Origin of the sequence: Actinotalea subterranea, assembly GCF_008364845.1 — a bacterium.
GTDB classification, from domain to species: Bacteria; Actinomycetota; Actinomycetes; order Actinomycetales; family Cellulomonadaceae; genus Actinotalea; species Actinotalea subterranea.
On sequence record NZ_VTTP01000011.1, the window covers coordinates 54884 to 112554 of the forward strand.

The following is a 57671-nucleotide window of genomic DNA, read 5'->3' on the forward strand; positions in this document are numbered from 1 at the left end:
TGTGCCCACCTGCGCCGGGACCCTCGACGACGAACCCGTCCGGGACGGTCCGCTCGTCGCGGACGAGGTGCGCTGCCAGGGCCTCCGCGGAGACGATCGCGAGGAAGGCCGGCCGGCGCAGCGGTGGCAGGTCGTCGCCGAGGAGCCGGGCGGGGTCGAGCTCGACGTGGTGCTCGTCCCCGCCGGCGCCGTGCACCGTGACGGGCAGACGCGCGGTGCGGTGCTCGGCAAGGCCGTCGAGCAGCGCAGGGATGTCCCGGGGGATGCCTGCGCCCATGAGCACGGCGTCGACACCGGCGAGCAGCGCGCCGTAGGCCGACGCCGGGGTCGCCATCTGCACCTTCTCGAGGTAGTTGATGCCGACGACGCCGTCGTGCCCCTCCTTCGCGAGCCACACCTCCACGAAGTTGCCCAGCACCATGAGCTCCTGGACGAGGGCGTTCTGGCGCAGCCCGAGCCGGGGCACGGGCGCGTACGGGCTCCCTGCCGCGCGGCCGCCGGGCGTGAAGTACCGGGCCACGGCACGTTCGGCGACGGCGGGCACGGGGAACGCCGCGAGGGCCCGGCGCACCGAGCCGTCCGGGTCGCCGTCCTGCAGGCGTCGGGTCAGGACGAGGTCGAGTGCGGTCCCGGAGACGACACCGAGCTGGCCCTCGCGGGCAACGGCTGCGGCGAGCGTCCAGGACGACACAGCGACACCCATCCCGCCCTGGATCACCGGCGGCAGGGTCAGCGCGCGCGAGGGGCGCCTGTGCGGTGCGGTCACGTGCGTGGTCATGGTGGCCTCCCGACCCCTACGGGGCCGTAGGTTACGTAACCGTAGGTTGCGGGCTCGGCCACCAGGGGGACCTACGTCCGTTGCCGTCCGGCCTCGTGCAGGTCGTGAGGTGGGCGCCGCCGACGGCGGCGCCCCGGCCGTCGGGTCAGAGCCCCATCGCGTGGGCGCCGCCGTCGACGTGCACGACCTCGCCCGTCGTCGCCGGGAACCAGTCGGACAGCAGGGCGGCGACCGCGCGCGCCGTCGGCTCGGCGTCTGCCACGTCCCAGCCCAGCGGTGCGCGCGCGCCCCAACCGCCCTCGATGGCCTCGAACCCCGGGATGGCCTTCGCGGCGGTCGTCCGGACCGGGCCGGCGGCGACGAGGTTGACGCGGATGCCCTCGGGGCCCAGGTCACGGGCGAGGTAGCGCGAGGTCGCCTCCAGGGCGGCCTTGGCCACACCCATCCAGTCGTAGACCGGCCACGCGTACCGCGCGTCGAACGTCAGACCCACCACCGAGGACCCGCGACCCATCAACGGCTGCGCCGCGACCGCCAACGCCTTGAGCGAGTACGCCGAGACCTCCAGCGCCGTGGCCACGTCCGTCCACTCACCGGACAGGAAGTTGCCCCCCAGCACCGACTGCGGCGCGAACCCGATCGAGTGCACCACCCCGTCCAAGGCGTCCACGTGCCCACCGACCCGACCCGCCAACGCCGCCAGGTCCTCCTGCGACGTCACGTCCAGCTCCACCACCGGCGCCTCGCGCGGCAGCCGGCGCGCGATGACCTGCGTGAGCCGGAGCTGGCGGCCGAACGACGTCAGGACGACCTCGGCGCCCTGCTCCTGTGCGATCCGGGCGACGTGGAACGCGATCGAGCCCTCGGTCAGGACCCCGGTGACGAGGATCTTCTTGCCGGCGAGCAGGGGCATGGCGGGTTCCGATCGTCGGGGGTGCTGGTCGGGCGTGCATGTCGCGGCCCGCAGCCGTGCTGGCGGGCGTGACGTTCGACGCTATCCGACAAGGAGGAACCAGTGGTCGGGGGCCTCGCCACACGATCAGCGGTCGGCTTTGTCGCCTCCCGACAACTCAGCGGGTCACGTCGCGGTCGGCCGCGGGCGCCTCGCGGCGGCTCAGCGCGATGAACGGGACCGCAAGGAGCTGGATCGCCGCGCCGATCACGTACGACGGGCCGTAGCCCCACACGTCGGCGGCCCGGCCCAGTGCGGGCTGGACCACGACGCCGCCGCTGCTGCCCATGAGGGAGTCGAACGAGAGGACCGTCGCGCGCTGGCCGGACGGCACCAGGTCGTTGAGGTACGCCTGACGGATGGGGGTCACCGCCGCCTGGAGGAGCCCCCACGCGACGAGGAGGAGGAGTGCGGCCGCGAACGTCGTGACGACGCCGAGGAGCGCCAGGACGGCGCTGCCTGCGACGCCCGCGACCAGGAGCGCGGTGGTCCGCCTCGCCACGAGACGACGCACCCGGGGGGCCAGGAGGCCGCCGAGCATCTGCGAGCCGGCGATGACCGCGGCCGCGAGCCCCGCGACGCCGTACAGCCGGTCGCTGCCGTACAGCGCGAGCAGGTGGGGCTGCATCGCGTAGAACGCGTAGATCCCGACACCCGACGTGAACGGCGCGGCGAGCATGAGCCAGCGCACGGGCGGGTTCCCGAGGCCGTGGCGCAGCGAGGCCGTCAGGACGGACCGGACGGTGCGTCCCGGCGTCGTGCGCGCCTGCGGGACGAACCCGTGGTCGCGCATGAACACCGCGGCGACGACCGCCATCACGACGAGCGTGCCGACCCGGACGAGGTAGGGGAGCCCGAGCGTGCCGACCTGCGCGAGGAAGCCGCCGGCGACCGATCCCATGAGCATGGCCGCGCCGCCGACCACCTGGGCGCGGCCGAACACGGGCTCGAGGGACGCGGTCCACCCGGCGGCACGCATCGCGTCGACGAGCCACGCCTCGACCGCGCCCGAGAAGAACGTGAACCCGAGGCCGAGCAGGACCGAGACGAGCGCCCACGCCCAGAAGGGCGACGACCAGGCCCACAGGAGGTAGTAGAGGTAGGTCGTGACCGCGAGGACGGCTGTGCCCAGCAGGTACGAGGCGCGGCGTCCCCACGTGTCGGCGACGACACCCGTGGGGACCTCGAAGAGCACCATGCCGGCCGTGAAGAACGCGTTCGCCGCGAACGCCTCGAGGTTGGTCAGCCCGGCGTCGAGCAGGAACAGGGTGTTGACGCCCCAGATGAACGACGCGGCCAGCGTGTTGCCCAGCACCAGCACGAGGTAGGTGCGCTGGACGCGCCTCGCCAGTGGGCTCATCGTCGGAGCGTATCGAGGCGCTCCGACACCGGGTCAGGGGGCTGCTGCGACGGCGAGCGCGTGGATCGCCGCCCGGTCGACCTTGCCCGTGCCGTTGCGGGGCAGCTCGGCCACCGTGACGACGACCGTCGGCAGCTTGTAACGGGCGATGGACCGCGCGGCGAAGGCGCGGACGTCCTCGATGTCGACGGCGGCGCCGTCTGCCCGTTCGAGCACGGCGGCGACCGTCTCCCCCCACTCCGGGTGGGGGACGCCGACGACGGCGACCTCGGTCACGCCCGGCATGCCGCAGAGCGCGCGCTCGACCTCGGCGGGGTACACGTTCTCGCCGCCGGTGTTGATCATGTGCTTGCGGCGGCCGACGATCGTGAGGAGCCCCTCGTCGTCGAGCTCGGCCAGGTCGCCCGTGCGCAGCCAGCGCACGCCGTCCCGCACGTCGAACGACTCGCGCGTGCAGTCCTCGTCGGCCCAGTACCCGGGCGTCACGTTGGGCCCGCTCACGAGGATCTCGGCGGGCCGGCCGGGCTCGTGCACCTCCGCGCCCGTGCCGGGCTCCACGAGGCGGATCCGGGTGTGCGGCAGCGGCAGGCCGACGGACCCCGCCTTGTCCAGCGTCCGGTGCGCCGGTAGCCACGTCGCGGCGGGTGCGGTCTCCGTCATGCCCCACGACTGCTGCAGCAGCATCCCGCGCTCGGCGTAGAGGTGGATCAGTGCGGGCGGGACCGGTGCGCCCGCGACGATCGCCGCGCGGACTCCGGACAGGTCGGCCGTCGCGAAGCCCGCGCACCGGCCGACCGCGGCGAACATCGCCGGGACGCCGAACACGCACGTGACGCCGCCGAGCAGGTCCTCGAGGGTCTGCGCGGCGTCGAACGTGCGACGCACGACGACAGTCCCGCCGCGCACGAGCGTGCGCAGGGTGAACGCGTTGAGGCCACCGATGTGGAACAGGGGCGCGACGGCGAGCGTCACGTCGTCGGGGCGCGTGTCGAAGACCTCGTCGACGTCCGTCGCGCTCCACCAGAGGTTCCCGTGCGTGAGCATCACGCCCTTGGGACGACCCGTCGTCCCGGACGTGTACATGAGCAGGGCCAGGTCGTCGAACTCCCGGGGGACGCGCGGCGGCACCGGGCGATCGGGCGTCCGGGCTGCCGCGTGGGCTGCGGACGAGGGGCAGCCCAACCAGCGCCCGACGGGGACGTGGTCGCGCAGGGATGCGCACAGCTCGGTGAGGTCGGGCTCGACGACGGCGACGCGGGCGTCGCAGTGCTGGAGCACCTGGCGCGCCTCGGGTACGGCCAGCCGGAAGTTCAGGGGCACGAAGACGGCGCCGAGGTGCGCCGAGGCGAGGAGGGTGATCAGGAGGTCCGGGCTGTTGCGGCCCAGGTACGCGACGCGGTCGCCGACGCCCACCCCGGCGGCTGCGAGCTCGACGGCGAGGTGCTCGACGCAGGCCTGGACCTCCGCGGCGGTCATGGGCCCCGCGTCGCCCGTGAGCGAGACCGTGTGCGGCGCACGACGCGCGACATGGGCGAACGCCGTGGCCGGGCTGATGTCGACCGGGCTCATGGTCTCCTCGTCGTGGACCTTCGTGCGTGGGCGTCACACCCGTGCGCCCACCCGTGCGTGACGCACAGGTGGGCGGTGGCGGACCGTGCGGACGTGCTGGAGCTGGTTCACCGGGATGCGCGGCGGGCCTGGGATCCCACCGCGCACCCCGGTGCTCGGGGGCGGGTCGGTCAGGCGCGACCCGCCGTTGCGGGGGCGGGCGCCGCGGCAGCCACGGCGGCTGCGCGGGCGGCCTGCACCCGGGTGAAGACGAGCGTCAGGACGAGGCCGACACCTGCGAGCACGATCGCGATGACGAACGGCTGCGTGTAGTCGCCCTCCTTGCCCATGCTCGCGGCGATCCGCGGTGCGAAGAACGCGGCCACGGAGTACGCGGTGAAGACGATGCCGTAGTTGATGCCCTGGAACCTGGGACCGAAGTTCTTCATCGTCAGGGCCGGGAAGATACCCATGACACCGCCGAAGCACAGGCCCAGGCCGATGATGCCCACCGCGAACCCGACGGTCGAGGACATCGTGACGAGCACGAGCATCGACAGGCCGACGACGCCGTAGATCATCATCAGGGCGTTGGTGTAGCCGAGGCGGTCGGAGACCGCACCCCAGACGATGCGACCGAGCGCGTTGCAGGCCGAGTAGATCGACACGAACACGGCGGCGGTCGCTGCGGACAGGCCGAACATCGCGCTCTGGGCGATGCCGGAGGCCTGCGAGGCGATCATGAGGCCGGAGAACGCGCCCACGCCCATCATCACGAAGATGAAGTAGAACGCGGGGGTCTTGACCATCCCGCTCCAGGGGACGTTGACCATCGCACCTGCGCCCTGCGGCGGCGTCCACCCGGCGGGCACGAACCCGACCGGGGCGACGCGCAGGAACAGCGACGCGACGACGACGACGACGGCGTAGACGGCACCCATCGCGAGGAACGCGGTCGAGACGCTCGCGCTCTTGATGATCGCCTGGGCGACCGGGGCTGCGATCACGGACGCGGCACCCATGCCGCCGGTGATCAGGCCTGCGGCCATGCCGCGCTTGTCGGGGAAGAGCTTGAGCGTGTTGTTCAGGCAGCCCGAGTACGCGAGCCCCTGGCCGAGCCCGGCGAGCAGGCCGTAGGACAGGTAGAGCATCGTCGTGGTCGTGGCGATGCCGGTCAGCATGAAGCCGGCCGCGAACATCAGGCCACCGACGAGGATCGAGATCCGGGCGCCGCCGCGGTCGACGATCCAGCCGCCGAGGATCATCGGGATGGGGCCGATCGCCGCGTTGATGGTGAACGCCATCATCACCTCGGGCATCGTCCAGCCGCGCAGGCCGCTGAGCGGGCCGGCGAAGACCGAGAACGAGTAGATCGCCCCGGTGCACATGAGGATCGCGACGGATCCCCAGAGCACGGCCCACCTGTTCAGCGTGGGTGCGGGAGTCGTGGACATGGTCAGGCCTTTCCTACGGGCGCGGGCGTCGTTGCCGGCCGCGCGGAGGTGATCAGGGAGGCGAGCTCGCCCCAGGTCTCACGGAAGATGCCCGCGGGCATCTGCGCGAGGTCGGGGGAGATGGCGGGCGTGAAGTCCATCTGGTCGAGGACGTCACGCTGGAGGTCGATGCCCGGGGCGATCTCGACCAGCGTCATGCGGCCGTCACGGAGCTCGAACACCGCGCGCTCGGTCACGTACAGGACGGTCTGGTCGCGCTCCGCGGAGAACGGCCCGCTGAAGGTGATCTGCTGCACGCGCTCGAGGAACTTGCGCGCCTTGCCCTCGGACGTGATCCGCACGGTCTCGTCGGCGATCTCGACCTCGAGGCCGCCCGCGGTGAACGTCCCCGCGAAGATGAGCTTCTTCGCGGACTGGCAGATGTTGATGAACCCGCCGCACCCGGCGACGCGGCTGCCGAACTTCGAGACGTTGACGTTCCCGTCCGCGTCGGTCTGCGCGAGGCCGAGCACGGCGACGTCGAGCCCGCCGCCGTCGTAGAAGTCGAACTGGGCGTGCATGTCCATCAGGGCCTCGGGGTTGTAGGCGTGCCCGAAGTCCTTCAGGCCCGCCGGGACCCCGCCGATGGCGCCCGCCTCGGTGGTCAGCATGATCTGGTCGCTGAGGCCCTCCTCGGCGACGACGGTGCCGACGTCGGCGGGGATGCCCACGCCGAGGTTGAGGACCGTGTGCGGGGAGAGCTCCATCGCGCAGCGCCGCGCGATGACCTTGCGTTCGCTGAGGCCGATCGGCGTGACTCCCGAGAGCGGGACGCGGAGCTGCCCGGAGAACGACGGGTTGTAGTGGGTGTTCTCGGTCTGGAAGTGGTTCTCGGGCTCGGAGACGACGAGGTAGTCGACGAGGATGCCGGGCACCTTGACGTCGTTGGGGTCCAGCGAGCCCGCGGCCGCGACGGACTCGACCTGCGCGATGACGATGCCGCCGCTGTTGTGCGCGGCCTGCGCGATGGGCAGGACCTCCATCTTGAGACCCTCGTGGGTGAGGGTCAGGTTGCCGTTCTCGTCCGCGACGGTGCCGCGGATGAGGGCCACCTGGATGGGGAACGAGGGGTAGAAGAGCCACTCCTGGCCGGCGAGCTCGATGACGTGGACGATGTCGTCGATGCTCGAGGGCGACATGCGCGCGCCCTCGACCCGCGGGTCGACGAACGTGCCGAGGCCGACCTTCGTGATGACGCCGGGGCGCTTCGCCGCGATCTCCCGGTACATCTGCGTGATGACGCCCTGGGGGAGGTTGTAGGCCTCGCACTTGTCCGCCTCGATGAGCTTGGCGAGGGCGGGTGAGGCGATCGCGATCCCGCCGATCCACCGCTTGATGAGTCCCTCGTGGCCCCAGTGGCTCATGCCCTTGTCGCGGCGGTTGCCGACGGCGCTGGCGTGCATGACGGTGAGGTCGTGCGGACCGGCGCCGTCGAGGAAGCGGCGCTCGACAGCGGCGAGGGTCTCCTCGTTGACGCACGCGAGGCCGAAGCCGCTGAGCGCGACGGTGTCCCCGTCGTTGATGAGTTCGGCGGCCTGGGCGGCCGTGATGACGTGTGCCACGCTCACTGCTCCTTCGTCGGAGTTCCGAGCCCGGGCTCGGCAGGTTCGGTACGGCTACCGGAGCCCCGGACCGCATCCGGCCTGCGTCCTTGCCAGGCCTCGTCACGCGGTCCTCGGTCCGTCTTGTGCATCGCTTCACAAGTTTGCGGACGAATCCCGTCTGTATTCAGGACCATCGTCCTGCGCCTGGCACGAGTGCGTCCCCCGACCATGGATCAGGCGCCGCGACGACGCGCCGCAGGGCCTCCCGACGACGGGAGCGGCCCCTCCCCATCGAAAGGTGCACGACCATGGACTTCGGTCTGACGGACGAGCAGCAGCTGCTGCTCGAGAGCCTCGACGAGCTGCTCGAGCGGGAGTGCCCGGAGTCCTACATCGCGGAGCTGGACCTCAACCACCAGCCGCCCACGACCTTCCGCCGCGCGATGAACGACGCCGGCTTCGGCTCGCTCGGCTTCCCCGAGGAGTACGGCGGCACGCCCAGCGACGCCCTCACCCTCGTGATGCTCGCCGAGCGTGTGGCGCGCCAGGGCCTCAACAACGGCTACGGCCTCGAGCTCCTCCAGGCCATGGACATCCTCGAGTTCGGGTCCGAGGAGCAGAAGACCGAGATCCTCGGCCTCCTCGCGAACGGCGACGTGCCCTTCGCGCTCGGCTTCACGGAGCCCGGCGCGGGCTCGGACAACTCGGCGATGGCGACGACGGCCGTCCACCACGACGGCATGGTCACCTTCAACGGGACCAAGACCCTCATCACCAACGCGCTCCAGTCGCGCTACCTGCTCCTCATGGCCAAGGACCCCCAGGTCGAGGACCCGCGCAAGTCGATCTCGATGTACCTCGTGCCGATGGACGCGCCGGGCGTCACGACCAACCGCCTCGACAAGATCGTGTGGCACATCTCCGACTCGTGCGAGATCTTCCTCGACGACGTGACGCTGCCCGAGAGCTCGCTCGTCGGCGTCAAGGGCAACGGGTTCAAGCAGCTCATGCGCAACTTCGAGCTCGAGCGCCTCGTGATCGCCGCGAACTGCCTCGGCCTCGCCCAGTGCGCGTTCGACGACGCCGCGACGTACGCCGCGCAGCGCGTCCAGTTCGGCAAGCCGATCGGCTCGTTCCAGCTCATCCAGCTCAAGCTGACCGACATGGCGATCAAGCTCGAGAACATCCGCAACTTCGTCTACAAGACGGCGTGGATGGTCGACCAGGAGCTCCCGCTCAAGAGCCAGGGCGCGCTGTGCAAGCGCTACTCGGCGATGGCGGCCTTCGAGGTCGCGGACGAGGCCATGCAGATCTTCGGCGGCGTCGGCGTGACCGTCGGCACCCGCGTCTCGCGCCTGTGGCGTGACCTGCGCGGCCACCGCTTCGGTGGCGGCACCGACGAGATCATGGTGCACATCGCCGGGCGGCAGATCGTCAAGGACCACAGCTGAGGCCGCGCACCGCGCCGACCCAGCACACCCCCAGCGAAGGAGCAGCTCGATGAAGATCGTCGTCGCCTACAAGTGGGCGCCCAACCCGCAGGACGCCGAGGTGGCCCCGGACGGGTCCGTGGACTGGAGCCGTGCCAAGGGCGCGGTCAGCGAGTACGACCCGGTCGCGTTCGAGGCGGCCCGCCAGCTCGCCGACGCGACCGGCGGGGAGGTCGTCGGCCTGACCGTCGGCGCCGCGTCGGTCGACAGCCCGCTCGCCCGCAAGGCGGCCCTGTCCCGCGGCCTCGACCGGCTCGTCGTCGTCGCCGACGACAGGCTCGCCGACGCGGACGGCACCCGCCTCGCGGCGGTGCTCGCCGCCGCCGTGCGCTCGATCGGTGACGTCGACCTCGTCCTCGCGGGCGACTCCTCGGTGGACGTCGCCGAGGGACAGGTGCCCATGACGCTGGCCGGCCAGCTCGGCTGGCTCGGCATGGCAGCCGTCTCGGGCGTGACGCCGTCCGCCGACGGCGTGGTCGTCGAGCGCGACCTGCCCGGCGGCATCACGACCCTCGCCCTGACGGGTCCGGCCGTGCTGGCCGTCACCACCGATGCCGTGGTCCCGCGGGTGCCCGGCATGAAGGACATCCTCGGGGCGGCCAAGAAGCCCGTCGAGGTCGTCCCGCTCGACGCCCTCGAGGTGCCCGACGTGGTTGCGGCCACGACGCTCTCCGGGTCGCGACCGGAGACCGGCAACCGACGCGGCGTGATCATCGACGGCGCCGACGCGTCGTCGGCTGCGGCGGAGCTCGTCGCCGCGCTGCGCACCGCGCGGGCCCTGTAGTCCACGACGTCCGGAAGAAGAGAGAAGCATCATGAACGTTTCGACCCAGACGTGGATCGTCGTGGCGGACGACCCGGCCGTGAGCGGCCTGGTCACGACCGCCCGAGGGCTCGGCGGTGCGGTGTCGGCAGTCGTCGTCGGCCGCAAGTCGGTCGCCGACTCGGTCGCACGAGCGGGCGTGGACGAGGTCCTGTGGCTCGGTGAGCCGGGGGACGGCGCACCGGTCGAGGCCTACGCGGGTGAGGTCGCACGTGTCCTCGCCGAGGCCGGGGCCGCACCCCTCGCGGTCGTGGGTGCCACGACGCCGGCGGGCCGGGCGCTCCTCGGTGCGGTCGCCGCCCGGTTCCAGGTGCCGGTGCTCGCGGGCCTGCGCGGCGCGACGCTCGAGGGCGACGCGGTCGTCGTCGAGCGCTCTGTGCTCGGCGGGATCGCGGAGCGCCGCGTGCAGGTCGTCGGAGGCCCGAGCGTCCTCGCCGTCGCCGCCGGCGGCGTCACCGACGAGGGGACCGCTGCGGCCGTGCGCGAGGTGCCGGCGCAGCCGCTCGGGGCGGCCCGCGTCACGGACGTGCGCGTCAAGGAGCAGACCGGCGTCGACCTCGGCGCGGCGCGCGCGGTCGTGGCCGTCGGCCGTGGGCTCAAGGCCCAGGCCGACCTCGACCTCATCACGGACCTCGCCGCCGCGGCCGGCGCCGAGCTCGCGTGCTCGCGCCCGCTGGCCGAGGGCGTCGACTGGGTAGCCAAGGAGCGCTACATCGGCATCTCGGGCCAGCACATCGCCCCGGAGCTGTACGTGGCGGTCGGAATCTCGGGCCAGCTCCAGCACATGGTGGGCGTCCGGGACGCGAAGGTCGTCGTCGCGATCAACTCCGACAAGGCCGCGCCCGTCTTCGCGCAGTGCGACTACGGCATCGTCGGTGACCTCTACGAGGTCGTCCCGGCGCTGGCAGCCGCGCTGCGGGCCGGATCGTGACCGCGTCGACGCAGGACGCGGGCGAGCCGGAGGTCGACTTCGACGTCGTCGTGGTCGGCTCCGGCCCGGCCGGCTCCGTCGCGGCCTACCGCCTCGCGCAGGCGGGGCTCTCGGTCGTCCTCATCGAACGTGGTGAAGCACCGGGCTCGAAGAACCTCTCCGGCGGCGTGCTCTACGGCCGCGTCCTCGACGAGGTGTTCCCGGGCTTCGCGGACGAGGCGCCCGTGGAGCGCCGCATCACGCGCCACGTGACGACGTTCCTCACCCCCGACTCGTCCGTCGGCATCGACTACGCCGGCCGTGCGCTGGCCGAGCCGGTCAACGCGGTGACGGTCCTGCGGGCGCGGTTCGACCCCTGGCTCGCGGGCAAGGCGGAGGAGGCAGGCGTCTTCCTCATGCCGGGTGTCCGGGTGGACAGCCTGCTGACCGAGACGGGGCCCGACGGCGCCACCCGGGTCGTGGGCGTGCAGGCGGGCGACGACCAGCTCCGCGCACGCGTCGTGGTGGCCGCGGACGGCGTGAACTCGTTCCTCGCCCGGTCCATCGGCCTGCGGCGCAAGGAGCCCACCAACCACATGGCCGTCGGCGTCAAGGCCGTCGTGAAGCTGCCGCGCGGTGTCATCGAGGACCGCTTCGGCGTGACCGGTGACGAGGGGGCCGCCCACGCGATCGTCGGCGACTGCACGCTGGGCATCGGTGGCGGCGGGTTCCTCTACACCAACACCGAGTCCCTCTCCCTGGGCGTCGTGCTGCGGCTCGACGACCTGGTGCGCTCGGGACGGACCGCGATCGAGGTCTTCGAGCACTACTCGCAGCACCCCGGGCTCGCGCACTACCTGCGCGACGGGGAGATCGTCGAGTACGGCTCGCACCTCGTCGCCGAGGGTGGTCTGGCCATGGTCGGCGAGGTCGCCACGGGCGGGCTCGTCGTCGTCGGCGAGGCGGCCGGGCTCACCATCAACTCGGGCCTCACCGTGCGGGGCATGGACCTGGCCATCGGCTCGGCGATCGCGGCGTCCGACGCCGTGGCCGAGGCGGTCGCCGCGGGCGACGTGTCGGCTGCGGGGCTCGCGGGCTACCGCCGGCGCCTCGACGCGAGCTTCGTCATGCAGGACATGCGCACCTACGCGAAGGCACCGGCGTTCCTCGAGCGCACCGGCATGTACGGCGCGTACGGGGAGCTCGCGGCGAGCATCTTCGAGGGCGTGTTCACGCTGGACGGGACCCCGCGCAAGCACCTCACGAAGGTCGCGTGGGAGGCGTTCCGGCGCTCGCCGGTGCGGGCACGACAGCTGGTCAGTGACGGATGGGCGGGGGTGAAGGCGCTGTGAAGACCACGACGGTTCCCGAGCGGCTGGCGGCGAACAGGTTCGAGATCGACGAGGACGAGTCGCACATCGAGGTCGACCAGGAGCTGTGCCGCACGACGGGCACGGGCAAGGCGATCATCGCCGTGTGCCCGGCCGGCGTGTACAGCGAGCAGGACGGCGAGATCCTCGTCGACTACGCGGCGTGCCTCGAGTGCGGCACGTGCCTCGCGGTCGCGGCGCCCGGTGCCCTGAAGTGGCGCTACCCGCGCGGCGGGTTCGGCGTCAGCTTCCGGGAAGGCTGAGGGGTACCGCACCGGCGGCCCGGAGCTGGGCGTCGACCATCTGGTCGATGTACTCGGGCAGGTTGGTGCGGACCCGGTCGAGCAGGTGGGGCGGCGTCACGAGGATGTGCATGAGCACCGAGCCCTCGATGGCGTCGAGGATCTGGACGGGTGACGTGCCGGGCGGCAGCTCGCCCTGGGCGACAGCCTCCTCGACGCGCCGCCGCTCCTCGATCACGAAGTCGGTGATCGCCTCCCGGCGGATGTCCGTGAAGACCTCGGGGTGCGCACGCGCCTCGACGTACAGACGGAGCATCGCGAGGCCCGTCGTCGCGAGGTAGAGCTCGGCCCGGCTCGTCGCGTGGGCCACGAGGTAGTCGCGCAGGGTGATCGGGCCGGCATCGGCCGGGGTCGGCTCGACGGCGGGCGCGTGGTCCGGCGCGGCGGGTGCGGAGGCCGGTGCGGCGCCGTCCGCCGGGGACGCACCGCCGTCGGTGACCGTGCCCGCACGGGCCACCGCCTGCTGCGTGTGCCGCAGCGCGGCCGCGAGCAGCGTCTCCTTGTCCTTCCACCGCAGGTAGATGGACGACTTGCCGACGTGCGCGCGCGCGGCGACCTCGTCGATCGTCAGACCCGCCCAGCCCTTCTCGCCGAACACCTCGGTCGTGGCCCGCAGGGCGCGCTCCTCGAGCATCGGGTCCCGGGGGCGCCCCCGCCCGCGGGGCGCGTCGCCGTCCGCCTCCTCGTCGAGAGGTGCAGGGCTCCTGGTCACGGGACCACGGTAGTCGCTGCGCGGGGGTCGTCCGGCGCGTCAGTCCTGGTCCGCGGTGCCGAACTCCCAGTGCCAGGGCTCCTGCGGGCCGCCACCACCCGGCTCCATCAGCGCAGGGTGCGACCAGCCGAAGTCTCCGGCGTTCGCCTTCATCCAGCGGTAGCTCGGGTTCGTGAAGGAGCCCAGCCGACCGAAGTCGCCGAGGTCGACCGCGACCGCGAACCCGTGGTTCGACGTGCCGGGCGACGCCGCGAGCCACCCCCGCGACCGACGCGTGGCCACCTGGGCCGAGTACGAGCGGTAGGAGCTCACGACGTCGAGGTCGGTGCCGAACTCGGCCCGGTACGCCTCGTTGAGCCGCTCGAGGGCCTCGGCGGCGTCGCACCGCAGCAACGCGTCGGCCGCGAACGCCGGCGCGCACAGGACGTCGAGCGGGATCTCACCGTTCGGCGACTCCTGCGCGACGGCGACCTTCCGGGCCACCTCCGCGGCGGCCGCCTCCGCCGCAGCGCGCGCGGCCTCCTCCGCGAGCCGCGCGTCGGCCTCGGCCTTGACCTGCGCCGCGACCGTCCGCAGCTCAGCGGACAGGGTGCTCACCTCGGCTGCCTGCGCGAGGAGGGCGTCCGCGTCCTGCGCCGTCGCGGCCAGGGGCGCGCGCTGCCCGGTCGACGGTGCCGCTGAGGGCACCGCCGTCGACGAGCTCGTCGCCTCGCCGCCCGGCGCGTCGCTGCCTCCGGCCGTGCCTTCAGCGGCGCCGGCACCCTCGACCGGCTCCGCGGCCGGTGCGGGGAATGCCTGGTCCGGGAGGGCCTCCCGCACGACTCCGGTGCCCCGTCCGGTACGCGTGGACGCGACGTCCCGCAGGGTCGTCCCTGCGGAGGCATCCGCCGAGGGGGTGCCGGCGACGGGATCGGCCGTGAGGTCTGCCGAGGCGCTGACGCCCGCGACGTCCTCGAGACGGTCCACGGCGTCCTGCAGCGGCGCGAGGGTCGCGGCGTCGAGCACGGGTGTCGCCGTCGTCGCGACCGAGCCCGCTTGTGCCATGGCCGTGAGAGCCTCGTCGACCGCCCGGCCGTGCTCGGCGTGGGCCCAGGCGGCCGCCTGGCCGGTGAGCCGCGCGGACGCGGCGCGGTCCGCACGAGGGACCCCGTCAGCCGTGGCGCTCGCTGCGCCGGTGCCGTCCGACGCGCCGGTGGGACCGAGCCCGAAGCCGGTGACGAGGAGCCCGGCCGACAGCGCCACGGTCGTGGCCGCGCGTCCGGCGCGTCGGCCGCGGCGTCGTTCGAGGGGCTGCGCCGGCAGCGTGGGGTCGAGCAGGGCGAAGGGCGCGGGGCACGCGGCTGCGGCGGCCTCGGACGGGGCAGGTGGCTCGTCGGCCAGGGCGCGCAGGGCAGCCTCGGCGAGCCGGAGCTCGCGGCGCGTCGGGTAGCGCGGCGCCGCGACACCGGACGCTGCCGTGGTGGAGGTCGGGAGGGCCGACGTCGGGAGGCCGGGCATCGGGAGACCGGGCGCCGGCGCCGCACCTGGAGTCTCGTCGGCGGCCTCGAGGGCCCGGCGTCGGGCCTCCTCAGCGAGGCGCAGCGACCGTCGCGTCGGGAGGGCTGGCACCGGAGCTGCGGCCTCGAGGGCCTCGGCGTCACCGCTCGGCGTGTGCCGGGCAGCGGCGTGGGGGAGCTCCTGCGTCAAGACGTGTGGTCCTCGCTCATCGTGTGCGTCGGCGGTTCGGGGGACGTCCGGCCCAGGGGGAGGGGCGCGCGTCGGCGTCCATTGGCACATGCCCCGGCCCGTATCGACGAGTCGAGGAGGGCGAGTTCACACGATCCCCACACGATTCGCGTCAGGAGCGCGCCAATGACCTCCTTCAGGAGCGGTTCACCGTCCGCTGGCGCGTGACCTGGGTCACGTCCGTCACCCGTGGGCCCGGGCGAGCCGAGAGCACCGGGCCACCCGCCCCGGCGGGCGATCCTGGGTCGGCAATACCCCGACGGCCCGCGCCGTGCCGCCCTACCGTGGGAGGTGCGGGCTGTCGGACGAGGACGTCGAGCTGTGAACCGGGAGGTGCCCCGTGGGGGCTGCCGTGATCGTCGAGGGGCTGCGCAAGACCTACGGGGCGCTGACCGCGGTCGACGACCTCAGCTTCACCATCCAGGAGGGCGAGGTCTTCGCGCTCCTCGGCCCGAACGGCGCGGGCAAGACCACGACGGTCGAGATCCTCGAGGGGCACCGCGCCCGCACCGCGGGGCGCGTCGAGGTGCTCGGCCAGGACCCTTGGCGCGCGGGCCCGCAGCTGCGTGAACGCGTCGGCATCGTGCTCCAGGAGGCCGGCTTCGACGACGAGTTCACGGTCCGCGAGATCGTGACCCTCTACCGCGGGCTGTACCCGAGACGGCTGGACGCCTCCGCGGTGATCGACCGTGTCGGCCTGACGGACAAGGCGGACGCGCGCGTCAAGACGCTCTCGGGCGGGCAGAGGCGCCGCCTCGACCTCGCGCTCGGGCTCGTCGGCGACCCCGACCTCCTCTTCCTCGACGAGCCGACGACGGGCTTCGACCCGTCAGCCCGTCGGCGCGCGTGGGACCTCGTCGAGGACCTCCGCTCGCTCGGCACGACGGTGCTGCTCACGACCCACTACCTGGACGAGGCCGAGCACCTCGCGGACCGGGTCGGGGTGGTCGTGCGCGGACGGCTCGTCGCGGTCGGCACGCCCGCCGAGCTGGGAGCGGGCCACCGCGCGGCGGTCGTCACCTTCCGGCTGCCCGACGGCATCGACGGCGCCGAGCTGCCACCGCTGGTCGGGACAGCCGTGCGCGAGGGGCTCGAGTGGCGCCTCGAGACAGCGGAGCCGACCGCCGCGCTGCACGCCCTCACCGGCTGGGCGCTCGAGCGAGGCGTGGACGTCCCGGCGCTGACGGTGCGCAGGCCGTCGCTCGAGGACGTGTACCTCGGGCTCGTCGGCGACCACGATGATGCGCCCGACGCCCACGCCGATGCCGACGCCGGCGCGGCCACCAAGGCGCACGGGCCCGCCGGTGCGCACCGGCGCGGCGCGTCCCGGGGGACCCGCGACGAGGGCCGGCGGCGATGACCGTGCCCGGTGCGGCGTCCCGCGCAGCCGCTGTCGGGGACCGCACGGTGCGCGACTCAGGTCCGCGGGGTGGCGGGCCCGGCGTCGCAACGATGCTCGCCGCGCAGGTGCGGCACGCCGCCACCGACCTGTGGCGCCAACGCGTGGTCGCCATCTTCACGTTCGCCATCCCGATGATCTGGCTCGTCGTGATCGGCGTCGTCGCGGGCAACGAGGCGGTCGACGAGACGACAGGCGTCCGGGTGATGCAGTTCGTGACGCCCACGGCCGTGGCGATGGGTGTCATCTACGCCGCGTTCCCGACCGTCGCGATCTCGTTGGTCGACGCGCGCGAGAGCGGCGTGCTCAAGCGCGTCCGTGGCACACCGATGCCCCCGTGGGTCTACCTGGCCGGCCGGGTCGGCGGCGCAGCGGTCTTCGCCCTCGCGGCCGTCGCCGCGATGCTCGTCCTCGGCGTCGTGGCGTACGACGTGCAGCTCTTCGCGCGCACGCTCCCGGCGTTCGTCGCGACGATCACGCTCGGCATCGTCGCGTTCGCGTCGATCGGGACGGCCGTCGCGGCGCTGGCTCCGACGACGGCCGTGGCCCAGGCCGCCTCGATCGGCAGCGCGGTCGTCCTGTCCTTCCTGTCGGAGATGTTCACGTTCGGCGGTACGTCGCCGGCGTGGATGGAGACGACCGGCGACGTCCTCCCGCTGAAGCCGTTCGCCCAGGCGCTGCAGTCACAGCTCGACCCCTACGCCACCGGTGCCGGCTGGGAGCCCCGACGCCTGGCCGTCGTCGCTGCGTGGGGCGCGGCCGCCGCCCTCGTCGCGGTGCTGCGCTTCCGGTGGCTACCGTTCGCCGGTCGCGCGGGCGGTTCGGCGCGACCGGCGGGGGCCGTCGAAGCCCCGGCGACGTCCGGGACCCATGGGCGGCCCGACGCTCGGGAGCCCTCGCGCGACGCACCCGAGCCGGCGGGGTCCCAGGCAGCGGCGGGTCTCGTCGCGGGCGAGACCGGGCGCCCGTCCGCCCTGTCACTCGTCGCGGCGCAGGCGCGTGCAGCGAACCGGTCGATCTGGCGCGACGCCGGAGCGGTGTTCTTCGGCATCGCGATGCCCGTCGGCGTGTACGTGTTCATGGTGGGCAGCCAGCCCGACGGCGTGGTCGACGGCGTACCCCTCGCCGTGCTGGTCGCCGCTGGAATGATCACGTGGGGCGTCGCCGTGAGCGCGTTCATGAACGTGCCCGAGGCCGTCGCGGCCGCGCGGGACAAGGGCGCGCTGAAGCGGTTGAGGGGGACCCCGCTGCGCCCCTGGCAGTACATGGCCGGCCGCACGGGCGTCACCCTCTGGCTCTCCCTGGTGATCGCGGTCCTCGTCCTCGCCGCCGCCGTGACCCTGCACGGCGTGGAGCTCACGGCGCCCGGGGTCGCCGTCGGCGTGGCGGTCCTGCTGGTCGGGACCCTGAGCCTCGCCGCGTGCGGCTTCGCCCTTGCGTCGCTCGTCCCCGAGGCGCGCGCCGTCGGGCCGGTGGCCCTCGTGATCCTGCTCCCGCTCGCGTTCCTGTCCGACATCTTCTTCGTCGGGGGACCGGCGTGGATGGGGACCGTCGGCGGTCTCTTCCCGCTCAAGCACCTGCAGAACGCGCTCGTCGCCGCCTGGGACCCGGCGGGGGCGACCCTCGCGTGGGAGCACCTGGCGGTGCTTGCCCTCTGGCTCGTCGTCGCCGGTCTGGTCGCCGTGCGCCGGTTCCGCTGGACCGCGGCGGGCGATCGCTGAGACGTCGGCCGGGTGATCGGCGAGACGTCGGCCGGGGCGGCGCGGGCCGCCTCCGCGTCCCCACGCCCCGGAGCCCTAGAGCCCACCCTCAGGTGCGCGCGTCCCGCGTCCTGCGGTCGTTCGCCCGCTGGATGGCGTCCACGAGCTGCTCCTTGGTCATCGTCGACCGCCCGCGGACCTCGAGCCGCCGAGCGACCTCGTAGAGGTGCGCCTTGGACGCTCGGGCGTCCACCCCGCCGGCGGTCGGCCGACGGCTGCCGCGACCCTCACGTGAGTGCTCGTCGGAGGGGCCCGGCGAGTCCTTGGGCTCCCAGTGGTCACCGATCTTCTCGTACGAGTGCTTGAGCGCCGCGTAAGCCACCCGGTGCGCGCGCTCGGCGTCGTCGTACTCGTCCGCCGCCGCGTCGTGGGCCTTGGCGAACGTCCGTTGCGCCTTGGCGTCGGAGCGCTTGAGGGTGTCCGGGAGCTCGGACTGCTTGGGCTGCCCGCCTCGTGTCGTCTTCGGCATCTCACGCCTCCCTGGTCGCTGCGGTGAGCCGCGGCCGTGACTGCGACCGCGGCGTGCGGCGGCCTCGGGTGGGCGCCGCTCCTCCACCATCGGTCGCCGCGGTCGTGCCCGCCACCGGTCGCGCCCACGACCCGTTCCCGCCCACGACGGCCACCGGCTGTGCCCGCCGGTGCGGTGGGTGCGACCAGACGCCGGACGCCGGGCGGCCCGGCGCGCTGGTCAGTCCTCGGTGCCGTACTCCCAGTGCCACGGCTCGGCGGGCCCCGCACCGCCGGGCTGCATGTAGCTCGGGTGGTGCCAGCCGAAGCGACCTGCGTTCTCGCGCATCCACCGGTACGTCGGCAGGTCGAACTGCCCGAGGGACCCGAACCCGTCGAGGTCGACGGCGAGCCCGAGGCCGTGGTTCGACGTCCCGGGCGCGCTCGCGAGGCCCCCTCGGGCCCGCTTGGTCGCGACCTGGGCCGCGTAGTCGCGGTAGGAGCTCGTGACGTCGAGGTCACGGTCGAAGCGCTCCGCGAAAGCGACGTTGAGCTCCTCGAGCGCCGCTGCCGCGTCGCACCGCAGGAGCACGTCGGCCTCGAACGCCACGCCGCACAGCACGTCGACGGGGATCGCGCCGTTCTCGGCGGCAGCGGCCTCCTCGACGCGGGAGGCACGCTCGGCCGCGGCGCGTGCCGCCGCCTCGGCCTCGGCAGCGGCACGGGCGGCGGCCTCGGCCTCGGCGCGGGCGACCGCAGCCGTCGTGCCCACCTCCTGCGACATGACGAGCACCTGCTCGGCGGCCGCGACCATCTGCGCCGTCGCCACCAGGTCGACGGAGGCGTCGGGCAGCACGGCCTCGGAGAGCGGGGCACGGGCCGCCGACCTGGACGCCGTCGCGGACCGCAGGGACATCGGGTCGGCCGGGACGTCGATGCCGATGGCGTTCGTGGCGTCCTCGGGCGCGACCGCGGGCTCGGGGGCGGAGGCGGCGGGGTGTCCGGCGTCGGTCGTCGTGACAGGCGCGGTCGTGCTCGACGTCGGCGAGACTCGCTCGGTCGCGGGTGTGTCCGACGTCGGGCTGCCCTCGGGCGCATCCGTCATCGCCTCGAGCCCGGCCGTGGTGACAGTCGTCGCGAGCGCGTGCCCTGTCGCAGCGATGAGGTCCGCGAGCTCGGCCCGAGCCGAGGTGAGCGGCGAGATGGTCTCGGCGGTCAGCACCGGCGTCGCCGTCCCGACGGCGGCGTCGGCGGCCGCGACGGCCGCGTGGGCGAGCTCGAGCGCCTCGGTGCGGCGCACCGTCGCGAACGCCGTCGCCTGGAGGGTCATGCGGTTGGCGGCGGCGACGTCGACACGGGCCTGGTGCGCGAGCTCCAGGTCCTGGGCGACGAGCACGGCTGACCTGTGGGCGTCGCGCGCGGCCTGGTCGAGGCAGACCTGGGTGATCCCGCCGGCGAGGAAGGCCGTGGAGAGGAGCGCGACGGCGCCAGGGCGCACCACGAGCGTCCCGAGCGGTCCACGGAGCCAGGTCGGCACGGCTGCGGCGCCCGCCGTCGTCGGGCCGCTCGGTCGACCCGCCCGTGGCACCCCGCCGAGCCTGGCCTCGCGAGCTGCCGACGCCGCGTGCGCCCGCCGGGCGCCGCCGGATCCTGCGACTGCCGGGCGCGCCCGCGGTGCGCGCGGCCTGAGCGTCTCGGCCAGACGCGCCAGTGGAGCGGTGGCCTCGGCCTTCGGAGCGCGTCGCCGTCCGTGCACGGGCGCGGCGGGCGCTGGTGCGGTGGGCACGAGGGACGTGGGCGCGGGTGTCGCGGGCACGAGGGACGCGGGCGCGGTGGGCACGAGGGACGTGGGTGCGGGTGCGGGGCTGGTCAGGGTTCGCGCGCTGTGCTGCCCGCCGCTGCGGAGCGGGGGACGCGCGCTCTCGGCCTCGCGCCGACGCTCAGCCTCGCGCAGGGCACGGCGCGTCGTCCCACCGTGCTCCGGCTCCATGCGCCTGGTGTCCCCTCCGTCGTCGTGCGTGCTCCTGTCCTGTCGGCTCGTGGGGCCCGGACCTGAAGGGTCCGACCGGGTGGTTCCTGGCGTGTCGGACCGGAACCGCGCCCCGGGTTGTTCATCGCCGCCGCGGAGCCGGGGCAGCGGTGTGTGCGCGCCCGCGGGAGCGGCCCCGCGCGCGGGACGGGGCGCGCCGCCGCGCCGGCCTGCCGCGACGCCTGGGGCGGCGATCGGGTCCGTAGGATCTCGTCCATGCGCCATCCCAGGGACGTCCGGCGCCTCGTGCGTCGCGTCCTGTCGGGACCGCCCACGCTCGAGGTGGGTCGCCGCTCGCAGGACGCCGGGCTCGACGAGACAGTCGTGCGGGGCGCCATGGAGCTCGCGCTCCGCGTGGGCGAGGCGATGCTCTCCCTGGGCGCGGCCGCCGCCGACGTCGCTGCCGCGATCCTCGCCATCACCCGCGCGTTCGGGCTCCTCGGCTGCCAGGTGGATGTCACGTTCACCGCCATCACGCTGTCCTACGACCGCGGTCGGTCCGTCGCGCCGGTCACGCTCATGCGCGTCGTCACGGGTCGTGTGGACGACTACGGGCGGCTCAGCGGCGTGCTCAGGGTCGCGAAGGAGGTCGCTGCTCGGCCGGTGCGGCCGGTGGACGCGCTGGCGACGCTGGACGCGGCCGACGCGCGGCTCGACGAGGTGGTGTCTGCGCCGCACCCGTACCCGCGGTGGCTCGTGACCGTGCTGCTCGCGGTCATGGCGGCGGCGGTCGCGATCCTCCTCGGGGGCGGGTTCGCGGTCGCGGCGGTGGCGGGCCTGACGACGGTGGGCATCGACCGGGCCGTGTGGCGGCTCGCGCGGTGGGGCCTGCCGCCGTTCTTCCGTCAGGCCGCGGGCGCGGCGATCGCCACGGCCGTCGCCGTGGGCATCCTCGTGGCCGCGCCGCACCTGCCGTTCGAGCTCGTCCACCTGCCGCCGTCCCTCGTGGTGGCGTCAGGCATCGTGGTGCTCCTCGCCGGTCTCTCCCTCGTGGGATCCGCCGAGGACGCGATCAGCGGCTTCCCAGTCACCGCGAGCGGGCGTGCCTTCGAGGTGGTCGTGCTGACGCTGGGGATCGTCGCGGGCATCGGCGGCGTGCTGGACATGGCGCGTCGGGCCGGTGTGCCCCTCGAGGTCATCGCCGTGCCGACGAACAGCTCCCCGCTCGTCGTGCAGGCGCTGGCCGCGGCTCTCGTGGCCGCGGCCTGGGGGTTGGCGAGCTATGCGCGGCTGCGGGCCGCGGCTGCATCGGCCGCGGCCGGTGGTGTCGCGTGGGTGATCTTCACCGTCGCGACCGGGTGGGGTCTGGGCGCGGCGGTCGCGAGCGCCGTCGCCGCGCTGGTGATCGGCTTCCTCGCCGAGTCGGTGGGCCCTCACCTGCGGGTTCCGCCACTCGTGATCTCCGTGTGCGGAATCGTCCCGCTGCTCCCGGGTCTGGCGATCTACCGCGCGTTGTTCCAGCTTGTCAGTGAGCCCGCGTCGAACGGGGGCATGGGGCCCGGCGCGACGGGTCTCGTCGCCGCGGCGACGGTCGGGCTGGGTCTGGCAGCCGGCGTCACGCTCGGCGAGTTCGTCGCGGCCGCGTGGCGCCGGGGACGCGAGGCGCGTCGGGACCGGGCGCTCGCGCCGGCCGGCACCGGGGCGAGCGCCCGGCCCCAGGACGTCGCTGCAGGGGATGGACAGACGCTCTCGGCCTCGTCCGCGACCCTTGAGGCACCCGACGTCGACGCGCTGCCGGCCGCGGACGCGTCCACGCCGTAGCCACGGCCGCCGCGTAGGCACGGGCGCGCCGGCCCGGTCGGCTCCGGCTCCGCGAGGACGGCCCCGCACGCGCGGTGGCGGCGTCGAGCGTCAGTCGCCGAGCGCCCTGGTGTGCGGGGCGCTCGGCGCGGCCTCCGGCGACTCGGGGATGGGCGGGTCCGCGGGGCCGGGCAGCGGAATGCCGGGGCTCGCGGCACGGGCCAGCCCGTCAGCGATGGTCCCGACGAGCTCGCCGGCCGCCACAGGGTCGAGCCGGACGCTGGCCACGCACCTGCCGAACCGCCAGGTGCTGACCACGAAGACACGGTCCTGGGCGTGCCACGTCACCTGGAGGGCGCGGTGCTGACCGCGGACGTCGGGCAGTGCGGCCGAGCCCGCCAGGGGTAGTGCGATCACCTCTCCCATAGATGCACGATGCTCCGGTCCGGGCCTCCTGTCGAGGGGCCGTGAGGGCGCCGTGCGGGTGATGTGCGGGGTCCGGGTACCGAAGGACCCCGCCGAGCGGTGCTCGACGGGGTCCTTCGGTTCTGTGACCGGTCGGTCTAGGTCACCCGGTGCGGCGTGCGGTCAGCTGCAACCGCTCGTGCTGCCGCAGCCCTCGCAGACGTGGCAGGAGCCTGCAGGCCGCATCTTGATCCCGCAGTTCATGCAGAGCGGCGCATCGGCCTCGCGGCCCTGCTTGAGGTCCATGAGCTCGGCCGAGGAGTGAACGGTGAGCGGCACCGCCGTGGCACCGAGGCGCTCCACCGGCGTGGTCGGTGCAGCCTGTGCGGCCGGTGCCGCAGCGGGCGCCGGTGCCGGGATGGAGTCCGCCGGAGCCGTGAGGTCGTCGTCCTCGTCCGCCGCCACGGGCTCGTAGGAGCCCGTCTCGAGCTGCCGCGTGCGCTCCTGCGTGGTGTAGATCCCGAGCGAGGCGCGGGTCTCGAACGGCAGGTAGTCGAGCGCGAGGCGCCGGAAGATGTAGTCCATGATCGACTGCGCCATCCGCACGTCGGGGTCGTCCGTCATCCCGGCGGGCTCGAAGCGCATGTTCGTGAACTTCTGGACGTACGTCTCGAGCGGCACGCCGTACTGCAGCGCCACCGAGATGGCGATGGAGAACGCGTCCATCACGCCGGCGAGGGTCGACCCCTGCTTGCCGAGCTTGAGGAACAGCTCGCCGAGCCCGTCACCGGGGTAGGAGCCCGCAGTGATGTAGCCGTCCGCGCCGCCCACCGTGAAGGACGTCGTCAGCGACGTGCGCTGGCGAGGCAGGCGCTTGCGCGTCGCCCGGGCCGGTGCCGCCTCGCTCGCGGCCGCGACCGGCTCGACGGCGACGGAGGCGCCCTTCGCCTTGGCGTCGGAGAGCGGCTGACCGACCTTGCAGTTGTCGCGGTAGATCGCCAGTGCCTTGATGCCCATCTTCCAGGACTCGAAGTAGATCTCCTCGATCTCCTCGACCGTGGCCGACTCGGGCATGTTGACGGTCTTCGAGATGGCGCCGGAGATGAACGGCTGCACCGCGGCCATCATGCGCACGTGCCCCATCGGGGAGATCGCGCGCTCACCCATCGCGCAGTCGAAGACCTCGTAGTGCTCCGTCTTCAGGCCGGGCGCATCGACGACGTGGCCGTGCTCGGCGATGTACTCGACGATCGCCTCGATGGTCTCCTCGGCGTACCCCATGCGACGCAGTGCGCGCGGGATCGTCTGGTTGACGATCTGCATCGAGCCGCCGCCGACGAGCTTCTTGAACTTGACGAGCGAGAAGTCCGGCTCAACGCCGGTCGTGTCGCAGTCCATCATGAAGCCGATCGTGCCGGTCGGGGCGAGGACGGAGGCCTGGGCGTTGCGCCAGCCGTTGCGCTCACCGATCTGGTTGCCCTCGGCCCACACCTTGGTCGCAGCCGCGTGGATGTCCGCGTCCATCGAGTGCAGGGTGCGGATGTCGTCGTTCGCGGCCGCGTGCTTGCGCATGACGCGCTGGTGGGCCGCGGAGTTGAGGGCGTAGCCCTCGTAGGGGCCCACGACACCGGCCAGCTCTGCGGAACGCTTGTACGCGGTGCCGGTCATCAGCGACGTGATCGAGGCGGCGAGCGCGCGGCCGCCGTCGGAGTCGTAGCCGTGGCCCGTCGCCATGAGCAGCGCGCCGAGGTTGGCGTAGCCGATGCCGAGCTGGCGGAACTTGCGCGTGGTGTCGCCGATCGCCTCGGTGGGGAAGTCGGCGAAGCAGATCGAGATGTCCATCGCCGTGATGACCAGCTCGACGGCCTTCTCGAACTTCGGGACGTCGAAGGTGTCGTCCGCACGCAGGAACGTCAGGAGGTTGAGGGACGCGAGGTTGCACGACGAGTTGTCGAGGTGCATGTACTCCGAGCAGGGGTTCGACGCAGTGATGCGGCCGGACTCGGGGCTCGTGTGCCAGTCGTTGATCGTGGAGTCGTACTGGAGGCCGGGGTCGGCGCACGCCCAGGCCGCCTCGGCGATCTTGCGGAAGAGCTGCTTGGCGTCGACGGTGTCGATCACGCTGCCGTCGGTGCGCGCGCGCAGACCGAACGAGCCGCCGTCGCGCACGGCCTCCATGAACTCGTCGCTCACGCGGACCGAGTTGTTGGCGTTCTGGTACTGGACGGACACGATGTCGCGCCCGCCGAGGTCCATGTCGAAGCCCGCGTCACGCAGCGCGCGGATCTTGTCCTCCTCGCGGGCCTTGGTCTCGACGAACTCCTCGATGTCGGGGTGGTCCACGTCGAGGACGACCATCTTCGCCGCACGGCGCGTGGCGCCGCCCGACTTGATGGTCCCGGCGGAGGCGTCCGCGCCACGCATGAAGGAGATCGGGCCGCTCGCGGTCCCGCCCGAGGAGAGCAGCTCGCGCGAGGAGCGGATCCGGGAGAGGTTCAGGCCGGCGCCCGAGCCGCCCTTGAAGATCATCCCCTCCTCGCGGTACCAGTTGAGGATCGAGTCCATCGTGTCGTCGACGGCGAGGATGAAGCACGCGCTGACCTGCTGCGGCGACGGCGTACCCACGTTGAACCACACGGGGGAGTTGAACGAGAACACCTGGTGGAGCAGCATCCACGTGAGCTCGTGCTCGAAGAGGGTCGCGTCCTCCTCGGTGGTGAAGTACCCGTTGTCGCGGCCGGCCTTGGTGTAGGTCAGGACGACCCGGTCGATGAGCTGCTTGAGGCTCCACTCGCGCACGGGCGTGCCGACCGCTCCGCGGAAGTACTTGGTCGTCACGATCGTGGTGGCGTTGAGCGACCACGTGGACGGGAACTCGACGCCCTTCTGCTCGAAGATCGTCTCGCCCGACTTCCAGTTCGTCTGGACGACGTCCCGGCGCTCCCAGGTCACCTCGTCGTAGGGGTGCACTCCGGGCGTCGTGAAGACACGCTCGATGCTCAGGCCGCGCTTGCGGGCCTTCGGTGTGCGGGAGCCCGTCTTGCCGGTGCTCTCCGACGTCTCTGTCATGACTACTCCTTCAGCCGTGTCGCGCCGGCCGTGGGGCCTGGACGTGGTGCGGACTTCGTGGTTCTCGGTTCGGTGTGGTCCGGCTGGGCCGGACGTCAGTTCTCGGTGCAGCAGCTCCGGTCGGTGCGTCAGCGTGCGACGAGCCCGGACCTCCTGCGGCCGGACCGGGCCTTCGTCAGCCGTCCACGACAGCTCAGACACTAGGCCCGACCACTGACACGAGGGCCTGGCCGGCCTTCGGGTCGCACGCGGTGCGGTCTCCGTCTCACCACTACGTGTGCCCAACTTACAAGCGTGCAACCACTATATGTAGTGCCCAGGGCGAGATCGGATCGGGTGATCTTGAGGGGCCCGCACCGCTCCCGACGAAGCCGCAGGTGGGGGCACATGTCGATCGTCGAGCCGGATCCGCGGACGGATCAGGCGGGCGGCGTGTCGCGCTCTTCGGCGTGTCCGAGCGTCACGGACGAATCGCCACCAATCGGGCGCGGGGCCGGCCCGAACGCGGCTCGCCCCGACGTCCGACGCAGCGCGACGAGGGCGGGTCGCCCGATCGCCGCGAGGCCCACCGCCGTCGTGACCGCCCTGCCCACGTCCCACCCGAGCGACGTGCCGAGGCTGTACAGCCAGAACCGACGCAGGTTGGCGCCCACGGGGTCGCCCGCCACGAAGGACAGCCCGGTGCCCGTCCCGAGCTGGAAGGGCCAGAAGGAGAGGTTCATCACGAGCCCGAACCCGAACGCGGCCAGCGCCCCGTACACCGCGAGCAGCACGATCTCCGGGCGGCCGCGCACCCGCCGGGGGAGGAGCCCAGCGCCCAGCCCGACCCACGAGGCCGCGAGCATCTGGAACGGCATCCAGGGACCGACACCACCCGTGAGCAGGGCGGACGCGAAGATGGTCGTGGAGCCCAGCGCGAACCCGAAGCCCGGCCCGAGCACCCGCCCGCCGAGCACGATCACGAGGAAGACGAGCTCGACCCCCGCGGTGCCGGCCGAGATGGGCCGCAGCACCGACCCCACCGCCGACAGGAGGCCGAGCACCGCGACGGCCTTGACGTCCATCCCGCCGTCGCCGAGCGCCACGAGGACGACCGCGACGACGGCGACGAGCACCCCAGCGAGCACGAGGGGGGCGTCCGTGGCGTGCTCCAGCTCGCTGCCCGGGCTCACGATCAGCGGCCATCCGAAGGCGAGGAGCCCGGCGACGGACGCCGCCGCGAGGGCGAGGACCGTCCGGGGGCCGAGCGGCACGGCGGCGGCGTCGAACCGGTGCCCGACGTCCGCCGGCGTCTGCCTCATGCCGTGAGGGCCGCGCGGACCTCCGCGACCGTGAGGATCTCGAGCGGGTGGAGGATCTTGGCCACCTGGGGTGCGAAGGTCGGCGACGCCACCAGGATCTCGGCGGCCGTGCCGTCCGCGACGACCTCGCCCTCGGCCAGGACCACCACCCGCGACGCGCTCTCGGCGACGAACTCCACGTCGTGGCTCGACAGGAGAACGGCCCCGCCCGCTGCCGCGTGCGCCCGCAGGGCGTGGGCCAGGTGGGCCTTCGCCGCGTAGTCGAGACCCCGGGTCGGCTCGTCGAGGACGAGCACGGCCGGCCGTGCCGCGAGCTGGATGGCCAGGACGAGCGCGAGCCGCTGCCCCTCGGACAGGTCGCGGGGGTGCGCAGCCGGCGCCACGTCGCCGGTCAGTCCCTCGAGGAGCCCTCGCGTGGTGCCCGGCGCCGCACCCGCCTGCTGGTCGCCTGCCGAGCACTCGGCCGCGACGCTCTCCAGGTAGAGCAGGTCGGCCGGGTTCTGCGGGACGAGCGCGACGTGACGGCGCACGGCGGACGGCCGCAGGGCTGCCGGGTCGGCGCCGTCCGCGAGCGGGAGCGCGACGCGACCGGCGGTGCGCGGGCCCGACCCCTGGAGCGCCCACAGCAGCGACGACTTGCCGGCGCCGTTCCGGCCCATCACGGCCGTCACCTCTCCGGCACGCACGTCGAGGTCCACGCCGCGCACGGCACGGGTCCGCCCGTAGCGCACGTGCAGCCCGCGGGCGGTCAGGAGCGTGCCGCCCGACGCTGCGAGGTGCGGGGCGGTGGGCGCGCTGCCTGTCGGCGCCGGCACTGCGCCGTGCGCACCCCGGCCGGCCACCTCGGCGAGCCGTTCACGCAGGGGCACGACCTTGCGACGGGCGTCCCGCACCGAGAGCGCGACCGGGTCCCAGCCCGCGAGCCGACCCAGCTCGACGATCGGCGGGGCGACCTGCGAGGTGGCCAGCACCTGCGCGGGTGGGCCGCTGACGACCGTTCCGTCGGGTCCGACGAGCAGCACCCGGTCCGCGTACTGCACGACGCGCTCGAGGCGGTGCTCGGCGAGCAGCACGGTCATGCCGAGGTCCGACACCAGCCGGCTCAGCGCCGCCAGGACGTCCTCGGCCGCCGAGGGGTCCAGGGCCGAGGTCGGCTCGTCCAGCACGAGGACGCGCGGGTGGCTCGTCAGGACGGAGCCGATCGCGACGCGCTGCTGCTCGCCGCCGGACAGGTCCGCGAGCGGGCGGTCCCGCAACGCGGCGAGCCCGAGGAGGTCCATGACCTCCTCGACGCGCTTGCGCATGACCGCCGAGGACAGCCCGAGCTGCTCCATGACGTACGCGAGCTCCTCCTCGACGGTGTCCGTCACGAACCCCGTCGCGGGGTCCTGGACCACGACGCCGACCACGTCCGCCAGGTCCCGCGGCGCGTGGTCGCGCGTGTCCCGGCCGTCCACGAGGACGCGCCCCTCGAGAAGGCCGCCCGAGAAGTGCGGGACGAGGCCGCACGCGGCGCGCAGGAGCGTCGACTTGCCCGAGCCGGTCGGTCCGACGACGAGGCACAGCTCGCCCTCCGGCACGTGGAACGTCGCCTCGCGCAGCGCGGGGACGGCGTCGCCGGCGTAGGTCACGCTGACGCGGTCGAAGCGGATCATGCGCTGCTCCCGGCTGCCCGCCCGAGCGGCTGCAGCCCGACGACCGCCGGCACGGCGGCCACGAGGGCGCAGACGAGCGCGACGGGCGGGACCTGCGGCCACGCGTCCACGGCGCCCGTGCCGAGGGCGCTCGGGTCGCCGACGGACACGAGCACCAGGATGGCGGCCGTCGCGAGGCCCGACGCCGCGACGACGGTCTCCTTCAGGGCCCAGCGGTCCGGGCGGTACCGCGTGCGGCGCACCTGCCGACCCGCGAGCGTGGACCCGACCGCTGCCGCTGTGAGCCCCACGAGCAGCACGGGCACGCCCAGCCACGCGGGTGCGGTGCCGTCGAGCAGGCCGTACGTGCCCAGGGCGGCGGCCAGGAGCGAGCCGAGGAGGAGCGCCCCGACGCGGCGGTCGCTGCGGCCCGGGAGGGCACGCGCGTACCCCCGCGAGTCCATCGAGGCGGCGAGCGCCAGGGAGCGGTCGAGCGCGTCCGTCAGCACCGGGACAGCCGTCCTACGGAGCAGCGCGAGCCCTCGGGGCTCCGAGCCGCGCAGCTGCTGCGCGCGCCGCACGGCACCCGCGGAGGCCACCAGCTGCGGCGTGACGCTCACGGCGATGACGACTGCGGTCCCGAGCTGGTGCAGCGACGCGGGCAGCGACCGCAGCGCACGCCGTGGGTTCGCGAGCGCGTTGGCAGCCCCGAAGCACACCACGAGCGTCGCGAGCCTGAGCCCGCCGTAGACGGCGGTCAGCAGGCCGGTGAGCGTCACGGGGCCCAGGAGCTCGACCCCGACCGCCCACGCGGGCAGGGAGACCCGTGGGACGTCGATCAGGACCAGCCCCGGGGTCTTGATCCCGACGACGACGTAGAAGAGGACCCGCAGGACGACGATCCACAGCCCGAGCACCAGGTAGCCGCGGAACGCGCGCGCCCAGGGCACGTCCTCGCGGCGGGCGACGACGACGAGCACCACCGCCGCGAGGACGAGCCCGACGACCACCGGGTTCGTGGTGCGCGTGGTCGCGACCGCGAGTCCCAGGGCCCAGGCCCACCAGGCGAGGGGGTGCATCGTCGTCGTCAGCGTCGTCCTTGCCCCCCGCTCAGTCCTGGCCGGCGGGCCCGTGCGGTCCCGCCCCGTTGCGGCGGCGCGCGAGGAGCAGCGCCGCCACGGCGAGGACCGCGACGAGGCCGACACCGGCGAGCAGCACCGGCGAGGGGCCCTCGTCGGTGGCGGGCTCGGTGTCGGTCGCGGTGAGCTCGGTGCCGTCAGCCGCGCCGCCGGCCTCGTCGTCGCCGGTGGTGTCGTCCTCACCAGAGGTGGTCGCCTCGCCGTCCTCGGCCGGGTCGGGAGCGGTCGCGAGCGCGACCGCCGGGGTCACGGTCGGGCCCGCGGTCCCGTCGCTGTAGCGCCAGCCCTCGAGGTTGCCCGGCTGCGGCACCGCGGTGTCGGAGCCCTCCATGTACGGCTGCCACTCGCCGTCGGGCGTCGCGTACCAGTACGACCAGTACGAGCCCTCGAAGGTCGCGGGGCACGGGTCGGGCAGGCCGTCGATCGCGCAGATCATCCCGGCGCCGTCGCGCGTGTCGACGAAGCCGACGGCCTGGAGCGCCTCGGTGCCCGTCGCTGCGTCCGTCGCGCAGGCGACCTCGACCTCGCCGCCGAGGTCGGTGAGGTCGACGACCACGGTCACTCCCGTGTCGTCGGTGCACGCCCCGGTGGGCACGGCAGCCACGGGCCCGGCCGCCGCGGCGGTCGCCGGGAGCGCCGCACCGGCGAGGGCGACGAGCAGCCCGGGGGCCAGGAGGCGGAGCGCGGTGGTCCCGCCGCGTCGGCCGGGGCGCCCGCGCGGGATGCGCGGCTGCGACGGGAGGGTGGGAAGGGTCGGGAGGAGGTTCGGCACTGGTGCCTCTTTCTGAGTGGTCCGTGACCGGACCCGGCACCCGTGACCAGAGGCGGGGGGACCCCGCGGTGCGGCTCGGCGACCGGGCCCCGTCCCGCGTTCCTCGACGGTAGGAGCCTCTCGACCTGCGCCAGGTGCTCCGGCTCGCCGGACGGGGTCCGGCCTACGGTTGCGGGTCAGCGCCGGACTCGGACCGGCTTCCCCTGGCTGCAGGGCGTACGTGCAGAGGTGCCATCCGTGGGATGGCAGGATCACCGTACCGTGCGCCGCGGCCGCGCCGGTGCGGGCGTCCGACGACCTGGGGTGACGATGCGGATCTACACGAAGACCGGCGACGACGGCACGACGGGGCTCTTCCTGGGGCAACGCGTGTCGAAGGCCGACGTCCTCGTCGACGCCTACGGGGACGTCGACGAGGCGGTGTCGCTCCTCGGTGTGGCCAGGGCTGCGTGCCCGCCGGGGCGCATCGCCGACCTGCTCTTCGACCGGCAGCGCGAGCTGTTCGTGGCCGCCGCCGACCTCGCGACCAACCCGGCGCACCGGGACCGCCTCGAGCCCGGCGTCTCGCTGGTCACCCCGGAGATGGTCGAGCGGCTCGAGGGCCTCATCGACGTGCTGGTGCGTGAGCGGCCGCTGCGGCCCGTGTTCGTCGTCCCCGGCAGCAACGCGGCGTCGGCGGCGATCGACCACGCGCGCACCGTGGTCCGGCGCGCCGAGCGGCACGTCGTCCAGTCGCAGGCGCAGGGCCACGACGTCGCGGACCCCGTCCTGCGCTACCTCAACCGCCTCTCGGACCTCCTGTTCGTGGTCGCCCGGCACGCAGCGGGTGACGCCGAGGAGCCCGCGAGCCACGACTGACGGGCCGGCGCCGAGACGGTGCCCCCGGACTGCTCGGCGCGTGCGGGTGATGCGCCGGGTGAGACACGCAGCAGACGGGTGACGGGGTGCGTCCCGGGGCGGCCGCGGGTCGTATAGTCGCGCTCACCGTCGATGGCGCCGCAGCGCGCCCAGGGGACTGCGGCGGACTCATCTGCGGGAGGCAGGCGTCGTGGTGTTCGAGCTCGATCCGTGCCGTGTGCATGCACCGACCGGGGAGCTCCTAGCCCGCGGGTTCGTCCGGGAGCACGGCGCGCACTCGCTGCTCGTGGAGGCGGAGCACTTCTCCGGGGGCTGGCTCGCGGAGGGCGACGACGCGGTCGTCGAGGTGCTGAGCGACCACCGGGGCACGTGCACCTACGACGCCGTGGTCGCGTTCAGCGCGGCCGGTCGTATCGAGCTCCGGGACCTGAGGCTGCGCGAGGTGGTGCAGCAGCGCACCGCCGTCCGCGTGCCCGTCGCGGTGCCGATCCACGTGACGCAGCGACTGGAGGGGACGGAGCTCGTCCCGCTCGACGAGCCGCTCGACATCCACGTGCTCGACGTGAGCGCGCACGGCATGCGGATCCGCTGCGCCCGCCAGATCGAGGCGGGGACGCGCCTGGCCGTGCGCTTCACGCAGTCCCGCGCCCCGCTGGACCTCGTGGTGGAGGTGCTGCGGGCGCAGGAGCTGCGCGGGGAGTTCGCGCACGGCTGCCGCATCGTCGGAGCCTCGGAGCGTGTGACGGACGAGCTGTTCCGCTTCGTGCTCGACGAGCAGCGCCGCCAGCTCGCCCAGCGCTCCGAGCAGCGGGCCTAGGTACTCCTCAGCCCCTCGCCGCCCGTGCGGGAGGAGGCAGTCCCTGCCGCGGACCCGGTGCGCGGGAGGTGCGGGGCACCGGGTCCGGAGCGGGCGTCAGGCGTGCGCGGTGTCCGGCGTGGGACGCGGCGCACGGCGGGGCCGGCTGGACGGCGGCCGGTGCTGCGTCCCGGGGTGCGCCGTCGCGCGTGCGGCCGAGTGCCCGCGGGGGCCTTCGTCCACGCTGATGCGCAGGGGGCGGCCGGCGACCCGGGCGCCACCGATGCGACGGAACGCCTCGGGCGACAGCTCGCTGGTGATCTCCACGAGGCTGAAGCTCGCGAAGATGTCGATCTTGCCGAGGTCCTTGCCGGTCAGGCCGCCCTCGCCCGTGATGGCGCCGACGATCGCCTCGGGACGTGCGCCGTGCGTGTGACCGACGGCGACGCGGTACCGGGTTCCCGTGGTCGGGCGCCGGGCGGCCGTGCGGGCGCGCTCCTCGCTCGTGAAGGAGATCCGGCCGTCGTCCGTGCGCCCCGCGCCGCGGGCGTGCTGCAGCGGGCTCTGCTCGAGCTCCTCGGCGGCCTGCGCCAACGGGCCGGCGTCACCGACGGCGAGGGCGGCCAGGACGGCGGCGAGCTCGGTCGCGGCCATCCCGCTCTCCGCGATGAAGGTCGCGACGGCGGACCGGTACATGTCGAGGCGACCGGCCTCGCGGCGGTCCGTCGCGCGGGCCAGGAGGGCCGTGACGCGGTGCGCGGACACGTCGGCGGGGGACGGGACGGCGACCTCCTCGAGCTTCTGGCGGATCGTGCGCTCGATCGCCCGCAGACGACCCTGCTCGTTGGGGGTGACGAACGTCAGGGCCCGTCCGGTGCGTCCGGCGCGGCCGGTACGCCCGATGCGGTGGACGTACGCCTCGGGCTCGGTCGGGACGTCGAAGTTGACGACGAGGCCCACCCGGTCGACGTCGAGCCCGCGGGCTGCGACGTCGGTCGCGACGAGGATGTCGAGCGACCCGGCGCGCAGGCGCTCGACGATCTTCTCGCGGTCCTTCTGCGCGACGTCACCCGAGATGGTCGCGGCGGACATGCCCTTGTCGATCAGCGCCGTGCCGACCTCCTCGGCCGCCCCGCGGGTGCGGGTGAAGACGATCGCCGCGTCGGCGTCGGACGTGGCGAGCACGCGGGCGAGCGCCCCGATCTTGTGACGGAACGGCACCACCGCGTACGTCTGCTGGACGTTGGTCACCGTGGACGACTGCCGCGAGACGGCGATCTGGACGGGGTTCCGCAGGTGCTGCGCGGCGACGCGGACGATGGGCGGCGGCATGGTCGCGGAGAACAGGGCGACCTGACGCTCGGCGGGCGCGTAGCCGAAGACCTTGTCGACGTCCTCTGCGAAGCCCATGCGGAGCATCTCGTCGGCCTCGTCCAGGACGAGCATCCGCACGTTGTCCAGGCGCATCGAGCGACGCTCGAGGTGGTCGATGACGCGGCCGGGGGTGCCGACGACGATCTGGGCGCCACGTGCCAGGGCGCGCTGCTGGGGCAGGAAGGGCGCGCCACCGTAGACGGCGACGATCTCGAGCCCGCCGACGTGCTTGGCGAACGTGTCGAGGGCCTCGGCGACCTGCATCGCGAGCTCGCGCGTCGGGGTCAGGACGAGCCCCTGCACCTTGCCCATCGTCGGGTCGACCGCAGCGAGCATGGGCAGGCCGAACGCCGCCGTCTTGCCCGTGCCCGTCTGGGCGACACCGGTGATGTCGCGCCCGCCCAGGAGCGCCGGGATCGCGGCGGACTGGATGGGGGTGGGCCGCGTGAAGCCGAGGTCGAGCACCGCGCGCAGGAGCGGCTCGGGCAGGCCCAGGTCGATGAGGTCGAGCTCGGGCGCACCGTCCGGGCTCGTGCGGGCAGCGTCGGGCGTGGGGGCAGCAGACATGGGGGATCCCGTCGGTCGTCGAGGTGGGAGCGAGGACGGCGGTGCCGTCGACCGTCGCAGTCCCGAACTCTCGATCGGCCGGCACGGGGCCGGCTGCACACAGCCGCCGCGGCGATCAGGCCCGGCGGTCACACACAGGGAGGAGCGACGTACTCCAAGGGGTTTGCACGGGAAGTCTACGCGACGGAGCGTCCGTCGCCCTCGGGCGCCGCGCGTGACGCCCGACACAGGCGGTCGGTGACGACGCCCAGGGGGCCCGCGGACAGCGTCCGGGCAGCACCCTTGTGGGGCCGCCTACCAGCCTGCGACCTTGTAGTCCTTGAGGAATACTCCGTGCACGTCCTCACCGTTCTCGCCGCGCACGATCGGGTCGTACACACGCGCAGCGCCGTCGACGAGGTCGAGCGGGGCGTGGAAGCCCTCCTCGGCGAGGCGCACCTTCGTCGGGTGCGGCCGCTCGTCCGTGATCCACCCGGTGTCGACGCTCGTCATGAGGATCCCGTCGGCGAGGAGCTCGGCGGCGCTCGTGCGCGTGAGCATGTTGACGGCTGCCTTCGCCATGTTGGTGTGCGGGTGTCCTGGACCCTTGTAGCCGCGGGAGAACACGCCCTCCATCGCGGAGACGTTGACGACGTAGGTGCGGCGGGCCGGGGACGCGGCGAGCGCCGGGCGCAGCCGGCTGACCAGGATGAACGGTGCCGTCTCGTTGCAGAGCTGCACCTCGAGCATCTCGAGCGGGTCGACCTGGTCGACCGTCGCGACCCAGCTGTTGCTGTCGTGGAGGTCGGGGAGCAGGCCGCCGGCGTCGATCGCGTCGCCCCTGGCCATGCGCGCGAGCGACGACGACCCGCCGGCGAGAGCCTGGGCCGTCAGGTGGTCCGCGTGCGCCACGGCGAGCGCCCGGGCACTGCCGGGCGCCGCGTCGTCGTCGTGGTGCGCGACCGCGCCCGAGCCGATCGACCTGACGAGCGCCGCAGGGTGCGCGTCGCTCGCGTGCTCGAAGGTGACGAGGTGCGGCAGCGGGCCCTCGGGCAGGGGCGCGCGCTCGGCCTCGACGAGCGGGGCGTAGGCGCCTGCGGACCGCCGCACGGTCTGCGCCGCGTTGTTGATGAGGATGTCCAGCGGTCCGGCGGCAGCCACCTCGTCGGCCAGCGCGACGACCTGGGCCGGGTCACGCAGGTCCAGGCCGACCACGGTCAGGCGGTGCAGCCACTCGGCGCTGTCGGGCATGGCCGTGAACCGGCGCACGGCGTCCCGGGGGAACCGCGTCGTCACGGTGGTGTGCGCGCCGTCGCGCAGGAGCCGCAGCGCGATGTACATGCCGATCTTCGCCCGGCCGCCGGTCAGCAACGCGCGCCGTCCCGTGAGGTCGGTCCGTGCGTCCCGCTTGGCGTGGTTGAGGGCGGCGCACGCAGGGCACAGCTGGTGGTAGAAGGCGTCGACGGCCGTGTAGAGCTCCTTGCAGACGTAGCACGCGCGCGGACGACGCAGGGTCCCGGCACTCGCGCCGCGCGTCTGGGAGATCAGGGGCAGACCCGCCGTCTCGTCGTCGATGCGCTGCGGCGAGCCGGTCGCGGTCGCGGCCACGACGGCGGCGTCCGCGGCGCTGATGGCGGCGCGCCGGTCGAGGCGGCGCTGCTTCTTGACCGCCTTGAACAGGCGCGCGGTGGCGCGGCGCAGCGCGAGGGCGTCGGGGTGGTCGGCGGGCAGCAGGGACGCCTCGGCGAGCACGGCGAGCGCGCGCTCGAGCTCTGCGGGGTCGATGCGCGGCGTCGCTCCGTCCGTCGGGTCATCGACGTGGTGGTCGCCGTCCATCGGCGGGGAGGCGGGGGGCTGCACGGTCGTCGTCATGTCCTCGGTCCGGGTTCTGCGGGCGGTGGCGCCCGGAGCACTCTACGCAGCGCACCCGTTGACCGGCCCGGAGGAGCGACCGTACCGTGCAGTAGCTTTCGGCCGTCGCGAGAGGGTGGGGCACGATCATGGGTCGGTTTCCGCAGGTCAGGTGGGCGGCTTCGGCCCTGACACGCACCGAGGGCGCCGCGCCCCTCACGCTCGAGGAGCCGCCGGACGTGCTCGTGCTGAGCCCCGGCGCCTCGCTCGGACCGCAGGAGGCGGACGCCCTCGCCGGGGGAGCGGGCCTCGTCGTCGTCGGAGCCGGGCCATGGGCTCCGGAGATCGTCGACCTCGTCGCCCGCTACGGCGTCCTCGTGCGCCCGGGCGCCTCGGAGCCCACGGCGATCGTGCCCGACCGGGCGTCCTGCACCGGCGTGACGCGGGAGGACCTCGTGGCGCGCGTCGTCGACCTCGAGGGCACCGTCGACGCCCACCTCGAGGCGGGGGCCACCGGGGCCGCGCCCTTCCTGCGCACGCCCGCCGGGACGGTCGTGGGTGTCGTCGGCGCCCGCGCCGGCGACGGGGCCCGCGCGGCCGTCGTCGCCGCCGACCTGCGCGAGGGCGGGTCCGCCCGGCACCTGCTGCACAACCTGACGACGTGGTGCGCACCGGCCGCGCAGGGCCCCACCGGCGACGACGCCGTCGGACCCAGGCCCACCTCGGCCCCCGCCGTCGAGCACCCCGCGTGGCACGACCTCAAGGCGGCGGTGGCCGAGCTCCAGCCACTGCAGGCGCAGGACGGGTCCGTGCCCGTCGAGGGGGACCGGGCGCGCGCCGCCGACCTCGTGCGGCGGGTCGCCGACGACGTCGCGGCCCTGAGCCCCCTGTTCCCGCACGACGGGACCTACCTCGCGGCCCTGGGGACCGATCTGCGGCGATGGGCCGACGAGGGCATGGGGGTGCCGGACTTCCTCGACTCGCTCGTGGCGTTCCAGCCCCAGGAGCAGCGCGTCGACGGCCTCCAGCACCTCGTCGTGTTCCCGATGTACACGCAGAACGGGAGCCGCGACCGCCACCTCGAGGCGGTGGTCGTCGAGGTCATCTGGCCCCGGTTCGTCGCGGACCTCGAGGCCGGCGACTACTCGAACCGCCTCTTCGTGCCCATCCGGTTCGTGGACTTCACCGCGGGCTACGACACCAACTCGGCGGTGCTGTTCCCGGAGACCGTCGCTATGCGGTCCGTGCCCACGTTCACGTGGGGCGCGATCTTCGCCGACCGGGAGGCGGCGCGCTTCCGACGGGTCGTCCGTGCGGCCGCGGACACGACGGGGCTGAGCCTGCCGCCCGACGCCGCCCGGCTGCTCGCGGACCAGCAGCTCGCGGAAGAGACGTTCGTCATGTGGGACCTGATCCACGACCGGACGCACATGCGCGGCGACCTCCCCTTCGACCCCTTCATGATCAAGCAGCGCATGCCCTTCTTCCTGTACGCGCTCGAGGAGCTGCGGTGCGACCTCACGGCGTTCCGCGAGGCGGTCGCGCTCGAGAAGGCCGGGGTCGAGCACGCCCGCCTCGTCCAGTACGCGGTGATCTTCGACCGCATCTTCCGCTTCGCCATCACCGGCTCACGCGTGCGCAACTACGACGGGCTCGGCGGCCAGCTGCTCTTCGCCTGGCTGCACCAGCACCACGTCCTGCACTGGACCGACAACCGGTTGAGCATCGACTGGGCGGAGGTGCCCGAGGTCGTGCTGGCCCTCGGCCGCCAGATCGAGGACCTGTACTGGCGCTCGATCGACCGGCCGAAGATCGCCCACTGGCTCGCCGCCTACGAGCTCGTCGCGACGACCGTCACGCCGCACCCCGCGTCGACCTGGGCGAAGGGCCCCGACGCCCTGCCCCTGACGGGACCGCTCAAGGAGATGACCGACGCCGTGCTCCCGGACGAGTTCCCCCTGTCGATGTTCTTCGAGGCGTTGACCCGCAGGATCGGGGACGTGGTGGACTCGACGGCGGGCATCACCGGGACCACAGCCTGAGCGGGGACGACCAGGGCACGGCGCCGGGCCCACGCCCGACGGACGGGCCCGCACCGGCGCGACCGCTCGCGATGGCAGGATGCTCGACGTGACGATCCACGACACCGCCACGCGCGGCTTCGCCTCCGACAACTACGCCGGCGTCCACCCCGAGGTCCTCGCGGCCCTCGCGGCGGCCAACGGCGGCCACCAGATCGCGTACGGCGAGGACGTCTACACGGCGCGCCTGCACGAGGTGATGGCCGAGCACATGGGCCGCCCGGTCGAGGTCTTCCCGGTCTTCAACGGCACGGGCGCGAACGTCCTGTCGCTCCAGTCGATGCTCCCGCCGTGGGGCGCCGCGATCTGCGCGGAGACCGCGCACATCAACACCGACGAGAACGCCGCGCCGGAGCGCGTCGCGGGCATCAAGCTCCTCACGGTCCCGACGCCCGACGGCAAGCTCACGCCCGAGCTCGTCGACCGGCAGGCGTGGGGGTGGGGCGACGAGCACCGCGCTCAGCCCCTCGTCGTCTCCGTCACCCAGACCACCGAGCTCGGGACGTGCTACACGCCGCAGGAGATCGCGGCCCTGTGCGAGCACGCCCACGCCGCGGGCATGCGGGTGCACCTGGACGGCGCCCGGATCGCCAACGCGGCCGCCTCGCTCGGCCTGCCGATCCGGGCCTTCACGGCCGACGTGGGCGTCGACGTCGTGTCCTTCGGCGGCACCAAGAACGGCCTGCTCGGGGCCGAGGCCGTCGTCGTGCTCGACCCCGAGGCGTCCACCGGCCTGCCGTACCTGCGCAAGATGAACATGCAGCTCGCGTCCAAGATGCGCTTCATCTCCGCCCAGCTCGTCACGCTCCTCGAGGGCGACCTGTGGCTCCGCTCAGCCCAGCACGCGAACGCCATGGCGCTCCGGCTGCGCGACGCCGTGCAGGGCCTGCCGGGCGTCGAGGTCGTGCGGCCCGTGCAGGCCAACGCGGTGTTCGCGGTGCTGCCGCGCGCCGCCGCCGACCGCCTCCGCGAACGCTTCCGCTTCTACGACTGGGACGTCGCGACCGGCGAGGTGCGCTGGATGTGCGCGTTCGACACGACGGAGGCGGACGTGGACGCGTTCGCGGCGGCCCTCGCCCAGGAGCTCGCGCGCTGACCCGTCCCGACCCCGGGAACCCGGGTTCCTACAGGATCCCGGCGTCGATGAGGCGCAGCGCGATCTCGTGGCCGTCGGCGCCGTGCACGACCACGGGCCCTGCCGCGCGTCGGGCGACGTCCTCGTCCTCCGCGGGCGCCGGCGTGCCGTGCGCGAGGAGCTGCTCCGCGGGCGTGAGCTCACGGATCGCGACCAGCGCGACCCGGCCGGGGTGCTCGGACGCGATGTCGCCGTAGATCTGCGGGTCGTGCTGGCCGTCGTCGCCCACCAGGACCCAGCGCACCTGCGGGAGCTCGCGCATGAGGCGGCGCAGGCTCTCGCGCTTGTGGTCCTGCCCGCTGCGGAACCACCCGGTGTTCGTGGGACCCCAGTCCGTGAGCAGCAGCGGCCCGCCCGGGTAGCCGTTGCGCTCCAGGAACCGGCGTAGCGCGGGCGCGACGTTCCACGCGCCGGTGGAGAGGTAGAACGTGGGAGCGCCCGGGTTCGCGGCACCCCAGCGTCGGTAGAGCTCGGCCATCCCGGGGACCACGCGGCGCGCGCTCTCGTGCAGCACCATGCTGTTCCAGGCCGCGAGCAGCGGCCGTGGGAGGGCGGTCACCATGACCGTGTCGTCGATGTCGCTCACCAGGGCCGTGCGCTGCTCCGGCCCGACGACGAGGACCCGCGCCGTGCTCGTCTGCCCGCCGAGGCCGACGTGGACGTCGTGCCAGCCGGGCTCGAGACTGCTCTCGAGGACCGTGTCGACGTACCCGCCGCGGTCGGCCACGACCTCGTGCGTCACCCCGCCGACCGTGACCTCCACGCGGGCGCCCGGGACCTGCGCCGTGAGGAAGCTGCGCCATCCCCGGACGGCACGGCGCGACGACGCCGGGTCGCGCTCGGCAACCTCCGACGCCCGCGTGCCCGGGGGAGCCAGGAGGGCGCGCGCCATGATCCGTACCCAGCCGGGAGCGCCGTAGCCCGTGTACGGCTCGACGCGCGGCGCCCAGTCACGTCGCCGGAGGAAGCCGGCCACGGCGGCGTTGACGGCGTCCTCGAGCCGGGCCGCCCGGTGGGGGCGGCTCGAGCTCGAGGTGCGGGTCTGCGACGGTGTGCTCACGCGGCCACAGTGTGGCACCGGGCCTCCCGGCCCGCAGCCCGAGTGCGTCGCGAGCGGGCGCTCAGCCGATCTTCGCGACCGTCATGAGGACGGCGCTGTCCTCGAGCGCGCGCATCGAGCTGCGCGTCCGCGGCACGATGAGCAGGTCACCAGCCGATCCCTCCCAGGAGATCGTGCCCGTCGAGAGGCGGATGCGGCCGGTCAGCACGTGGACGGTCGCCTCGCCGGGGTTCTCGTAGTCGTCCGTGGCGCGGTCCGCGCACAGGGCGATGACGGTCTGCCGGAGCACCTTCTCGTGACCGCCGTGCACGGTCTTGGCGCTGCGCCCGCTGGACGCGCGGCGGGCGGCCTCGAGCTGTGTGCGGGCGAGAGCGGTCAGCGACGACTTCTCCATGACGGGGCCCTTCATCGGTGCGGCGTGGTCGTCAGCATAGGCGTGCGCACGGCGGCCCGTCCGGCCCCGCCGCGCGGGCCGCCGTGCCCGTTGGTAGACAGGGCCGGTGACTCTCATCGGCTTCCATGCGTCCCACGAGCAGATCCACCCCGCCGAGCTCCTGCGTGCCGTGCAGCGGGCCGAGGAGGCGGGCTTCGGCGCGGCCATGTGCTCGGACCACCTCGCCCCCTGGAGCGCCCGGCAGGGGCACTCCGGCTTCGCGTGGGCCTGGCTCGGGGCGGCTCTCGCGACGACCCAGCTGCGCCTCGGCGTCGTGAACGCCCCCGGCCAGCGGTATCACCCGGCGATCGTCGCGCAGGCGGTCGCGACGCTCGCCGCGATGTTCCCGGGCAGGTTCTGGGCCGCGCTCGGCTCGGGGGAGAACTCGAACGAGCACGTCACCGGCGACCCCTGGCCCACGAAGGACGTCCGCGACGAGCGTCTCGTCGAGGTCGTCGGGATCATCCGGCGGCTCCTGGCGGGCGAGGAGGTGACCCACCACGGCCTCGTCACCGTGGACCGGGCACGGGTGTGGACGCTGCCCGACGTCGCGCCCGCGCTCGTCGGCCCCGCGGTCACCGTGCCGACCGCGCGCAGGGCGGCCGGGTGGGCCGACGGCCTCATCACCATCAACCAGGACCCCGAGGTGCTCCGGGAGATCGTGGACACCTACCGCGACGCGGGCGGGCGCGGGCCGCTCGCCCTCCAGGTGCACCTCTCATGGGCGCCCGACGAGGCCGAGGCCGAGCGGATCGCGTTCGACCAGTGGCGCTCCAACGTCTTCCCGCCACCCGTGTGCTGGGACCTCGCGACGCCCGAGCACTTCGACGTCGCGTCCTCCCACGTCCGGCCCGACGACGTCCGCGCCGCCGTGCTCGTCTCGTCCGACCTCGGTGAGCTCACGGGGCGCATCGCGGACCTGGCGGCGATCGGCTTCGACGAGGTCTACCTGCACCACGTGGGCCAGCAGCAGGACGCCTTCATCGACGCCTTCGGCGCGCGGGTCCTGCCCCAGCTCACGGGAGGTGCCGCGTGAGGATCACCGAGACGGGCGACCTGTGGTGGAAGAACGCGGTGATCTACTGCCTGGACGTCGAGACGTTCATGGACTGGGACGGCGACGGGACGGGTGACTTCCAGGGCCTCGCCCAGCGCCTGGACCACCTCGCGGAGCTCGGCGTCACGTGCCTGTGGCTCATGCCGTTCTACCCGACGACCGACCGGGACGACGGCTACGACGTGACGGACATGTACGGCGTGGACCCGCGGCTCGGTACGCCCGGCGACGTCGTCGAGCTCATCCGCACGGCCAAGGACCGGGGCATGCGTGTGATCGCCGACCTGGTGGTCAACCACACGTCGGACAGGCACCCGTGGTTCCAGCGGGCGCGCTCCTCGCTGGACAACCCGTACCGCGACTTCTACGTGTGGCGCTCCGACCCGCCGCCCGACACGTCAGCGCAGGTCGTGTTCCCGGACCAGGAGGACGGCATCTGGGAGCTCGACCAGAAGACCGGGGAGTACTACCTGCACCGGTTCTACGCGCACCAGCCCGACCTCAACGTCGCCAACCCCAAGGTGCGGGACGAGATCGCGAAGGTCATCGGGTACTGGCTCGAGCTCGGGCTGGACGGGTTCCGGGTCGATGCCGTGCCGTTCTTCCTCGAGACGATCGGCAACGGGGACGACGAGGTGGACCGCCTGGGCGACCCGCACGACTACCTGCGCTCCCTGCGGTCGTTCCTCGGCCGCCGGGCGGGCAGCGCCGTGCTCCTGGGCGAGGTCAACCTGCCTCACCCGGAGCAGCGGCGGTTCTTCGGCGAGGGCGACGGCGACGAGCTCACGATGATGTTCGACTTCATCGCGATGCAGAACATGTACCTCTCGCTCGCCCGTCAGGACGCCGGCCCGCTCGCGAAGGCCCTGCAGGACCGTCCGCCCATCCCGCCCGACTGCCAGTGGGCGACCTTCGTGCGCAACCACGACGAGCTCACGCTCGACAAGCTCAGCGAGGACGAGCGCCAGGAGGTCTTCGCGGCCTTCGGGCCCGACCCGGACATGCAGCTCTACGGCCGGGGGCTCCGCCGTCGGCTCCCCCCGATGCTCGACGGCGACCCGCGTCGGGTACGGATGGTGTACTCGCTGCTCTTCTCGCTGCCCGGTACGCCGACCCTGTTCTACGGTGAGGAGATCGGCATGGGTGAGAACCTCGCCGTCCCGGGCAGGCTCGCGGTGCGCACACCGATGCAGTGGTCACCCGAGGCGAACGGCGGCTTCTCCCGGGCCCGGGCGTCCAGGCTCCCGGCCCCGGTGACCGACGGGGGGTTCGGACCCGAGTTCGTCAACGTGCGCCAGCAGAGACGGGACCCCGACTCGCTGCTGGCGTTCGTGAGCCTGCTCGTCCGCCGCTACCGCGAGTGCCCCGAGCTCGGCTGGGGCCCGGTCGACGTGCTCGACCAGCCGGTCACGCAGGTGCTCGCGCTGCGCAGCGCCGTCGACGACGCCGTCGTCGTCACGCTGCACAACCTCTCGCCGGACCCGGTCACCGTCCCGGTGGACCTGGGGGCGGCCCACGGCGGGCACGAGCTCGTCGACCTCCTCCAGGAGGCCGGCTGCTCGCTCGACGACCGGGGGCGCACAGGCGTCGCGCTCGAGGGCTACGGGCACCGGTGGCTGCGGGTCATGCACCCCGGGAGCCGCCACCTCGTGTGACGCGGGTGACGAGCCGGTGGCCCGGCGTCGGGCCATGAACCGCCACGGGCCCGACGCCGTGCCTGCGCCTCAGCCCAGCAGGTCGGCGACCGCGCGGAGCGCAGTGGCGTCGCCCTGGACGAGCATCGAGGTCACGACCGTGTCCTCCCAGGCGGCGAGCCTGTCCTTGACCGCGGCGGCCGGTCCGACGAGTGCGATGTCCTGGACGAGGGCTGTGGGCACCGCGGCGCTCGCCTCGGCACGCCGCCCCTGCGCGTAGAGCTCGGCGACGGTCTCGCACTCACGCACGTAGCCGAGCCGCTCGATCATCTCCCGGTGGAAGTTCGCCGTCGTCGCGCCCATGCCGCCCACGTACAGGGCGACGAACGGGCGCACGACGTCCGCGGCCCGCTCCACGTCGTCGTCGATCACGACGGGCACGGTCGCGCTGACCTCGAACGCCGCCGGGGCCGACAGGTCGGGAGCGCGCAGCGCGAAACCCTCGGCGAGGGCCTGGCGGTAGAAGGCGTCGACGCTCGGCGCGAAGAACAACGGGAGCCACCCGTCCGCGATCTCGGCCGCGAGCGCGACGTTGCGCGGGCCCTCGGCGGCCAGGTGGATCGGCAGGTCAGGCCGCAGCGGGTGGACCGTCGACCGCAGAGGCCGACCGAGGCCCGTCCCACCGGCGTGCGGCAGCCGGTAGAAGTCACCGTCTGCCGTCACGGGCGCCTCCCGGCGCAGGACCTTGCGGACGACGTCGACGTACTCGCGGGTGCGGGCGAGCGGGCGGGGGTACGGGGCGCCGTACCACCCCTCGACCACCTGCGGACCGGACGCCCCGAGCCCGAGCACGAAGCGCCCGCCGGACAGGTGGTCCATCGTCAGCGCGGCCATGGCAGCCGCCGTCGGCGTGCGCGCGGAGATCTGCGCGATCGCGGTCCCGAGCCGGATGCGCTCCGTGCGGCTTCCCCACCAGGCGAGCGGCGTGAGGGCGTCGGAGCCGTACGCCTCGGCCGTCCACACGGAGTCGAAGCCGAGCCGGTCGGCGGCCAGGACCGCCTCGAGGGCCGAGGGCGGAGGTCCCGCCGACCAGTAGCCCAGGTGGTAGCCGAAGCGCATCAGGTCCCCGTTCCTTCGCTCGGGGCGGACCGCACGTCGCGGCCGCCGGTCCTCGCGGCGCGCCGGCGCCGGAACGCGCGGGCCACGAACCAGACCATCAGGCCGAGGACCGCGACGACGAGGACCGGGACGATGATCGCAGCAACCGACAGCACGAGGCTCGTCACGTCCTCGGCCGCGCTGAGCACCGGACCGCCGACCCCGAGGGTCGCCGCGTTGACGACGGCGCGCGTCGTCGCCTTCGACACGTGCACCCCCAGGGCGAGCAGGACGCCGATGGCGACGGGGACCCACGCGTCCGTCGTGAAGAAGCTCGCGGGGTCGGTGACGGCGGCCGTCCGCGAGCCTGCCCCCGCGCCGAACGCGAGCCCCCCGGCCGTCGGGCGCACGAGCGTCTGGAGCACGTCGTTGACGTGGTCCGCACCGGGGACCTTGTCGGCGACGACCTCCACCAGCAGCAGCACGCCCAGGATCGCCAGAACCCACGGGTCGGAGAGCCACGACCAGGCGTCCGGCAGGTCGACGAGGCCCGTCCACCGGTCGAGGGCGCCCAGGACGAGCAGCGGGAGGGCCGCGTTCAGGCCGGCGGCCGTGGACAGGCCGGCACCGGCGAGCAGCTCGAGCATGCGCTCAGCATCGCACCCGGAGCCCCGCCTAGGGTGGGGTGATGCGATCCCCACGACGTCGCCTGCGCTCCTCGCGGGAGGTCCTGACCGCCGGGTTCGCCGCCGTGCGCACCGAGCACCAGCTGCCCGTCGAGTTCTCACCCGAGGTCCTCGCGGAGGCGGAGCGCGCCGCGGACGGGAGCGGGGGAGCCCTGACCCCCGGCGCCGTCGCGGCCGGGCGGCGCGACATGCGGGACGTGCCGTTCGTGACCCTCGACCCGGTCGGGTCGACGGACCTCGACCAGGCGATGCACCTCGCACGGGCCGGCACGGGGTACCGGGTGACCTACGCGATCGCGGACACCGCCGCGTTCGTCGCGCCCGGCGGGCCCCTCGACACCGCCACGCGTGAGCGAGCCACCACCGTCTACTGCCCCGACACCCGCGTGCCCCTGCACCCCGTCGCGCTCAGCGAGGCCGCGGCCTCGCTGCTTCCCGGGCAGGAGCGCCCGGCCGTCGTGTGGAGCTTCGGCCTCGAGGAGGACGGTGCGGTGCGCGACGTCCACGTCGAGCGCGCCCTGGTCCGGAGCACCGCGCAGCTCGACTACCCGACGACGCAGCGTCGTCTTGACGCGGGCGCCGGGCCGGACGACGTCGTGACCCTGCTCGCCGAGATCGGGACCCGGCGCGCGGCCCTCGAGAGGGCCCGCGGCGGGGTCTCGTTGGCCCGGCCCGAGCAGGAGGTGGTCGACGCGCCGGACGGCGGCTGGTCGCTCGCCTTCCGCGCGTCCCTGCCCGTGGAGGACCACAACGCGCAGGTCTCGCTCCTGACGGGGATGGCAGCGGCGGAGCTCATGGTCGGGGCCGGCGTGGGGATCCTGCGCACGATGCCCGCCGCCTCGCCCGACGCTGTCGCGACGCTGCGCAGGCAGGCCCGGGCGCTCGACGTGCCGTGGCCCGCGGACCAGGGCTACGGGGACATGCTCGCCGGCCTGGACAGGGGACGGCCCGGCGCCGCCGCCTTCCTCGCCGCGGCCACCGGGCTGTTCCGCGGTGCCGCGTGGACGGCGTTCGAGGGCGCTCCGCCCGCGGACCACGTGCACGGGGCGATCGCCGCCCCCTACGCGCACGTCACCGCACCGCTGCGTCGCCTCGTCGACCGGTTCGGCCTCGAGATCTGTCTCGCGGCCCAGGCCGGCCGCCCGGTGCCCGACTGGGTCCGCTCCGCGCTGCCGACGCTCGGGTCGCGCATGGCGGCGGGTGCGGCGCGCGCCGCCTCCGTCGACCGTGCGTGCACCGACCTCGTGGAGGCCGCCGTGCTCGCACCGCGGGTCGGGCAGGTGTTCGACGGCGTCGCGCTCGACGAGCGGACCGTCCAGCTCCACGAGCCGGCCGTGATCGCTCGCCTCGAGGAGAAGGGGTTGCCCGAGGGCGAGCCGGTGCGCGTGCGGCTCCTGTCCGCGGACGTGGCAAAGCGGTCGGTCCAGTTCCGGGTCGAGCACTAGGATCGCGGCTGGAGCAGGCGGATGGCTGCCGGCGCGATGCCGTGCGGCCGGGGAGCGGGGGAGTGTGACGGACCTCAGCCGGACCGGAGTCGGGCCCGGGCAGGGTTCGACGCCCGGCGCGCCCCGGCGCCGTCACGAGGTGCTCACCTACCCGAACCTCATCAGCGCCCTGCGCCTGCTGCTCGTCCCCGTCTTCGCGATCCTCCTCATCCAGGGCCAGGACACGTGGGCGCTCGGCGTCCTCGCCGTGAGCGGCGCGAGCGACTGGCTCGACGGGAAGCTCGCCCGTGCGCTCGACCAGGGCTCCCGTCTCGGCGAGCTCCTGGACCCGGCCGCGGACCGGTTGTTCATCCTCGTGACGCTCGTCGTGCTCGCCGTCCGGGACGTCGTGCCGTTGTGGCTCGTCGCCGTGATCGTGGGCCGGGACCTGCTCCTGACGGTCGTCCTCGCCGTGCTCGTCAAGACGCAGATCGGCCCGCTTCCCGTGCACTTCGTGGGCAAGGCCGGGACGTTCGCCCTGCTCTACGCGTTCCCGCTGCTCCTCCTGGCCCAGTGGCCGGGCACCGTCGGGCTCGTCGCCGGAATCGTCGGCTGGGCGTTCGCATGGTGGGGCGTGGCCCTGTACTGGCTGGCGGCCGCGGTCTACCTGTTCCAGGCGGTCCGGGAGCTGCGGCGTCGGCGTGACGCAGCGGCGACGGCCGGCGGCGGGACCTCGTGACGCCCAGGGACACGTCGGGGACCGGCACCTCGGCGGCCCACGGCACGCGGGCCGTCCCGCCCGTGGACGCGTCGATGAGCCTCCTCAACGAGGTGATCTTCAGGCCGGTCGACGCCGGGTACGCCGAGGCTGCGGCCCGGCCCGCCGTGGCCCGCAGCGTCGGCCAGCGCCGCCTGCGGGCCACCGTGAACCTCGTGGTCGCGGTCCTGCTGGGCGTCGTGACCATGAGCGCCGTGCTGGCCCTGCGCGCGCCGCGCCCCTCCGTGGTCGAGTCGCGGACGCTCCTCGAGGAGCAGATCACGGAGCGTTCGGCCGACGCCGACACGCTCCAGCAGAGCAACGAGGAGCTGTCCGCGGAGATCGCGCGGCGCCAGGAGGAGGCGCTCGTCGGCAAGGACCCGGCGCTGTTCGACGAGCTGCGCCAGCTCGAGCTGCTCTCCGGCTCCGTCGCCGTGGAGGGACCCGGGCTCGTGATCGAGCTCGACGACGCCGAGCCCTCCGACCCGGACGAGATCGATCCCCGGACCCTCGTCCAGGACATCGACCTGCAGATCATCACGAACGGCCTCTGGGCGGCCGGGGCCGAGGCGATCGCGGTCAACGGGCAGCGGCTCACCGCGCTGAGCGCGATCCGGCGCCAGGGCCCGGCCATCCTGGTCGACCTCGCCCCGCTCGTGGCGCCGTACACCGTCGAGGCCGTGGGCGACGTGCAGGCGATGCAGACGGCCTTCGCGCGGAGCGTCGCGGCCAACCACCTCACGACCCTCACCGCCAACTACCGGATCCCGACGTCGCTCCGGAGCGCGACGTCGCTCACGCTGCAGGGCTCCGGCACCACCACGCTGCGCTACGCCTCAGTGCCCGACGACGATGTGGCATCGTCTGGGGCCACGGACGACGAAGGGACATCATGATCGCGGTTCTCGGGCTCCTCATCGGGGCCCTGGTCGGGATCTTCCTCGACCCCACCGTCCCCGCAGGGCTCCAGCCCTACCTCCCCATCGCGGTGGTCGCCGCGCTCGACGCGCTCTTCGGCGGCCTGCGGGCGCTGCTCGACGGGACCTTCAACGACCGCGTGTTCCTCGTCTCGTTCCTGTCCAACGTGGTCGTCGCGGCGCTCATCGTCTTCCTGGGCGACCAGCTCGGCGTGGGCACCCAGCTGTCGACCGCGGTCGTCGTCGTCCTGGGCATCCGGATCTTCTCGAACGCTGCCGCGATCCGTCGCCACCTGTTCAAGGCCTGACATGACCCCCGAGCACAGGATGTCGGCCGAGCCCGACCAACCGGCGGAGCCCCACGACCGCGAGGCGGAGGACATCTCCGAGGGCCAGCACCGCGCTGATGCGGACCCCGGCGCCGGCGACCTCGGGCAGCCGGAGCCCGGTCCGCCTGACCACGCACAGGACGACGCCGCGAGCCCGGCCGGTGACCGCCGGACCGGTCGCGAGCGGCGTGCCGGCGCGGTGCACCGGAGCCCCGCTCCCGTCGACGACGAGCCGCAGGCGGCGGCTCCCCTCGGACGCTCGTGGCGCACCGTCGGGCGCGCTCTCGCGCCACGCCTCACCCGTGCCCAGCTCATGGCGGGCTTCCTCTCCGCCCTGGTCGGGTTCGCGCTCGTCGTGCAGGTGCAGCAGAACCAGGCCGGTGGCCTGTCGACGCTGCGCCAGGAGGAGCTCGTCCGCATCCTGGACGACGTGACGCAGCGCTCGGAGGAGCTCGAGGACCAGGCGGCCGAGCTGCGCGCGCAGCGTGCCGAGCTCGTGACCGGCACCGACACGCAGCGGGCCGCCCGCGAGGCCGCGGCCGCCCGGGCCGAGAGCCAGGGCATCCTCGCCGGCCGTCTCCCGGCCGAGGGCCCGGGCGTCGAGCTCGTGATCCGCGAGCCGGAGGACCGGATCTCGGCCCTGAACCTGTTCAACGTGCTCGAGGAGCTGCGCAACGCGGGGGCCGAGGCGATCCAGCTGGGTGACCTGCGGATGACCGCGTCGACGTACTTCATCGACACCCCGGGCGGCGTCGAGGTCGACGGGACGGTGCTCCGGGCTCCCTACCGATGGGTCGCGATCGGTGACCCGGAGACGATCGCGACAGCCCTGCGGATGCCCGGCGGCGCCCTTGCGCAGGTGCGTGGCGAGGGCGGGACGAGCGACCTGGAGACACGGGACCTGGTGGAGGTCACCGCCGTCCGTGAGGTCGTGCCGCCCACGTTCGCGACGCCCGTTCCGGCTGCCGAGGATGAGTGAGGGCTGCCGAGGGGTGCCGGGTCCGCATAGGCTGTCCCTGCACGTGGACGTGACCCTGCCTGCTGGCGCCGAGGAGGAACGATGACCGAACGCGAAGCGTCAGAGCAGCGGTGGGCGGCGGCCGACACCACGATCAGCTTCGGTGAGGGCCTGCTCGCCGCCGTCGAGCACGACGTCCCGACGGTCGGACTCAGCGCCGAGGAGCACGCCGCGGTTGCGGCGCTGCCGCCCACGTCAGCACTCCTGATCATGCAGCGGGGGCCGAGCGCGGGAGCGCGCTTCCTCCTCGACGCCGATCGCACGGTGGCGGGTCGCAGCCCTGACGCCGACATCTTCCTCGACGACGTGACCGTCTCGCGCAAGCACGTCGAGTTCGTACGTGAGCACGACGGGTTCCTCGTGCGTGACGTCGGCTCGCTCAACGGCACGTACGTGAACCGGTCGCGCATCGAGCAGGCCGTGCTCAGCTCGGGTGACGAGGTCCAGATCGGCAAGTTCCGGATGACCTTCCACCCGAGCCCGGTGCGGGGTGCCGCCCCGGACCAGGACCGGTGACGCCCGCACCACGCACGGGTTCGGCCCGCGACTCGCGCGCGGTCGACGAGGTCCCGCCCGGCCCTCGGCCCCAGCTCGTGGAACGGTGGCCCCACGGGGTCTCGCGCGAGCCGAGCATGCGGATCTCCGACGTGCTCGCGGACCTCGGGGCGGACTTCCCGACGCTCACGCCGTCCAAGCTGCGGTTCCTCGAGGAGCAGGGCCTGGTCGAGCCGCGCCGCACCGCGGGTGGTTACCGGCAGTACAGCCCGGCCGACGTCGAGCGGCTGCGCTACGTGCTGCGTCAGCAGCGCGACCGCTACCTGCCGCTCCGGGTGATCGGTGAGCAGCTCGCCGCGCTCGACGCCGGGCAGGCGGACGAGGCGCTGACGCCCCGGCTCGCGGCACGTGACGGCGAACGGACCGCACCCGCACCGGTGGGCCGGTACACGGTGGCCTCGCTCGCGCAGGAGACCGGCGTCGCTGTCGAGCTCGTGACGGAGCTGGTCGAGGCAGGCGTCCTGGCACCGAACCGGAGTGGGCACCTGGACCCCTGGGCGGCTGACGTGGTCGTGCTCGCGGCCGCCCTGGCGGAGCACGGCGTCGAGCCGCGCCACCTGAGGTCCTTCCGGGCCGCGGCCGAACGACAGGTGTCCGTCGTCGACCAGATCGTGGCCCCGCTGCGCGGGCAGCGTGCCGTCGCGGCGCAGGCGCTCGCTGCGAGCGTCGCGGCCGAGGTGGGCGAGCTCTGCGGCCAGCTCCACACGACGTTCGTGCGCGCCGGCGTCGCCGACCTCACGCGTTGAACGGTGCCCGCCGCGCGGGACGGGCGGAGCGGCGGACGGCCCGGCCGGCCGGACGTCACGGCCCGTGGTGCCGCCGAGCGGGTGCCGACCCCCGGTCGGGCGACGTAGCGTGGCGGCATGGGTGACGACCTGGTCGAGATGGAGGTCCTCGGGGTGCGCAGGCAGGCGCCCCTCGACCAGGTCGTCGTGCTCCTGCTCGACCTCGTGGGTCGCCGGCTCCTGCCGATCGTCGTCGGCCTCGCCGAGGGGTCGGCGATCGCGACCGCCCAGTCCGGCGTCGTGCCCCCGCGACCGATGGCGCACGACCTGCTCGTCGCGGTGGCCCGTGCACGGGGCGGGGACGTCGCGCACGTGGAGATCGTCGGTCTCGTGGACGGTGTCTTCCACGCGGCGCTCGTGCTCGACACGGGGGAGCGGGTCGACTCGCGCGCGTCCGACGCAGTCGCCGTCGCCGTCCGCGTGGGGTGCCCGGTGCTGTGCGCCCGCGAGGTCCTCGACGAGTCCGCGCTCGAGGTCGAGGAGCACTCTGCGGACGACGAGGTCGAGGAGTTCCGGGCGTTCCTCGACACGGTGAGCGCGGACGACTTCGTCGTGGGGGACGAGGGCGGCGAGGCGCCGGAGCAGCCGTCGTGAGGCAGCGCCGGGCGCCATCCTGAGGTTCAGGTAGAGATTGAGACACGCGGACGCGACACGCCGAGGGCTCTCCCGCGTGGCGTCGTTGACGCCCCCCACCCACGGGCCTAGCGTGACCAGTGAACATCCCGTGCCCTCCGGACCACCCGGAACGGATCCGCAGGTGGATGGACCCGAGGGGAGTGACCGTGAGCGGAAGCGGCGAGACGATGGAGGAGTCCGTCGGCGTACCGCAGCGTGCCCAGGGCCTCCTCTTCGGGGACGAGCTCCCCGACCTCGACACGACGACGGGCTACCGCGGGCCGACGGCCTGCCGTGCCGCGGGCATCACCTACCGCCAGCTCGACTACTGGGCCCGCACGGGTCTCGTCGAGCCGACGATCCGGCCCGCGAGCGGCTCCGGTACCCAGCGCCTCTACAGCTTCCGCGACATCCTCGTGCTCAAGGTGGTCAAGCGCCTGCTCGACACGGGTGTCTCGCTCCAGCAGATCCGCACGGCGGTGGCGCACCTGCGCGAGCGCGGCGTCGAGGACCTTGCCCAGATCACGCTCATGAGCGACGGGGCGAGCGTCTACGAGTGCACCTCAGCCGACGAGGTCATCGACCTCGTCCAGGGCGGCCAGGGCGTCTTCGGCATCGCCGTCGGCCGTGTCTGGCGTGAGGTCGAGGGGACGCTCGCAGCGCTACCCACCGAACGCGCGGACGACGACACGCCTCCGATGACCGCGGACGACGAGCTCGCCCGCCGCCGCCAGGCACGTACCGCCGGCTGAGACCGCAGGGACCGCAGGGGCCGCGGGCGACGCGGCGCTGAGACGGCACAAGACGGCGCACCATCTGGGCCCATCGGCCCTTGTCCTCGCGCGTCATGACCGCGTCCGCCCCCCGGACGACAGGCCCGACCCGGCCCGGAGCCGCTACGGTGCTGCTGCCCCCGTCCGTGATGAGGTGAGTCGTGTTCTCGAAGGTTCTCGTCGCCAACCGCGCTGAGATCGCCGTCCGTGGTTTCCGCGCTGCCTACGAGCTGGGGGCGCGGACCGTCGCGGTGTTCCCGCACGAGGACCGCAACTCCGAGCACCGGCTGAAGGCCGACGAGGCGTACCCCATCGGGGAGCCCGGCCACCCGGTGCGCGCGTACCTCGACATCGACGAGATCATCCGCGTCGCCCGCGAGTCCGGGGCCGACGCGGTGTACCCCGGGTACGGGTTCCTCTCCGAGAACCCCCAGCTCGCCCGCGCGTGCGCCGAGGCCGGCATCGCGTTCGTCGGCCCCCCCGCGGAGGTCCTCGAGCTCGCCGGCAACAAGGTCAGCGCGCTGCGTGCGGCCCGCGCCGCGGGCATCCCCGTGCTCGCGTCGTCCGACCCGTCCGACGACGTCGCGACCCTGCTCCAGGCAGCCGACGAGATCGGCTTCCCCCTGTTCGTCAAGGCAGTGGCCGGCGGTGGCGGGCGCGGGATGCGTCGTGTCGACGCCCGTGACGACCTCGAGGGCGCCCTGTCCGCCGCGATGCGCGAGGCCGACAGCGCGTTCGGCGACCCGACCGTGTTCCTCGAGCAGGCCGTGCTCCGGCCGAGGCACATCGAGGTGCAGATCCTCGCCGACGCCAGCGGCGACGTCGTGCACCTCTACGAGCGGGACTGCTCCGTGCAGCGGCGGCACCAGAAGGTCATCGAGATCGCGCCCGCGCCGAACCTCGACCCCGCGCTGCGGGAGGCGCTGTGCCGCGACGCCGTCACCTTCGCGCGCAGCATCGGCTACGTGAACGCCGGGACCGTGGAGTTCCTCGTCGACACGATGGGCGAGCGGGCCGGGACGCACGTCTTCATCGAGATGAACCCGCGCATCCAGGTCGAGCACACCGTGACCGAGGAGGTCACGGACATCGACCTCGTGTCCTCGCAGATGCGGATCGCCGCGGGGGAGAGCCTGGCCGACCTCGGCATCACCCAGGACTCCGTGCGCGTCAACGGCGCGGCGCTGCAGACCCGCATCACGACCGAGGACCCGGCGAACGGGTTCCGGCCCGACACGGGCCGCATCGTCGCCTACCGCTCGCCCGGCGGCGCGGGCGTCCGCCTCGACGGCGCCACGGCGAGCGCGGGTGCCGAGGTCAGCGGGCACTTCGACTCGATGCTCGTCAAGCTCACCTGCCGCGGCCGCGACTACCCGACGGCGGTCCGACGCGCCCGCCGCGCGCTGGCTGAGTTCCGGATCCGTGGCATCCGGACCAACATCGGGTTCCTCCAGGCCGTGCTCGCCGACCCGCAGTTCGTCGCCGGCGACCTGTCGACGTCGTTCATCGACGAGCGTCCCGAGCTGCTCGCAGCCAAGGAGAGCGCCGACCGCGGCACCAAGCTCCTGTCCTACCTCGGCGACGTGACGGTCAACCGACCCCACGGGGGCCCGGCCGGCATCCTCGAGCCGCAGCGCAAGCTCCCCGCGGTCGACCTCACGCTGCCGGCACCTGCCGGGAGCCGGCAGCGGCTGCTCGAGCTCGGGCCCGAGGGCTTCGCCCAGGCGCTGCGCCAGCAGACCGCCGTCGCGGTCACCGACACGACCTTCCGTGACGCCCACCAGTCGCTGCTCGCGACGCGCGTGCGCACCTTCGACCTCGTGTCGGTCGCCCCGCACGTCGCACGGGCGACCCCCCAGCTCCTGAGCGTCGAGGCGTGGGGAGGGGCGACGTACGACGTCGCGCTGCGGTTCCTCGGCGAAGACCCGTGGGAGCGGCTCGCCGCCATGCGGGACGCGTTGCCGAACGTCGCGATCCAGATGCTCCTGCGTGGGCGCAACACGGTCGGCTACACGCCGTACCCGACCGAGGTCACGCGCGCGTTCGTCCGTGAGGCCACCGCCACGGGGATCGACGTGTTCCGGATCTTCGACGCGCTCAACGACGTCGAGCAGATGCGGCCCGCGATCGACGCCGTCCGCGAGGTGGGCACGTCCGTCGCCGAGGTGGCGCTCTGCTACACGGGCAACCTGACGGACCCGCGCGAGGACCTCTACACGCTGGACTACTACCTGCGCCTCGCCGAGCGCATCGTCGAGTCCGGCGCGCACGTCCTGGCCATCAAGGACATGGCCGGGCTCCTGCGACCAGCCGCAGCCCGCACCCTGGTGAGTGCGCTGCGCGAGCGCTTCGACCTGCCGGTTCACCTGCACACCCACGACACCGCCGGAGGGCAGCTCGCGACGCTGCTCGCCGCGGCGGACGCGGGAGTCGACGCCGTCGACGTCGCGAGCGCGGCCATGGCCGGCACCACGAGCCAGCCACCCATGTCGGCGCTCGTCGCAGCGCTCGAGCACACCGAGCGCGACACGGGTCTGGACCTGCAGGCCGTGTGCGACCTCGAGCCGTACTGGGAGGCCGTGCGACGTATCTACGCACCGTTCGAGTCCGGCCTGCCCGGACCGACGGGACGCGTCTACGACCACGAGATCCCCGGCGGGCAGCTGTCCAACCTGCGCCAGCAGGCCATCGCGCTGGGCCTGGGCGACCGGTTCGAGCAGATCGAGGCCATGTACGCGGCCGCCGACCGGCTGCTCGGTCGCCTCGTGAAGGTCACGCCGTCGAGCAAGGTCGTGGGTGACCTCGCCCTGCACCTCGTGGCTCGCGGCGCCGACCCCGAGCACTTCGCGGCCGAGCCGCAGGAGTACGACATCCCCGACTCCGTCATCGGGTTCCTCGGCGGCGAGCTCGGCGACCCGCCGGGCGGGTGGCCGGAGCCGTTCCGGACCAAGGCGCTCCAGGGCCGCAGCGCGCGCCGCGAGGTGGCCGCCCTCACCGAGCAGGACCGCGCGGAGCTCGACGCGGACTCAGAGACGCGACGGAACCGCCTCAACCACCTGCTCTTCCCCGGGCCGACGAAGGAGCTCGAGCAGGTCCGCGCGACGTACGGCGACACGAGCGTCCTCGACACCAGCCGCTACCTCTACGGCATGCGCCCGGGCACCGAGGTGGAGGTGCAGCTCAAGCGCGGCGTGCGGCTGCTCGTCGGCATGGAGGCCGTCGGCGAGCCCGACGAGCGCGGCATGCGCACCGTCATGTTCACCCTCAACGGGCAGCTGCGGCCGCTCCAGGTCCGTGACCGCACGGTCGAGGTCGACGAGTCCACGGTCGAGAAGGCCGACCCCGGTGCGCCCGGTCAGATCGCGGCGCCCTTCGCCGGTGCCGTGACCCCGCTGGTGCAGGAGGGGCAGCGCGTCGAGGCCGGGCAGGCGGTCGCCACGATCGAGGCGATGAAGATGGAGGCGGCGATCACCACGCCGGTCGCGGGCAAGGTGCAGCGGCTCGCGATCGGTGCCGTCCAGCAGCTCCAGGGCGGCGACCTGGTGCTCGTCGTCATCTGACGGCCCGCGGCACCGGCAGACGACGCACGAGGAGACGACGATGCGACCGGGCGAGGGACGGCTCCTGCTGGCCCTCGGGGCCATACCGGTCGTGGCTGCCGCGTACGTCGTGGCCTTCCCGACGCGTCCCGACTACCCGGGGCACCTGCTGGGCGGCGCAGGGGCGACCCTCCTCCTGGGCGTGCTCGTCGTCCTCGTGCGCCGCCCGCACCCGCTGGTCGTCGTCGGCGTGGTCCTGGTGGCCGTGGGCCTGGGGGCGATGACCGAGCAGACCGTCTTCCGGCTCGCGGAGTTCGACCCCGTCGACCTGGCGAACCAGAGCGTCGGTGCCGGCCTCGCCGGGTTCGCGATCCTCGAGTGCGCCCGGCACCCGCGGTCGTTGGTCGTCGCGTCCGTCGTGGGACTGCTGCTCGTCGTAGCGGGGTTCCGGTATGCGTTCGCCTGAGCCCTCCGACTGGTCCCAGCAGTCGGACGGCTCCCAGCGGTCGCGCGGGTCCCAGCAGTCCGGCTCGTCCCAGCGCCCCCGGTCGTCCCACGGCTCGGTGCGGCTGGCCCTGGCGCTCGTCGCGGCGACGGTCGTCGTGTTCGCCGGCGTCGGTGCCTGGAGCGCCTGGGCGCGGTCGTCGATCCCCATGGCGATCGACGCGGAGGTGACCTCGCTCGAGGTGCGCACCGAGAAGCACCCGGGCGTGGACGACGTCTGGCTCGTGGGCCTCGACGGCGAGACCCATCACCTGGACGCCGCGGTGGCCCGTCGGCTGCCGGTCGGTGCCCGCGTGTCCAAGGACCGGTTCGCACGCGCGATGACCGTCGACGGGGACCGGGTCGAGCTCGCGCCGTCGGACGACGCCGGCGCGATGACCTGGATCAGCGCGGGCACGGCCGCCGTCGCCCTCGGCCTGGCCGGCGCGCTCGGCATCCGCCGCCCGGCGCGCTGAGCGGTGGGGGACGCAGGTACGGTGGTGCCCACCGCGTTGGAGGCCCCATGAGCACCACACCGCCCGCACCTGTCGCAGGACCGGACCCGCACGGCCACCTCGGTGCCGACGTCGAGGTCCCGCACATCGAGCTCGACGAGACGGTGCCCCCGCGCCCCGAGGAGGAGATCGCGGACGCGACGCGCGCGACGGAGCCCGCGTCCTGAGCCGCAGCGTGGCGGACGACCGGGTGCGGGCCCGGAGGTCGACGGGAGCGACCTCGGGCTGAGGGTCGGCGCGTGCGGTCAGCTGTCAGGCGTCGCCCGACGGCGGCAGGTCGGTCCCAGCGGCCAGGTGACGGCGTCGTGCTCGGACCATGGACACGACGCCCGCGCCAACGACCACCACGCCCACGGCGATCATCACGCCGTTGAGCCAGATGCCGCCCTCGCCGAGGTAGGCGCTCATCTGGTAGCCGATGACGACGATGCCGACCACGACCATGAGGGACGGCGACCACCACCAACGGCTGTCGAGCGGCCGGTTGCCCGCCCAGGTCACCCGTTCCTCCGCGCCGGGTGTCGCACCCGCGGGGGAGCCGGCTGCCTCGGTCGGGTCGGGGGAGTCGTGGGGTTCGCGAGCGGCCATGGTGCACAGCCTCCCATGAGGAGCAGCCCGGGACGGCGCCACGAGGCTGGAGCGGGACGTCG

Annotated in this window: 50 protein-coding genes (1 of these 50 cut by a window edge); 27 read left to right on the forward strand and 23 right to left on the reverse strand. The window is 73.7% G+C overall.

Going from position 1 to position 57671, the window contains the following annotated elements:
• From FZ988_RS15670 to FZ988_RS15695, 6 genes are all read right to left on the reverse strand, one after another.
• Positions 1-778 carry the 5' portion of a nitronate monooxygenase gene (locus tag FZ988_RS15670; RefSeq protein WP_149204973.1) on the reverse strand. Its footprint begins 689 nt before the window's first position, so only the first 778 of its 1467 coding nucleotides appear in the window; it begins with the start codon at positions 776-778; the stop codon falls past the left edge of the window.
• Positions 779-923: 145 nt separating this feature from the next.
• Complete coding sequence (fabI, locus tag FZ988_RS15675) at positions 924-1691, reverse strand: enoyl-ACP reductase FabI (RefSeq protein ID WP_149204974.1); 768 nt, start codon at positions 1689-1691, stop codon at positions 924-926.
• A gap of 157 nt (positions 1692-1848) precedes the next feature.
• Entirely contained in the window at positions 1849-3090 is a 1242-nt protein-coding gene (locus FZ988_RS15680) for an MFS transporter (RefSeq protein WP_149204975.1), read from the reverse strand.
• Between the two features lie 33 nt (positions 3091-3123).
• Entirely contained in the window at positions 3124-4659 is a 1536-nt protein-coding gene (locus FZ988_RS15685) for an AMP-binding protein (RefSeq protein ID WP_149204976.1), read from the reverse strand.
• A gap of 170 nt (positions 4660-4829) precedes the next feature.
• Positions 4830-6092, reverse strand: coding sequence for an L-lactate MFS transporter (locus tag FZ988_RS15690; protein ID WP_149204977.1), 1263 nt, complete (start codon positions 6090-6092; stop codon positions 4830-4832).
• A 2-nt stretch (positions 6093-6094) separates the two neighbouring features.
• On the reverse strand, positions 6095-7693 hold the full coding sequence (locus tag FZ988_RS15695; protein WP_149204978.1) for an acyl CoA:acetate/3-ketoacid CoA transferase: 1599 nt from the start codon (positions 7691-7693) through the stop codon (positions 6095-6097).
• Positions 7694-7983: 290 nt separating this feature from the next.
• On the opposite strand from FZ988_RS15695, the gene FZ988_RS15700 reads away from it, so the two are divergent.
• The 5 genes from FZ988_RS15700 to FZ988_RS15720 are packed head-to-tail and all read left to right on the forward strand — an operon-like array spanning position 7984 to position 12531.
• Positions 7984-9126: an acyl-CoA dehydrogenase family protein gene (locus FZ988_RS15700; protein ID WP_149204979.1), complete on the forward strand. Its 1143-nt coding sequence runs from the start codon at positions 7984-7986 to the stop codon at positions 9124-9126.
• A 49-nt stretch (positions 9127-9175) separates the two neighbouring features.
• The gene (locus tag FZ988_RS15705) at positions 9176-9949 is read left to right on the forward strand and encodes an electron transfer flavoprotein subunit beta/FixA family protein (protein ID WP_149204980.1); all 774 of its coding nucleotides are present in this window, start codon (positions 9176-9178) and stop codon (positions 9947-9949) included.
• Between the two features lie 31 nt (positions 9950-9980).
• A complete protein-coding gene (locus FZ988_RS15710; RefSeq protein ID WP_149204981.1) occupies positions 9981-10919 on the forward strand; it encodes an electron transfer flavoprotein subunit alpha/FixB family protein in 939 nt (312 codons plus the stop codon).
• Entirely contained in the window at positions 10916-12250 is a 1335-nt protein-coding gene (locus FZ988_RS19050; RefSeq protein ID WP_149204982.1) for an FAD-dependent oxidoreductase, read from the forward strand. Before FZ988_RS15710 ends, FZ988_RS19050 begins: the two co-directional genes overlap by 4 nt.
• On the forward strand, positions 12247-12531 hold the full coding sequence (locus FZ988_RS15720) for a ferredoxin family protein (protein WP_223145162.1): 285 nt from the start codon (positions 12247-12249) through the stop codon (positions 12529-12531). The genes FZ988_RS19050 and FZ988_RS15720 overlap by 4 nt, the downstream gene beginning before the upstream one ends.
• On the opposite strand, the gene FZ988_RS15725 is transcribed toward FZ988_RS15720, so the two are convergent.
• Positions 12512-13282, reverse strand: a complete 771-nt coding sequence (locus tag FZ988_RS15725) for a TetR/AcrR family transcriptional regulator (protein WP_149204984.1) — start codon at positions 13280-13282, stop codon at positions 12512-12514. The two genes, FZ988_RS15720 and FZ988_RS15725, sit on opposite strands and share 20 nt — an antisense overlap.
• 39 nt (positions 13283-13321) lie before the next feature.
• Positions 13322-14968 (reverse strand): M15 family metallopeptidase, encoded by a 1647-nt coding sequence (locus tag FZ988_RS15730; RefSeq protein WP_149204985.1) that lies wholly within the window; start codon positions 14966-14968, stop codon positions 13322-13324.
• A gap of 379 nt (positions 14969-15347) precedes the next feature.
• Between FZ988_RS15730 and FZ988_RS15735 the strand changes: the two genes are divergently transcribed.
• Positions 15348-16367 (forward strand): ABC transporter ATP-binding protein, encoded by a 1020-nt coding sequence (locus FZ988_RS15735; protein WP_223145163.1) that lies wholly within the window; start codon positions 15348-15350, stop codon positions 16365-16367.
• A complete protein-coding gene (locus tag FZ988_RS15740) occupies positions 16364-18127 on the forward strand; it encodes an ABC transporter permease (RefSeq protein WP_149204986.1) in 1764 nt (587 codons plus the stop codon). Before FZ988_RS15735 ends, FZ988_RS15740 begins: the two co-directional genes overlap by 4 nt.
• 88 nt (positions 18128-18215) lie before the next feature.
• On the opposite strand, the gene FZ988_RS15745 is transcribed toward FZ988_RS15740, so the two are convergent.
• A complete protein-coding gene (locus tag FZ988_RS15745) occupies positions 18216-18635 on the reverse strand; it encodes a ChaB family protein (protein ID WP_149204987.1) in 420 nt (139 codons plus the stop codon).
• Positions 18636-18854: 219 nt separating this feature from the next.
• On the reverse strand, positions 18855-20603 hold the full coding sequence (locus tag FZ988_RS15750; RefSeq protein WP_149204988.1) for a M15 family metallopeptidase: 1749 nt from the start codon (positions 20601-20603) through the stop codon (positions 18855-18857).
• 255 nt (positions 20604-20858) lie between these two features.
• On the opposite strand from FZ988_RS15750, the gene FZ988_RS15755 reads away from it, so the two are divergent.
• On the forward strand, positions 20859-22403 hold the full coding sequence (locus tag FZ988_RS15755) for a threonine/serine exporter family protein (protein ID WP_149204989.1): 1545 nt from the start codon (positions 20859-20861) through the stop codon (positions 22401-22403).
• 90 nt (positions 22404-22493) lie between these two features.
• On the opposite strand, the gene FZ988_RS15760 is transcribed toward FZ988_RS15755, so the two are convergent.
• From FZ988_RS15760 to FZ988_RS15785, 6 genes are all read right to left on the reverse strand, one after another.
• The gene (locus tag FZ988_RS15760) at positions 22494-22808 is read right to left on the reverse strand and encodes a hypothetical protein (protein WP_149204990.1); all 315 of its coding nucleotides are present in this window, start codon (positions 22806-22808) and stop codon (positions 22494-22496) included.
• A gap of 162 nt (positions 22809-22970) precedes the next feature.
• Positions 22971-25856 carry a vitamin B12-dependent ribonucleotide reductase gene (locus tag FZ988_RS15765; protein ID WP_149204991.1) on the reverse strand — a complete coding sequence of 962 codons (2886 nt, stop codon included), beginning with the start codon at positions 25854-25856 and terminating at the stop codon, positions 22971-22973.
• A 419-nt stretch (positions 25857-26275) separates the two neighbouring features.
• Positions 26276-27157, reverse strand: a complete 882-nt coding sequence (locus FZ988_RS15770; protein ID WP_149204992.1) for an ECF transporter S component — start codon at positions 27155-27157, stop codon at positions 26276-26278.
• On the reverse strand, positions 27154-28812 hold the full coding sequence (locus tag FZ988_RS15775) for an ABC transporter ATP-binding protein (protein ID WP_149204993.1): 1659 nt from the start codon (positions 28810-28812) through the stop codon (positions 27154-27156). The genes FZ988_RS15770 and FZ988_RS15775 overlap by 4 nt, the downstream gene beginning before the upstream one ends.
• Positions 28809-29870: a CbiQ family ECF transporter T component gene (locus FZ988_RS15780; RefSeq protein WP_149204994.1), complete on the reverse strand. Its 1062-nt coding sequence runs from the start codon at positions 29868-29870 to the stop codon at positions 28809-28811. The genes FZ988_RS15775 and FZ988_RS15780 overlap by 4 nt, the downstream gene beginning before the upstream one ends.
• A 31-nt stretch (positions 29871-29901) precedes the next feature.
• Positions 29902-30702, reverse strand: a complete 801-nt coding sequence (locus tag FZ988_RS15785) for a hypothetical protein (protein WP_149204995.1) — start codon at positions 30700-30702, stop codon at positions 29902-29904.
• A 309-nt stretch (positions 30703-31011) separates the two neighbouring features.
• Between FZ988_RS15785 and FZ988_RS15790 the strand changes: the two genes are divergently transcribed.
• Together FZ988_RS15790 and FZ988_RS15795 are read left to right on the forward strand one after the other, a co-directional pair.
• Positions 31012-31560, forward strand: coding sequence for a cob(I)yrinic acid a,c-diamide adenosyltransferase (locus tag FZ988_RS15790; RefSeq protein ID WP_149204996.1), 549 nt, complete (start codon positions 31012-31014; stop codon positions 31558-31560).
• Positions 31561-31777: 217 nt separating this feature from the next.
• Complete coding sequence (locus FZ988_RS15795; protein WP_188079136.1) at positions 31778-32377, forward strand: PilZ domain-containing protein; 600 nt, start codon at positions 31778-31780, stop codon at positions 32375-32377.
• A 96-nt stretch (positions 32378-32473) separates the two neighbouring features.
• Here the strand turns inward: FZ988_RS15795 and FZ988_RS15800 are convergent, their stop codons facing one another.
• On the reverse strand, positions 32474-34297 hold the full coding sequence (locus tag FZ988_RS15800) for a DEAD/DEAH box helicase (RefSeq protein ID WP_149204998.1): 1824 nt from the start codon (positions 34295-34297) through the stop codon (positions 32474-32476).
• A 294-nt stretch (positions 34298-34591) separates the two neighbouring features.
• The gene (locus FZ988_RS15805) at positions 34592-36112 is read right to left on the reverse strand and encodes an SDR family NAD(P)-dependent oxidoreductase (protein ID WP_149205045.1); all 1521 of its coding nucleotides are present in this window, start codon (positions 36110-36112) and stop codon (positions 34592-34594) included.
• 668 nt (positions 36113-36780) lie between these two features.
• Here FZ988_RS15805 and FZ988_RS15810 point away from each other — a divergent pair.
• Positions 36781-38169 carry a DUF6421 family protein gene (locus FZ988_RS15810; RefSeq protein ID WP_149205046.1) on the forward strand — a complete coding sequence of 463 codons (1389 nt, stop codon included), beginning with the start codon at positions 36781-36783 and terminating at the stop codon, positions 38167-38169.
• Between the two features lie 79 nt (positions 38170-38248).
• A complete protein-coding gene (locus tag FZ988_RS15815) occupies positions 38249-39304 on the forward strand; it encodes a threonine aldolase family protein (protein ID WP_149204999.1) in 1056 nt (351 codons plus the stop codon).
• Positions 39305-39332: 28 nt separating this feature from the next.
• On the opposite strand, the gene FZ988_RS15820 is transcribed toward FZ988_RS15815, so the two are convergent.
• Together FZ988_RS15820 and FZ988_RS15825 are read right to left on the reverse strand one after the other, a co-directional pair.
• Entirely contained in the window at positions 39333-40403 is a 1071-nt protein-coding gene (locus tag FZ988_RS15820) for an App1 family protein phosphatidate phosphatase (RefSeq protein WP_149205000.1), read from the reverse strand.
• Positions 40404-40464: 61 nt separating this feature from the next.
• Positions 40465-40797: a cupin domain-containing protein gene (locus FZ988_RS15825; RefSeq protein ID WP_149205047.1), complete on the reverse strand. Its 333-nt coding sequence runs from the start codon at positions 40795-40797 to the stop codon at positions 40465-40467.
• Between the two features lie 106 nt (positions 40798-40903).
• On the opposite strand from FZ988_RS15825, the gene FZ988_RS15830 reads away from it, so the two are divergent.
• A complete protein-coding gene (locus FZ988_RS15830) occupies positions 40904-41872 on the forward strand; it encodes a TIGR03885 family FMN-dependent LLM class oxidoreductase (protein WP_149205001.1) in 969 nt (322 codons plus the stop codon).
• Positions 41869-43548, forward strand: coding sequence for an alpha-amylase family protein (locus FZ988_RS15835; RefSeq protein WP_149205002.1), 1680 nt, complete (start codon positions 41869-41871; stop codon positions 43546-43548). The genes FZ988_RS15830 and FZ988_RS15835 overlap by 4 nt, the downstream gene beginning before the upstream one ends.
• A 69-nt stretch (positions 43549-43617) precedes the next feature.
• Here the strand turns inward: FZ988_RS15835 and FZ988_RS15840 are convergent, their stop codons facing one another.
• Both FZ988_RS15840 and FZ988_RS15845 read right to left on the reverse strand, forming a co-directional pair.
• The gene (locus tag FZ988_RS15840; protein ID WP_149205003.1) at positions 43618-44646 is read right to left on the reverse strand and encodes an LLM class F420-dependent oxidoreductase; all 1029 of its coding nucleotides are present in this window, start codon (positions 44644-44646) and stop codon (positions 43618-43620) included.
• On the reverse strand, positions 44646-45272 hold the full coding sequence (locus FZ988_RS15845; RefSeq protein ID WP_149205004.1) for a DUF4126 domain-containing protein: 627 nt from the start codon (positions 45270-45272) through the stop codon (positions 44646-44648). The genes FZ988_RS15840 and FZ988_RS15845 overlap by 1 nt, the downstream gene beginning before the upstream one ends.
• 41 nt (positions 45273-45313) lie before the next feature.
• Between FZ988_RS15845 and FZ988_RS15850 the strand changes: the two genes are divergently transcribed.
• From FZ988_RS15850 to FZ988_RS18610, 13 genes are all read left to right on the forward strand, one after another.
• Positions 45314-46756 (forward strand): RNB domain-containing ribonuclease, encoded by a 1443-nt coding sequence (locus FZ988_RS15850; protein ID WP_149205005.1) that lies wholly within the window; start codon positions 45314-45316, stop codon positions 46754-46756.
• A gap of 139 nt (positions 46757-46895) precedes the next feature.
• On the forward strand, positions 46896-47474 hold the full coding sequence (locus FZ988_RS15855) for a CDP-alcohol phosphatidyltransferase family protein (protein ID WP_149205048.1): 579 nt from the start codon (positions 46896-46898) through the stop codon (positions 47472-47474).
• A 74-nt stretch (positions 47475-47548) separates the two neighbouring features.
• Complete coding sequence (locus FZ988_RS15860; RefSeq protein ID WP_149205006.1) at positions 47549-48388, forward strand: DUF881 domain-containing protein; 840 nt, start codon at positions 47549-47551, stop codon at positions 48386-48388.
• Entirely contained in the window at positions 48385-48717 is a 333-nt protein-coding gene (locus FZ988_RS15865; RefSeq protein ID WP_149205007.1) for a small basic family protein, read from the forward strand. Before FZ988_RS15860 ends, FZ988_RS15865 begins: the two co-directional genes overlap by 4 nt.
• Position 48718: 1 nt before the next feature.
• Entirely contained in the window at positions 48719-49717 is a 999-nt protein-coding gene (locus tag FZ988_RS15870) for a DUF881 domain-containing protein (protein WP_149205008.1), read from the forward strand.
• 81 nt (positions 49718-49798) lie between these two features.
• On the forward strand, positions 49799-50272 hold the full coding sequence (locus FZ988_RS15875) for an FHA domain-containing protein (RefSeq protein WP_149205009.1): 474 nt from the start codon (positions 49799-49801) through the stop codon (positions 50270-50272).
• A gap of 116 nt (positions 50273-50388) precedes the next feature.
• On the forward strand, positions 50389-51057 hold the full coding sequence (gene ftsR / locus FZ988_RS15880) for a transcriptional regulator FtsR (protein WP_149205010.1): 669 nt from the start codon (positions 50389-50391) through the stop codon (positions 51055-51057).
• Positions 51058-51174: 117 nt separating this feature from the next.
• Positions 51175-51690, forward strand: coding sequence for a bifunctional nuclease family protein (locus tag FZ988_RS15885; protein WP_246169563.1), 516 nt, complete (start codon positions 51175-51177; stop codon positions 51688-51690).
• Positions 51691-51857: 167 nt separating this feature from the next.
• On the forward strand, positions 51858-52463 hold the full coding sequence (locus FZ988_RS15890; protein WP_149205011.1) for a MerR family transcriptional regulator: 606 nt from the start codon (positions 51858-51860) through the stop codon (positions 52461-52463).
• Between the two features lie 182 nt (positions 52464-52645).
• The gene (locus FZ988_RS15895; RefSeq protein WP_149205012.1) at positions 52646-56044 is read left to right on the forward strand and encodes a pyruvate carboxylase; all 3399 of its coding nucleotides are present in this window, start codon (positions 52646-52648) and stop codon (positions 56042-56044) included.
• A gap of 40 nt (positions 56045-56084) precedes the next feature.
• Entirely contained in the window at positions 56085-56489 is a 405-nt protein-coding gene (locus FZ988_RS15900) for a hypothetical protein (RefSeq protein WP_149205013.1), read from the forward strand.
• Positions 56476-56982 carry a hypothetical protein gene (locus FZ988_RS15905; RefSeq protein ID WP_149205014.1) on the forward strand — a complete coding sequence of 169 codons (507 nt, stop codon included), beginning with the start codon at positions 56476-56478 and terminating at the stop codon, positions 56980-56982. Before FZ988_RS15900 ends, FZ988_RS15905 begins: the two co-directional genes overlap by 14 nt.
• Before the next feature lie 47 nt (positions 56983-57029).
• A complete protein-coding gene (locus FZ988_RS18610; protein WP_188079137.1) occupies positions 57030-57188 on the forward strand; it encodes a hypothetical protein in 159 nt (52 codons plus the stop codon).
• Positions 57189-57273: 85 nt separating this feature from the next.
• Here FZ988_RS18610 and FZ988_RS15910 read toward each other — a convergent pair whose 3' ends face one another.
• On the reverse strand, positions 57274-57609 hold the full coding sequence (locus FZ988_RS15910) for a hypothetical protein (protein WP_149205015.1): 336 nt from the start codon (positions 57607-57609) through the stop codon (positions 57274-57276).
• Positions 57610-57671: the final 62 nt, after the last annotated feature.

Coding starts and splice junctions, on each gene's coding strand:
- FZ988_RS15770 (WP_149204992.1), bottom strand. CDS start 27,157: ATGAGGCAGACGCCGGCGGACGTCGGGCACCGGTTCGACGCCGCCGCC.
- FZ988_RS15875 (WP_149205009.1), top strand. CDS start 49,799: ATGACCGAACGCGAAGCGTCAGAGCAGCGGTGGGCGGCGGCCGACACC.
- FZ988_RS15800 (WP_149204998.1), bottom strand. CDS start 34,297: ATGTCTGCTGCCCCCACGCCCGACGCTGCCCGCACGAGCCCGGACGGT.
- FZ988_RS15690 (WP_149204977.1), bottom strand. CDS start 6,092: ATGTCCACGACTCCCGCACCCACGCTGAACAGGTGGGCCGTGCTCTGG.
- FZ988_RS15755 (WP_149204989.1), top strand. CDS start 20,859: ATGCGCCATCCCAGGGACGTCCGGCGCCTCGTGCGTCGCGTCCTGTCG.
- FZ988_RS15780 (WP_149204994.1), bottom strand. CDS start 29,870: ATGCACCCCCTCGCCTGGTGGGCCTGGGCCCTGGGACTCGCGGTCGCG.
- FZ988_RS15815 (WP_149204999.1), top strand. CDS start 38,249: ATGCTCGACGTGACGATCCACGACACCGCCACGCGCGGCTTCGCCTCC.
- ftsR (WP_149205010.1), top strand. CDS start 50,389: ATGCGGATCTCCGACGTGCTCGCGGACCTCGGGGCGGACTTCCCGACG.
- FZ988_RS15680 (WP_149204975.1), bottom strand. CDS start 3,090: ATGAGCCCACTGGCGAGGCGCGTCCAGCGCACCTACCTCGTGCTGGTG.
- FZ988_RS15710 (WP_149204981.1), top strand. CDS start 9,981: ATGAACGTTTCGACCCAGACGTGGATCGTCGTGGCGGACGACCCGGCC.
- FZ988_RS15700 (WP_149204979.1), top strand. CDS start 7,984: ATGGACTTCGGTCTGACGGACGAGCAGCAGCTGCTGCTCGAGAGCCTC.
- FZ988_RS15910 (WP_149205015.1), bottom strand. CDS start 57,609: ATGGCCGCTCGCGAACCCCACGACTCCCCCGACCCGACCGAGGCAGCC.
- FZ988_RS15790 (WP_149204996.1), top strand. CDS start 31,012: ATGCGGATCTACACGAAGACCGGCGACGACGGCACGACGGGGCTCTTC.
- FZ988_RS15775 (WP_149204993.1), bottom strand. CDS start 28,812: ATGATCCGCTTCGACCGCGTCAGCGTGACCTACGCCGGCGACGCCGTC.
- FZ988_RS15740 (WP_149204986.1), top strand. CDS start 16,364: ATGACCGTGCCCGGTGCGGCGTCCCGCGCAGCCGCTGTCGGGGACCGC.
- FZ988_RS15850 (WP_149205005.1), top strand. CDS start 45,314: ATGCGATCCCCACGACGTCGCCTGCGCTCCTCGCGGGAGGTCCTGACC.
- FZ988_RS15845 (WP_149205004.1), bottom strand. CDS start 45,272: ATGCTCGAGCTGCTCGCCGGTGCCGGCCTGTCCACGGCCGCCGGCCTG.
- fabI (WP_149204974.1), bottom strand. CDS start 1,691: ATGCCCCTGCTCGCCGGCAAGAAGATCCTCGTCACCGGGGTCCTGACC.
- FZ988_RS15900 (WP_149205013.1), top strand. CDS start 56,085: ATGCGACCGGGCGAGGGACGGCTCCTGCTGGCCCTCGGGGCCATACCG.
- FZ988_RS15685 (WP_149204976.1), bottom strand. CDS start 4,659: ATGAGCCCGGTCGACATCAGCCCGGCCACGGCGTTCGCCCATGTCGCG.
- FZ988_RS15885 (WP_246169563.1), top strand. CDS start 51,175: ATGGGTGACGACCTGGTCGAGATGGAGGTCCTCGGGGTGCGCAGGCAG.
- FZ988_RS15890 (WP_149205011.1), top strand. CDS start 51,858: ATGGACCCGAGGGGAGTGACCGTGAGCGGAAGCGGCGAGACGATGGAG.
- FZ988_RS15805 (WP_149205045.1), bottom strand. CDS start 36,112: ATGGACGGCGACCACCACGTCGATGACCCGACGGACGGAGCGACGCCG.
- FZ988_RS18610 (WP_188079137.1), top strand. CDS start 57,030: ATGAGCACCACACCGCCCGCACCTGTCGCAGGACCGGACCCGCACGGC.
- FZ988_RS15745 (WP_149204987.1), bottom strand. CDS start 18,635: ATGCCGAAGACGACACGAGGCGGGCAGCCCAAGCAGTCCGAGCTCCCG.
- FZ988_RS15870 (WP_149205008.1), top strand. CDS start 48,719: ATGACCCCCGAGCACAGGATGTCGGCCGAGCCCGACCAACCGGCGGAG.
- FZ988_RS15905 (WP_149205014.1), top strand. CDS start 56,476: ATGCGTTCGCCTGAGCCCTCCGACTGGTCCCAGCAGTCGGACGGCTCC.
- FZ988_RS15765 (WP_149204991.1), bottom strand. CDS start 25,856: ATGACAGAGACGTCGGAGAGCACCGGCAAGACGGGCTCCCGCACACCG.
- FZ988_RS15760 (WP_149204990.1), bottom strand. CDS start 22,808: ATGGGAGAGGTGATCGCACTACCCCTGGCGGGCTCGGCCGCACTGCCC.
- FZ988_RS15840 (WP_149205003.1), bottom strand. CDS start 44,646: ATGCGCTTCGGCTACCACCTGGGCTACTGGTCGGCGGGACCTCCGCCC.
- FZ988_RS15865 (WP_149205007.1), top strand. CDS start 48,385: ATGATCGCGGTTCTCGGGCTCCTCATCGGGGCCCTGGTCGGGATCTTC.
- FZ988_RS15825 (WP_149205047.1), bottom strand. CDS start 40,797: ATGGAGAAGTCGTCGCTGACCGCTCTCGCCCGCACACAGCTCGAGGCC.
- FZ988_RS15705 (WP_149204980.1), top strand. CDS start 9,176: ATGAAGATCGTCGTCGCCTACAAGTGGGCGCCCAACCCGCAGGACGCC.
- FZ988_RS15750 (WP_149204988.1), bottom strand. CDS start 20,603: ATGGAGCCGGAGCACGGTGGGACGACGCGCCGTGCCCTGCGCGAGGCT.
- FZ988_RS15860 (WP_149205006.1), top strand. CDS start 47,549: ATGAGCCTCCTCAACGAGGTGATCTTCAGGCCGGTCGACGCCGGGTAC.